This is a genomic window from Streptomyces sp. NPDC091271 (genome assembly GCF_044757505.1).
GTDB lineage: Bacteria > Actinomycetota > Actinomycetes > Streptomycetales > Streptomycetaceae > Streptomyces.
The window spans coordinates 593,103-650,773 of record NZ_JBIVVD010000003.1; the positions used below are offsets into that span (position 1 = coordinate 593,103).

Annotated in this window: 47 protein-coding genes and 2 tRNA genes (1 of these 49 only partly in view); 37 read left to right on the plus strand and 12 right to left on the minus strand. The window is 70.4% G+C overall.

Features of this window, described 5'->3' with window-relative positions:
* The 6 genes from ACIQM3_RS14460 to galE form a co-directional block, all read left to right on the plus strand.
* Nucleotides 1-4,043 (plus strand): ribonuclease E/G (locus ACIQM3_RS14460; protein ID WP_401623632.1); only part of this gene is annotated, 4,043 nt, incomplete at its 5' end.
* Between the two features lie 329 nt (nucleotides 4,044-4,372).
* A complete protein-coding gene (locus ACIQM3_RS14465) occupies nucleotides 4,373-5,491 on the plus strand; it encodes a DegT/DnrJ/EryC1/StrS family aminotransferase (protein WP_401623633.1) in 1,119 nt (372 codons plus the stop codon).
* Complete coding sequence (locus tag ACIQM3_RS14470; protein WP_401623634.1) at nucleotides 5,488-6,516, plus strand: Gfo/Idh/MocA family protein; 1,029 nt, start codon at nucleotides 5,488-5,490, stop codon at nucleotides 6,514-6,516. The genes ACIQM3_RS14465 and ACIQM3_RS14470 overlap by 4 nt, the downstream gene beginning before the upstream one ends.
* Nucleotides 6,513-8,141, plus strand: coding sequence for a glycosyltransferase family 2 protein (locus tag ACIQM3_RS14475; RefSeq protein ID WP_401623635.1), 1,629 nt, complete (start codon nucleotides 6,513-6,515; stop codon nucleotides 8,139-8,141). Before ACIQM3_RS14470 ends, ACIQM3_RS14475 begins: the two co-directional genes overlap by 4 nt.
* A complete protein-coding gene (locus ACIQM3_RS14480) occupies nucleotides 8,138-9,421 on the plus strand; it encodes a nucleotide sugar dehydrogenase (protein WP_401623637.1) in 1,284 nt (427 codons plus the stop codon). The genes ACIQM3_RS14475 and ACIQM3_RS14480 overlap by 4 nt, the downstream gene beginning before the upstream one ends.
* A 4-nt stretch (nucleotides 9,422-9,425) precedes the next feature.
* The gene (gene galE / locus ACIQM3_RS14485) at nucleotides 9,426-10,403 is read left to right on the plus strand and encodes a UDP-glucose 4-epimerase GalE (RefSeq protein ID WP_401623639.1); all 978 of its coding nucleotides are present in this window, start codon (nucleotides 9,426-9,428) and stop codon (nucleotides 10,401-10,403) included.
* Nucleotides 10,404-10,475: 72 nt separating this feature from the next.
* Here galE and ACIQM3_RS14490 read toward each other — a convergent pair whose 3' ends face one another.
* The 5 genes from ACIQM3_RS14490 to ACIQM3_RS14510 form a co-directional block, all read right to left on the minus strand.
* Entirely contained in the window at nucleotides 10,476-12,617 is a 2,142-nt protein-coding gene (locus ACIQM3_RS14490) for a glycosyltransferase family 1 protein (RefSeq protein WP_401623641.1), read from the minus strand.
* Complete coding sequence (locus ACIQM3_RS14495) at nucleotides 12,614-13,990, minus strand: glycosyltransferase (RefSeq protein ID WP_401624353.1); 1,377 nt, start codon at nucleotides 13,988-13,990, stop codon at nucleotides 12,614-12,616. The genes ACIQM3_RS14490 and ACIQM3_RS14495 overlap by 4 nt, the downstream gene beginning before the upstream one ends.
* A 111-nt stretch (nucleotides 13,991-14,101) precedes the next feature.
* A complete protein-coding gene (gene wecB / locus ACIQM3_RS14500; protein WP_401623643.1) occupies nucleotides 14,102-15,205 on the minus strand; it encodes a non-hydrolyzing UDP-N-acetylglucosamine 2-epimerase in 1,104 nt (367 codons plus the stop codon).
* 408 nt (nucleotides 15,206-15,613) lie between these two features.
* Nucleotides 15,614-16,801, minus strand: coding sequence for an acyltransferase family protein (locus ACIQM3_RS14505; RefSeq protein ID WP_401623644.1), 1,188 nt, complete (start codon nucleotides 16,799-16,801; stop codon nucleotides 15,614-15,616).
* 87 nt (nucleotides 16,802-16,888) lie between these two features.
* Nucleotides 16,889-17,491, minus strand: a complete 603-nt coding sequence (locus ACIQM3_RS14510; RefSeq protein ID WP_401623646.1) for an acyltransferase — start codon at nucleotides 17,489-17,491, stop codon at nucleotides 16,889-16,891.
* A 964-nt stretch (nucleotides 17,492-18,455) separates the two neighbouring features.
* Between ACIQM3_RS14510 and ACIQM3_RS14515 the strand changes: the two genes are divergently transcribed.
* The 8 genes from ACIQM3_RS14515 (at nucleotide 18,456) to ACIQM3_RS14550 (ending at nucleotide 27,109) form a co-directional block, all read left to right on the plus strand.
* Nucleotides 18,456-18,656, plus strand: a complete 201-nt coding sequence (locus tag ACIQM3_RS14515; RefSeq protein WP_401623648.1) for a hypothetical protein — start codon at nucleotides 18,456-18,458, stop codon at nucleotides 18,654-18,656.
* A 49-nt stretch (nucleotides 18,657-18,705) separates the two neighbouring features.
* Nucleotides 18,706-19,077 carry a hypothetical protein gene (locus ACIQM3_RS14520; protein ID WP_401623650.1) on the plus strand — a complete coding sequence of 124 codons (372 nt, stop codon included), beginning with the start codon at nucleotides 18,706-18,708 and terminating at the stop codon, nucleotides 19,075-19,077.
* A gap of 249 nt (nucleotides 19,078-19,326) precedes the next feature.
* Nucleotides 19,327-19,647 (plus strand): 50S ribosomal protein L21, encoded by a 321-nt coding sequence (gene rplU / locus ACIQM3_RS14525; protein ID WP_015577124.1) that lies wholly within the window; start codon nucleotides 19,327-19,329, stop codon nucleotides 19,645-19,647.
* A gap of 14 nt (nucleotides 19,648-19,661) precedes the next feature.
* Nucleotides 19,662-19,919 (plus strand): 50S ribosomal protein L27, encoded by a 258-nt coding sequence (rpmA, locus tag ACIQM3_RS14530; RefSeq protein WP_014045902.1) that lies wholly within the window; start codon nucleotides 19,662-19,664, stop codon nucleotides 19,917-19,919.
* Between the two features lie 140 nt (nucleotides 19,920-20,059).
* Nucleotides 20,060-21,496, plus strand: a complete 1,437-nt coding sequence (gene obgE, locus ACIQM3_RS14535) for a GTPase ObgE (protein WP_401623653.1) — start codon at nucleotides 20,060-20,062, stop codon at nucleotides 21,494-21,496.
* Between the two features lie 299 nt (nucleotides 21,497-21,795).
* Entirely contained in the window at nucleotides 21,796-23,295 is a 1,500-nt protein-coding gene (locus tag ACIQM3_RS14540; RefSeq protein ID WP_401623655.1) for an SDR family NAD(P)-dependent oxidoreductase, read from the plus strand.
* A gap of 226 nt (nucleotides 23,296-23,521) precedes the next feature.
* On the plus strand, nucleotides 23,522-25,624 hold the full coding sequence (locus tag ACIQM3_RS14545) for a hypothetical protein (RefSeq protein WP_401623657.1): 2,103 nt from the start codon (nucleotides 23,522-23,524) through the stop codon (nucleotides 25,622-25,624).
* 255 nt (nucleotides 25,625-25,879) lie between these two features.
* On the plus strand, nucleotides 25,880-27,109 hold the full coding sequence (locus ACIQM3_RS14550; protein WP_401623659.1) for a glycosyltransferase family 2 protein: 1,230 nt from the start codon (nucleotides 25,880-25,882) through the stop codon (nucleotides 27,107-27,109).
* A gap of 30 nt (nucleotides 27,110-27,139) precedes the next feature.
* On the opposite strand, the gene ACIQM3_RS14555 is transcribed toward ACIQM3_RS14550, so the two are convergent.
* The gene (locus ACIQM3_RS14555; protein ID WP_401623661.1) at nucleotides 27,140-28,564 is read right to left on the minus strand and encodes a polysaccharide pyruvyl transferase family protein; all 1,425 of its coding nucleotides are present in this window, start codon (nucleotides 28,562-28,564) and stop codon (nucleotides 27,140-27,142) included.
* Nucleotides 28,565-28,881: 317 nt separating this feature from the next.
* On the opposite strand from ACIQM3_RS14555, the gene proB reads away from it, so the two are divergent.
* The 5 genes from proB (at nucleotide 28,882) to ACIQM3_RS14580 (ending at nucleotide 34,114) form a co-directional block, all read left to right on the plus strand.
* Nucleotides 28,882-30,000 (plus strand): glutamate 5-kinase, encoded by a 1,119-nt coding sequence (proB, locus tag ACIQM3_RS14560; RefSeq protein WP_401623663.1) that lies wholly within the window; start codon nucleotides 28,882-28,884, stop codon nucleotides 29,998-30,000.
* Nucleotides 30,001-30,130: 130 nt separating this feature from the next.
* On the plus strand, nucleotides 30,131-30,616 hold the full coding sequence (locus ACIQM3_RS14565) for a hypothetical protein (protein WP_401623665.1): 486 nt from the start codon (nucleotides 30,131-30,133) through the stop codon (nucleotides 30,614-30,616).
* A 98-nt stretch (nucleotides 30,617-30,714) separates the two neighbouring features.
* The gene (locus ACIQM3_RS14570) at nucleotides 30,715-31,998 is read left to right on the plus strand and encodes a glutamate-5-semialdehyde dehydrogenase (protein ID WP_401623667.1); all 1,284 of its coding nucleotides are present in this window, start codon (nucleotides 30,715-30,717) and stop codon (nucleotides 31,996-31,998) included.
* Between the two features lie 75 nt (nucleotides 31,999-32,073).
* Nucleotides 32,074-32,670 (plus strand): hypothetical protein, encoded by a 597-nt coding sequence (locus ACIQM3_RS14575; RefSeq protein ID WP_401623669.1) that lies wholly within the window; start codon nucleotides 32,074-32,076, stop codon nucleotides 32,668-32,670.
* Nucleotides 32,671-32,992: 322 nt separating this feature from the next.
* A complete protein-coding gene (locus tag ACIQM3_RS14580; RefSeq protein ID WP_401623671.1) occupies nucleotides 32,993-34,114 on the plus strand; it encodes a hypothetical protein in 1,122 nt (373 codons plus the stop codon).
* Here ACIQM3_RS14580 and ACIQM3_RS14585 read toward each other — a convergent pair.
* Nucleotides 34,047-35,201: a M48 family metallopeptidase gene (locus tag ACIQM3_RS14585; protein ID WP_401623673.1), complete on the minus strand. Its 1,155-nt coding sequence runs from the start codon at nucleotides 35,199-35,201 to the stop codon at nucleotides 34,047-34,049. The genes ACIQM3_RS14580 and ACIQM3_RS14585 overlap by 68 nt on opposite strands.
* Nucleotides 35,202-35,312: 111 nt before the next feature.
* On the opposite strand from ACIQM3_RS14585, the gene ACIQM3_RS14590 reads away from it, so the two are divergent.
* The 9 genes from ACIQM3_RS14590 (at nucleotide 35,313) to ACIQM3_RS14630 (ending at nucleotide 40,400) form a co-directional block, all read left to right on the plus strand.
* Nucleotides 35,313-35,465 carry a hypothetical protein gene (locus ACIQM3_RS14590; RefSeq protein WP_187355734.1) on the plus strand — a complete coding sequence of 51 codons (153 nt, stop codon included), beginning with the start codon at nucleotides 35,313-35,315 and terminating at the stop codon, nucleotides 35,463-35,465.
* An 84-nt stretch (nucleotides 35,466-35,549) separates the two neighbouring features.
* Nucleotides 35,550-35,711 (plus strand): hypothetical protein, encoded by a 162-nt coding sequence (locus ACIQM3_RS14595; RefSeq protein WP_164493695.1) that lies wholly within the window; start codon nucleotides 35,550-35,552, stop codon nucleotides 35,709-35,711.
* A gap of 38 nt (nucleotides 35,712-35,749) precedes the next feature.
* Nucleotides 35,750-36,367, plus strand: a complete 618-nt coding sequence (nadD, locus tag ACIQM3_RS14600) for a nicotinate-nucleotide adenylyltransferase (RefSeq protein WP_401623675.1) — start codon at nucleotides 35,750-35,752, stop codon at nucleotides 36,365-36,367.
* A gap of 19 nt (nucleotides 36,368-36,386) precedes the next feature.
* The gene (locus ACIQM3_RS14605; RefSeq protein ID WP_401623677.1) at nucleotides 36,387-38,147 is read left to right on the plus strand and encodes an LCP family protein; all 1,761 of its coding nucleotides are present in this window, start codon (nucleotides 36,387-36,389) and stop codon (nucleotides 38,145-38,147) included.
* A 60-nt stretch (nucleotides 38,148-38,207) separates the two neighbouring features.
* Nucleotides 38,208-38,639: a ribosome silencing factor gene (gene rsfS / locus ACIQM3_RS14610; protein ID WP_401623679.1), complete on the plus strand. Its 432-nt coding sequence runs from the start codon at nucleotides 38,208-38,210 to the stop codon at nucleotides 38,637-38,639.
* Nucleotides 38,636-39,289 carry a histidine phosphatase family protein gene (locus tag ACIQM3_RS14615; protein WP_401624355.1) on the plus strand — a complete coding sequence of 218 codons (654 nt, stop codon included), beginning with the start codon at nucleotides 38,636-38,638 and terminating at the stop codon, nucleotides 39,287-39,289. The genes rsfS and ACIQM3_RS14615 overlap by 4 nt, the downstream gene beginning before the upstream one ends.
* A gap of 115 nt (nucleotides 39,290-39,404) precedes the next feature.
* A tRNA-Ala gene (locus ACIQM3_RS14620) sits at nucleotides 39,405-39,477 on the plus strand.
* A 453-nt stretch (nucleotides 39,478-39,930) separates the two neighbouring features.
* Nucleotides 39,931-40,164 (plus strand): hypothetical protein, encoded by a 234-nt coding sequence (locus ACIQM3_RS14625; RefSeq protein WP_033305681.1) that lies wholly within the window; start codon nucleotides 39,931-39,933, stop codon nucleotides 40,162-40,164.
* A 163-nt stretch (nucleotides 40,165-40,327) separates the two neighbouring features.
* Nucleotides 40,328-40,400 (plus strand) — tRNA-Ala (locus ACIQM3_RS14630).
* An 82-nt stretch (nucleotides 40,401-40,482) separates the two neighbouring features.
* Here the strand turns inward: ACIQM3_RS14630 and ACIQM3_RS14635 are convergent.
* Nucleotides 40,483-42,057, minus strand: a complete 1,575-nt coding sequence (locus tag ACIQM3_RS14635) for a ferredoxin (protein WP_401623681.1) — start codon at nucleotides 42,055-42,057, stop codon at nucleotides 40,483-40,485.
* Nucleotides 42,054-43,286, minus strand: coding sequence for a hypothetical protein (locus ACIQM3_RS14640; protein ID WP_401623683.1), 1,233 nt, complete (start codon nucleotides 43,284-43,286; stop codon nucleotides 42,054-42,056). Before ACIQM3_RS14640 ends, ACIQM3_RS14635 begins: the two co-directional genes overlap by 4 nt.
* Before the next feature lie 483 nt (nucleotides 43,287-43,769).
* Here ACIQM3_RS14640 and leuS point away from each other — a divergent pair, with 483 nt between their 5' ends.
* The 5 genes from leuS to ACIQM3_RS14665 all read left to right on the plus strand — a co-directional run bounded on the left by leuS (nucleotide 43,770) and on the right by ACIQM3_RS14665 (nucleotide 52,528).
* Nucleotides 43,770-46,643: a leucine--tRNA ligase gene (leuS, locus tag ACIQM3_RS14645; RefSeq protein WP_401623685.1), complete on the plus strand. Its 2,874-nt coding sequence runs from the start codon at nucleotides 43,770-43,772 to the stop codon at nucleotides 46,641-46,643.
* A gap of 153 nt (nucleotides 46,644-46,796) precedes the next feature.
* A complete protein-coding gene (locus ACIQM3_RS14650) occupies nucleotides 46,797-47,483 on the plus strand; it encodes a hypothetical protein (protein WP_401623687.1) in 687 nt (228 codons plus the stop codon).
* Nucleotides 47,484-47,671: 188 nt separating this feature from the next.
* A complete protein-coding gene (locus ACIQM3_RS14655) occupies nucleotides 47,672-48,517 on the plus strand; it encodes a DegV family protein (RefSeq protein ID WP_401623689.1) in 846 nt (281 codons plus the stop codon).
* Between the two features lie 748 nt (nucleotides 48,518-49,265).
* Nucleotides 49,266-49,943, plus strand: a complete 678-nt coding sequence (locus ACIQM3_RS14660; RefSeq protein ID WP_401623691.1) for a helix-hairpin-helix domain-containing protein — start codon at nucleotides 49,266-49,268, stop codon at nucleotides 49,941-49,943.
* Entirely contained in the window at nucleotides 49,940-52,528 is a 2,589-nt protein-coding gene (locus ACIQM3_RS14665; RefSeq protein WP_401623693.1) for a ComEC/Rec2 family competence protein, read from the plus strand. The genes ACIQM3_RS14660 and ACIQM3_RS14665 overlap by 4 nt, the downstream gene beginning before the upstream one ends.
* Nucleotides 52,529-52,557: 29 nt before the next feature.
* Here the strand turns inward: ACIQM3_RS14665 and ACIQM3_RS14670 are convergent, their stop codons facing one another.
* The gene (locus tag ACIQM3_RS14670; RefSeq protein ID WP_401623695.1) at nucleotides 52,558-53,013 is read right to left on the minus strand and encodes a pyridoxamine 5'-phosphate oxidase family protein; all 456 of its coding nucleotides are present in this window, start codon (nucleotides 53,011-53,013) and stop codon (nucleotides 52,558-52,560) included.
* A gap of 100 nt (nucleotides 53,014-53,113) precedes the next feature.
* Here ACIQM3_RS14670 and ACIQM3_RS14675 point away from each other — a divergent pair, with 100 nt between their 5' ends.
* Together ACIQM3_RS14675 and ACIQM3_RS14680 are read left to right on the plus strand one after the other, a co-directional pair.
* Nucleotides 53,114-53,977, plus strand: a complete 864-nt coding sequence (locus ACIQM3_RS14675) for an arylamine N-acetyltransferase (RefSeq protein WP_401623697.1) — start codon at nucleotides 53,114-53,116, stop codon at nucleotides 53,975-53,977.
* 182 nt (nucleotides 53,978-54,159) lie between these two features.
* Nucleotides 54,160-55,044, plus strand: a complete 885-nt coding sequence (locus ACIQM3_RS14680) for a YceI family protein (protein ID WP_401623699.1) — start codon at nucleotides 54,160-54,162, stop codon at nucleotides 55,042-55,044.
* Nucleotides 55,045-55,077: 33 nt separating this feature from the next.
* On the opposite strand, the gene ACIQM3_RS14685 is transcribed toward ACIQM3_RS14680, so the two are convergent.
* Nucleotides 55,078-55,323: a hypothetical protein gene (locus ACIQM3_RS14685; RefSeq protein WP_362935807.1), complete on the minus strand. Its 246-nt coding sequence runs from the start codon at nucleotides 55,321-55,323 to the stop codon at nucleotides 55,078-55,080.
* An 89-nt stretch (nucleotides 55,324-55,412) separates the two neighbouring features.
* Here ACIQM3_RS14685 and holA point away from each other — a divergent pair, with 89 nt between their 5' ends.
* Complete coding sequence (gene holA / locus ACIQM3_RS14690; RefSeq protein ID WP_401623701.1) at nucleotides 55,413-56,402, plus strand: DNA polymerase III subunit delta; 990 nt, start codon at nucleotides 55,413-55,415, stop codon at nucleotides 56,400-56,402.
* A gap of 249 nt (nucleotides 56,403-56,651) precedes the next feature.
* On the opposite strand, the gene rpsT is transcribed toward holA, so the two are convergent.
* The gene (rpsT, locus tag ACIQM3_RS14695) at nucleotides 56,652-56,918 is read right to left on the minus strand and encodes a 30S ribosomal protein S20 (RefSeq protein ID WP_014156344.1); all 267 of its coding nucleotides are present in this window, start codon (nucleotides 56,916-56,918) and stop codon (nucleotides 56,652-56,654) included.
* Between the two features lie 215 nt (nucleotides 56,919-57,133).
* On the opposite strand from rpsT, the gene lepA reads away from it, so the two are divergent.
* On the plus strand, nucleotides 57,134-57,671 hold the 5' end (the start) of the coding sequence (lepA, locus tag ACIQM3_RS14700; protein WP_401623703.1) for a translation elongation factor 4. 1,337 nt of this gene lie beyond the right edge of the window; only the first 538 of its 1,875 coding nucleotides appear in the window; its start codon is at nucleotides 57,134-57,136; its stop codon lies beyond the right edge, outside the window.

The following is a 57,671-nucleotide window of genomic DNA, read 5'->3' on the forward strand; positions in this document are numbered from 1 at the left end:
CCGCGCCGCCGGCGCGTGCCCGTCGTCGTGCGGTCCGTAAGGCGACCGCTCCGGCGGGTGCGCCGCAGGCCGCTGCCGAGGTCGTGGAGCCGGCCGCCGAGCCCGCCGCCGAGACCCCGGCCGCCCCCGAGACCCCTGCTGTGAGCGCCGAGCCGGCCGAGGCCGCGCCGCCGGCGCGTGCCCGTCGTCGTGCGGTCCGTAAGGCGACCGCTCCGGCGGGTGCGCCGCAGGCCGCTGCCGAGGTCGTGGAGCCGGCCATCGAGCCCGCCGCCGAGGCCCCGGCCGAGGAAGAGGCCGAAGAGGCCGTCGAGGCCCCCGTCGTGGAGGCCCCCCGTGGCCGTCGCCGCGCCACCCGCAAGGCCACCGCTCCGGCGGGTGCCCCCCAGGCGGCCGAGACCGCCGCGCAGGACATCGTGGCCGAGCCGGTGAAGGCTCCCGCGCCCGTGGCCGAGGCCCCCGCGGAGCCGGCCGAGCCCGCCGCCGCGCCGCGAGGCCGTACCCGCCGTCGCGCGTCGGCCCCCGCCGGTGCGCCGCAGGGCGCCCGGACCGCCGAGCCCCCGGCCGCGATCGTGGCCGATCCGGCTGCCGAGACCGCCGCCGAACCCGCCCGCGCCGAGGAGCCCGTCGAGGCGCCGGCCGCCGAGGCCGCGCCGCCGGCGCGCGCCCGCCGCCGCGCCTCGCGTAAGGCGTCCGCGCCCGCCGGCGCCCCGCAGCCCGTCGAGGAGGTCGCCGAGGCGGCCGCCGAGAAGGGCGAGGACCTCCCCGCCGCAGTGGCCGAGGAGCTGGCCTCCGAGGCCGAGCAGGTCGAGGAGGCCGCGCCGCGCGGCCGCCAGCGCCGCCGCGCCACCGCCGCCGCCGGCCGCCCCGAGTTCACCGGGAAGACCGAGGAGCCCGCCCGCAAGGGACGCCGTGCGACGCGTCCCGCCGTGGCCGTCTTCCAGGCCCCGGTCTTCGCCGAGCCGATGTTCCAGACCCCGGAGACCGCGGCTGCCGCCGCTGCCGCCGCGGGTTCCACCCCGGCGTACGACGAGAGCGACGACGTCGAGGAGCAGAAGAGCGCGGGCCGCGCGCCGCGTAAGGCCGAGAGCAGGCAGACCGCCGAGGTCGTCGCGCCGGAGACCGCCGCACCCGCCGAGGCCGCCGAGTCCGCGCCGCAGGGCGGTTCGCGCCGCCGCCGCCGCCGTCGTGGCGAGGCCGTCGAGACCGAGCCTGCCACGACCCCGGTGACGCTTCCGGCCGAGCAGGCGGCTCCGGCCGCCGCCCCGGTCGAGGACGAGCACGAGGCCGAGCCCGAGACGGACGCCGAGCACGAGGGCGACGACACGGACGAGTACGGGGACCGCCCCTCGCGCCGTCGCCGCCGTGGTGGCCGCCGCCGCCGTCGCGGAGAGGCCAACGACGCGGACGACGTCGAGCAGCAGGACGACGCCGCCGCGGACGGTTCCGAGGACGAGCAGCAGGCGCACGACGACGAGGACGAGGAGGAGCACGAGTCCTCCTCCGGTTCCAGCAGCAGCCGTCGCCGTCGCCGTCGTCGCCGCCGCAGCGGGGACGCCGCCGGTGAGGACACGGGCACGGGCGCCGACGACCCGGAGCGCACGGTCGTCAAGGTCCGCGAGCCCCGCAAGAAGGAGGCCGAGCGCGAGCCCGGCACCGGCTTCGACGAGGTCCAGTCCATCAAGGGCTCGACCCGCATGGAGGCCAAGAAGCAGCGCCGCCGCGAGGGTCGCGAGCAGGGCCGCCGCCGCGTCCCGATCATCACCGAGGCCGAGTTCCTGGCCCGTCGTGAGGCCGTCGAGCGCGTCATGGTCGTCCGCCAGAGCGGCGAGCGCACCCAGATCGGCGTCCTCGAGGACAACGTGCTCGTCGAGCACTACGTCAACAAGGAGCAGGCCACCAGCTACGTCGGCAACGTCTACCTGGGCAAGGTGCAGAACGTACTGCCGTCCATGGAGGCCGCCTTCGTCGACATCGGCAAGGGCCGCAACGCCGTCCTCTACGCGGGCGAGGTCAACTTCGAGGCACTCGGCATGGCCCACGGGCCGCGCCGCATCGAGACCGCGCTCAAGTCCGGCCAGTCAGTCCTCGTCCAGGTGACGAAGGACCCGATCGGCCACAAGGGCGCCCGCCTGACCAGCCAGGTCTCGCTGCCCGGCCGGTACCTGGTCTACGTGCCCGAGGGCTCGATGACCGGCATCAGCCGCAAGCTGCCCGACACCGAGCGCGCCCGGCTGAAGACCATCCTCAAGAAGATCGTCCCCGAGGACGCGGGCGTCATCGTGCGCACCGCCGCCGAGGGCGCGAGCGAGGACGAGCTGCGCCGCGACGTCGAGCGGCTGCAGGGCCAGTGGGAAGAGATCCAGAAGAAGTCGAAGAACACCAGCAGCTCCAACGCGCCGACGCTGCTCTACGGCGAGCCGGACATGACCGTCCGGGTCGTCCGCGACATCTTCAACGAGGACTTCTCGAAGGTGATCGTCAGCGGTGACGACGCCTGGGACACCATCCACGGCTACGTCTCGCACGTGGCACCGGACCTGACGGACCGGCTGTCGCGCTGGACCTCCGAGGTCGACGTCTTCGCGACGTACCGCATCGACGAGCAGCTGATGAAGGCGCTGGACCGCAAGGTCTATCTGCCGAGCGGCGGCTCGCTGGTGATCGACAAGACCGAGGCGATGGTCGTCGTCGACGTCAACACCGGCAAGTTCACCGGCCAGGGCGGAAACCTCGAGGAGACCGTCACCAAGAACAACCTGGAGGCGGCCGAGGAGATCGTCCGCCAGCTGCGGCTGCGCGACCTCGGCGGCATCGTCGTCGTCGACTTCATCGACATGGTGCTGGAGTCCAACCGGGACCTGGTGCTGCGGCGGCTCCTGGAGTGCCTGGGCCGCGACCGTACGAAGCACCAGGTCGCCGAGGTCACGTCGCTGGGCCTGGTCCAGATGACCCGTAAGCGGGTGGGCCAGGGTCTGCTGGAGTCCTTCTCCGAGACCTGCGTCCACTGCAACGGTCGCGGCGTGATCGTCCACATGGAGCAGCCCACGGCCGCCGGCGGCGGCGGTGGCAAGCGGTCCAAGAAGCGCGGCCGCGGCGGCGCGGGACACGAGCACGAGCACGGCCAGGACCACGAGCACGAGCAGTCGGCCGAGACCGAGACCGAGACCGAGGCCGAGGTGGCCGCCGAGGTCGCCGCCCCGGTGGCGCTGCCCGAGCCGGAGTTCGTCGCCGACGAGGAGCTGTACAGCAGCCCGGCCGAGGCCGAGGCGGCAGCGTCGCGCGGCCGCGGCCGCCGGCGTGCGACCCGCAAGGTCACGGCTCCGGCCGGCGCGCCCGCCCCGGTGACCGAGGTCGCTCCGGCGGCTCCGGTGGCCGAGGAGAAGCCGCAGCCCGAGCCGGTGGCCGAGGCCCCGGTGGAGGCTCCCGCCGCACCCGAGGCCGAGGCCGCACCTCCGGCGCGTACGCGTCGCAGGGCGACCCGGAAGGCGACCGCCCCGGCGGGCTCGCCCAAGCAGGCCGACGTGACACCGCCCGTCCATCCGGCCGAGCCCGCGGCGGAGCCCGTCGCGGCCGAGGACCCGGTCGTCGAGGCCGCCGCGGCTCCGGCGCCCGCTCCCTCGGTGAAGGCGGCGGAGCCCGAGGCACCGGCGGCTGACGAGGAGTCCGCTCCGGCCGCCCCGCCGCGCGCTCGCCGCCGGGCGACCCGCAAGGCCACCACTCCTGCGGGGCCGCCGGCCGGCGCGGAGGAGGCAGCGGCCGTCGTGGTCACGGGTACCGACTCCGACGCGTCCGAGGCCTCCGGCACCGAAGCGGCGGATTCGGAAGCGCCGGTCAAGAAGACCGCGGCGCGGAAGACCGCGAAGAAGGCCACGGCGAAGAAGGCGGCCACCAAGAAGACGGCCGCCAAGACGGTCGCGAAGAAGACCGCGGCGAAGAAGACGACGACGAAGAAGGCAGCGGCGAAGAAGACCGTCGCCGCCGAGCAGTCGTCGCCTTCCGTGACGGCCTCGACTTCCAATGACTCGGGGCAGAGCGTCGACTGAGTAATCCGTGACCGCATGTTCATCGATCCGTGTCCCGCCCCGAAGCCTTCGGGGCGGGACACGCGCTTTGTTTCAGAACTGATGCAGAGGCCGGTTAACAGCCCCGAAATCACCTGTGAAATCCCTGATAATGTGACGGCGGTCGCTGCATGTGAAGTTCCTGCAAAGGGATTACGGTCGGTGACCGACCCGGTTCATCACTGGCCGGGCCCTGTTTCCTCGGTAGGGCGTCGGCATAGCGCCGGTGGGGTACGCGCGGCCTCGTGAGACGTCCCGCACCCCGGACCTCTGCCTGTGAAGAGCTCTTGCGGTGTTCAAGGAGGACGTCCATGACGAGCATCAACGAGCAGCCGATTCCTGCTGCCCGCCCGGTCATCGGTGAAGAGGAGATCGAGGCCGCGGTACGCGTACTGCGCAGCGGTCGCGTCGTGCAGGGCCCGGAGGTCGCGGCCTTCGAGGAGGGCTTCTCCGAGCTGGTCGACGGACGCCACTGCGTCGCCGTCAACTCCGGTACCTCCGCACTGCACATGCTTCTTCTCGCCCTCGGCATCGGCCCGGGCGACGAGGTGATCGTCCCTTCCTTCTCCTTCGCAGCGTCCGCCAACGCCGTCCGACTGGTCGGCGCCGACGTGGTGTTCGCCGACATCGAGCCCGGCAGCTACGGCCTGGAACCGGCCGCCGTCGAGGCAGCCATCACGCCGCGCACGGCCGCCATCATGCCGGTGCACCTCTACGGTCACCCGGCCGCCATGGACAAGCTCATGCCCATCGCGGCGAAGCACAAACTCGCTGTTGTCGAAGACGCCTGCCAGGCGCACGCAGCGGCACTGAACGGGACCCCCGTCGGCGCGTTCGGCGAAGGCGGAACGTTCAGCTTCTACCCGACGAAGAACATGCACGCCCTCGAGGGCGGCATGGTCACCACGGCCGACGCCGGACTCGCCCGCACCCTGCGCCTCCTGCGTAACCAGGGCATGGAGCAGCGGTACGCCAACGAGATCGTCGGCGCCAACATGCGCATGACCGACGTGGCCGCCGCCGTCGGTCGCGTACAGCTCACCAAGGTCGGTGGCTGGACCGAGCAGCGACGCGCCAACGCCGCGTACCTCGACGCGCACATCACCGCCCCGAACGTGACGACGCCGCCGGTCGCCGAGGGCGCCCGCCACGTCTACCACCAGTACACGATCCGGGTGCAGGGCGACCGCGACGCAGCGATGGCCAAGCTCACCGAGGCGGGCATCGGCAACGCCGTCTACTACCCGACTCCGATCCACCGGCTCAAGCCGTACTGGGAGCCGGACCAGAAGGCCGGCCGGAACTGGGACCTGCCCGAGACCGAGCGGGCCGCGGCCGAGGTCGTGTCGCTCCCCGTCCACCCGTCGCTCGGCGAGGGTGACCTCGAGCGCATCGCGAACGCAGTGAACGCACTGGGGGAGAGCCTGTGACCGCCGCCGTACTGAAAGCAGGCCTCGTCGGCCTCGGCTCCATGGGGCGCCACCACGCCCGGGTCCTCGCCGGTCTCGAAGGCGTGGACCTGGTCGGCGTCGTCGACCCGATGGGCGACAAGAACGGCTGGGCGCAGGGCGCCCCCGTCCTGTCGACCGTCGAGGAGCTCATCGCGCTCGGCATCGACTACGCGGTCGTGGCCTGCCCGACCGCCCTGCACGAAGAGGTCGGCCTCCAGCTGGCCGACGCCGGTGTCTGCGCCCTGATCGAGAAGCCCCTGGCCGACACCGTCGAGGGCGCCCGCCGCCTCGTCGAGGCCTTCGAGTCGCGCGGCCTGGTGGCCGGCGTCGGCCACATCGAGCGCTGCAACCCGGCACTGCGCTCGCTGCGCAGCCGCCTGGAGGCCGGCGAGCTCGGCGACGTCTTCCAGGTCGTCACCCGCCGCCAGGGCCCCTTCCCGCACCGCATCGCGGACGTCGGCGTGGTCAAGGACCTCGCCACGCACGACATCGACCTGACGGGCTGGGTGACCGGCCAGACGTACACGTCGATCGCGGCGCACACCGTCTCCAAGTCCGGCCGCCCGCACGAGGACATGGTCTCCGCGGTGGGCCAGCTCTCCGACGGCACCATGGTCAACCACCTGGTCAACTGGCTGAGCCCGCTCAAGGAGCGCTTCACCTCGGTCACCGGCGAGCGCGGCTGCTACATCGCCGACACGCTCACGGCCGACCTGACGTTCCACTCGAACGCCGCGGTGACCACCGAGTGGGAGGCGCTGCGAGCGTTCCGCGGTGTCTCCGAGGGCGACATGATCCGCTACGCGATCCCGAAGCGCGAGCCGCTGCTGGTCGAGCACGAGCTCTTCCGGGACGCCGTACGGGGCGAGTCGGCCGATATCTGCACATTGCGGCAGGGGCTGCGTACCGTTGAGGTCGCGGCTGCGGTCCTCGAGTCGGCCGTCAGTCACACCACCATCCGCCTCTCGGACGGTCAGCAAGTCGGTCAGGAGCTGGAGAGTTGACCACACCGGATGTGACTGTCGTTGTAGCCGTCTACAACACCATGCCGTATCTGACCGAGTGTCTGAACTCGCTGGCAAGACAGAGCATCGGACTTGACCGCCTGCAGGTCGTCGCGGTGAACGACGGGTCGACGGATGACAGCGGCCCGGAGTTGGACCGCTTCGCAGCGGAGTATCCCGGTACCTTCACCGTGCTGCACCAGGCCAATTCCGGCGGCCCGGCCGCACCGAGCAACCGGGCTCTGGACGTGGCCACCGGGCGTTACGTGTACTTCATCGGCTCCGACGACTACCTCGGCGAGGAAGCACTGGAGCGAATGGTTGCATGCGCCGACGAGCACGGTTCCGACGTGGTCGTGGGAAAGATGGTCGGTACCAACGGCCGCTACGTGCACCAGAAGCTCTACGCGGAGAGCACTCCGGACATCAGCCTGTACGAATCGGCGCTCCCGTACACGCTGGCCAATACCAAGCTGTTCCGGCGTGACCTCGTCGAGAAGCACAAGCTGCGCTTTCCTGAGGACATGCCGGTCGGCAGCGACCAGCCGTTCACCATCGAGGCATGTGTCCGGGCTCGGAAGATCTCAGTACTTGCTGATTACACGTACTACTACGCGGTCAGACGCGGTGACGCCAGCAACATCACCTACCGGGCCGATCACCTGGCCCGGCTGCGTTGCGTCACGAGGATCATGGAGCACACCGCCGGCCTGATCGAGCCCGGCCCGAAGCGTGATGCCGTGTTCAAGCGGCATTTCGAGTGGGAGCTTTCCAAGCTCCTACAAAAAGACTTCGCCTCTCTCGATCCAGGCATCAAACGCCAGGTGTGCGAGGGAATAGCCCCACTTCTGGATGCTTACTACACCGACACTCTCCGTGACAGCACAGGTGTCACCCGGCGCGTGCGTTTCGGCCTTGCTCTGAGCGGCGCGGTCGATGAACTCTCCAGGGCCCTCACGGACGAAGCGGAGCACGGCGCCCCGCCCTTTCTCCTCGAGGGCGGGCGGGCGTTCGCGACGTACCCGGGCTTCAGGGACAGTGAGGCCGGGCTGCCCGACCACTGGTACGAGGTCCTCGGCGAAGGGGTGGCCGGCCGGCTCGCACGGCACACGGAACTCGAATCCGCCGAGTGGGAGCAGAAGGGGACGGAGCTGTCCCTCGCGCTCGTCCTGAGGCTGGGCGTTATCGGCGACACCTCCTCCGCGGTGGTCGCGCTGGCGCGTGGCGCGATGCCCAAGAGCGCGGACAAGCCGGGAGCGCGCAGGCTGCCGGAGCAGGTCCGGCCGCAGGGCGTGGCAGGCGAGTTCGACAGGCAGGCGACGGAGGACGGTACGGGGACCCGGCTGACTGCCCGCATCCCCATCGATCCGGTCAATGCGAAGCACGGTGTGCGCGTCTACGTGGACGTGGCGGGCTCGGTGTACGAGATTCCCGTGCGGACCGACGGCCTCCCGATGCCGCTGGCCCGGCGCTGGGGCGGAGCGGTACCGCACCGGGTCGCCGCCAACGTGAATCCGAAGGGCCGTCTCGTCATCACGACCGCCCCCCTGTGGGAGACGAAGACGGGCGTATTCAGGCGCCTGCGCCGCAAGCTGTCCAGGCTGAAGAGGAAAGTAATCCGATGAACATCTGTGTAGTCGCGCTCGGCAAGATCGGCCTTCCGCTCGCCGTGCAGTTCGCTGCCAAGGGCCACACGGTCATGGGCGCGGACGTCAACGAGAAGGTCGTCGAGCTGGTCAACGCGGCCACCGAGCCGTTCCCCGGCGAGTACGACCTGGACGTCAAGCTCAAGGAGACCGTGGGCGCGGGCCGGCTCTCCGCGACGACGGACACCACGGCCGCGGTGGCCGCGTCCGACGCCGTCGTGGTCGTCGTCCCGCTCTTCGTGGACGCCGAGGGCACTCCGGACTTCGGCTGGATGGACTCGGCGACGAAGGCCATCGCTGCGGGCCTGAAGCCGGGCACCCTCGTCAGCTACGAGACCACCCTCCCGGTCGGTACGACGCGCACACGCTGGGCGCCCATGCTCGCGGAGGGCTCCGGCCTCACCCCGGGCCGCGACTTCCACCTCGTCTTCTCCCCGGAGCGGGTGCTGACCGGCCGCGTCTTCGCGGACCTGCGCCGCTACCCGAAGCTCGTCGGCGGCATCGACGAGGCGTCCTCGCAGCGCGGTGTGGAGTTCTACGAGGCCGTGCTCGACTTCGACGACCGTGCGGACCTGCCGCGTCCGAACGGTGTCTGGGACCTCGGCACGGCGGAGGCATCCGAGCTCGCGAAGCTCGCCGAGACCACCTACCGCGACGTCAACATCGGTCTGGCCAACCAGTTCGCGCGGTTCGCCGACAAGAACGACATCGACGTCAAGAAGGTCATCGAGGCCTGCAACAGCCAGCCCTACAGCCACATCCACCAGCCCGGCATCGCCGTCGGCGGCCACTGCATCCCGATCTACCCGCGGATGTACCTGTGGAACGACCCGGAGGCGACCGTCGTGCGCTCGGCCCGTGAGGCCAATGCCGCGATGCCCGAGTACTCGGTCGACCTGCTGGCCGCCGCCTACGGCGACCTGGACGGTGTCGGGGTCCTGGTGCTGGGAGCCGCCTATCGCGGCGGCGTCAAGGAGACGGCCTTCTCCGGTGTCTTCGGAGTGGTCGAGGCGCTGAAGGCGCGCGGCGCGGTGCCGTTCGTCTCGGACCCCATGTACACGCCCGAGGAGCTGACCGCGCACGGCCTCGTGCCGCACGAGTCCCAGACGGTCACCGCCGCGATCCTCCAGGCCGACCACGCCGAGTACCGCGAACTGGCCGCCGCCGACCTGCCGGACGTACGCGTCCTGGTCGACGGCCGTCGTACGACCGACCCGGCCAACTGGGCCGGTGTCCGCCGCGTCGTCATCGGCGGCTGACCATATGACCTGGCTGATCACAGGCGGTGCCGGCTACATCGGATCGCATGTCGTCAGGGCGATGGCGGGGCACGCCCCCGTCGTCGTCCTCGACGATCTCAGTACCGGCCGAGCCGAACGGGTCCCCGCGGAGGTGCCGTTGGTGAGGGGATCCGTCCTCGACCGGGAGGCCGTCGACCGGCTCCTGCACGAGCACTCCGTAACTGGCATCGTGCACATCGCGGGGAAGAAGAGGGTGGCCGAGTCGGTCGACCGGCCGCTGTACTACTACCGCGAGAACATCGAGGGGCTGCGCGTCCTGCTCGACGCGGCCGTGGACGCCCGCGTGGGCCGGTTCATCTTCTCCTCCTCGGCTGCCGTCTACGGCATGCCCGATGTGGACCTGGTGACGGAGGAGACCCCCTGCCGGCCGCTGAGCCCGTACGGTGAGACGAAGCTGGCCGGTGAGTGGATGGTGGCCGCGGCCGGCAAGGCACACGGCATGGCGACGGTCTCGTTGCGGTACTTCAACGTGGCGGGCGCCGCATCGGCCGAACTCGGTGATGACGGCGTCTTCAATCTGGTGCCGATGGTCTTCGAACGGCTGACCGAGAACGAACGGCCACGGGTCTTCGGCAACGACTACGCGACCCCTGACGGCACATGTGTCCGTGACTACATCCACGTCGAGGACGTCGCCGCCGCCCACCTTGCGGCGGCTGAGCGCCTCCTGAAGGATCGGTCCGCCTCCCTGGTGCTCAACATAGGGCGCGGCCAGGGGGTTTCGGTCACCGAGATGGTGGGCGTCATTCAGGACGTCACCGGATACCGCGACCTGAAGCCCGTGATCGAGGCACGGCGGCCCGGCGACCCCGCCCGGGTCGTCGCCGCTGCCGACCGCATCGGAGGCGAACTGGGCTGGACATCGCGCCACGACATCCGGGCGATGGTGACCTCGGCCTGGGACGGGTGGTGTCTGAGACACCCGGAAGCACGCCGGTGAGGCGCTGACACAACGGCTGAGGCCCGTATCCCCCCGCGGGGATACGGGCCTCAGCCGTTGTCGTACGCCGGATCAGACCTCGCCGAGGAAGAGCCGGTCGAACTGCTTCTGGACGACGCTCCAGTCCCAGGACGAGACAGCGTGCTCGGAAGCCAGCGCGCCCGCCTTCTGCCAGGATTCCTCGGTCGAGGTGACGTCCAGAATGCGCTGTGAGGCCTCCTCGGGAGAGCCGACGACCCACCCCTCGGGGTACAGGGTCCGTGCGCTGTGGGCCCGTCCGGCGTAGAAGGGCCAGTCGCGGACGACCGGGAGGGCGGCGCTCGCCGCGCCTTCCATCAGCCCCACATGGCATCCCTCGCGCACGGACGAACTGAGGATCACGCCGATGTCGGTGAGCGCACCGGGTACGTCATCGGTCGGGCCCAGTCGTACCACCGCGCCGGACTCGACGAGAGGCGCCAGTTCCCGCTCGAAGAGCGTCCGGTAGTCACTGGTGGCCTTGCTCGTCTTCGGGTCCATGTCACCGCCCACCAGAAGCAGCCGGTAGCGCTCGTCGTGCTCACGCACGCGCTTGAGCACGTCCAGGGCCCACCGCGGGTCCTTGGCTACCTGACTGACGCCTATCAGACCGAGGTTGAAGCGGGCGTCCGCCGACTTGGGCCGGACGAAGTCCGAGAGGTCCATCGCGTTGTCGAGCACGTGTGTGCGCGGCGCGGTCTTGCCGCGCAGTTGCGGGACCAGCGACGTGACCAGATCCCTTACGTGCGGTGCGACAAAGACGAGGTCGTCGACCCGGGAGAAGTCCGTCATATGCGGCCAGCGGGTGAACGCCTCGTAGCTGTGCAGTCGCACTACGATGCGGGTGTCGCCGGGATCGATGGTGGTGAGCATCGACGCCGGGCCGACGGACCAGTCGAGGAACACCGTGTCGGCCCAGTCCAGGTACGGACGCATCAGCCGCTCGACATCCGCCTGGTAGTCGGTCGTGCCGTCGGCCAGCCTGTCCTCCAGCATGAGCCGAGCGGCCCACGAGATGCGCTTGAGCGACTTCTGGGCGGCGAGGTCCAGGTAGCGGAGCTCGACCCGGGGGTGGCCCTCGTACAGCGACAGGACGTGGTGGAGGAAGTTCGCGTTGGCGCTCGTGGTGACGAGCAGCCGCAGCGGGCGGTCCGTGGGCGGGGCCGCCGCAGGGGTCTTCCGGCCGCGGGGCCGGGCGACCGCCTGGAACGCGGACGAACCGTGCAGGCGCTCGATATAGCCCTTCGCGTCCTCGGCGAGCGGCGAACTCAGCTGGTCGATGTGCATGACCCGGTGGAAGTCGAGGAACAACGCCCGGTTCAGCGCTTCGGATGCGGCTTCGTGGTTGCCCTTGGCGTACTGCTCATCGGCCTGGGCGAGCCGGGCGCCGACCGCCTTGTGGAGGTCCCGGGGGCTGATACCCCTGGCGATCTCCGTCATGACGCCTTCGTCGAGCAGCTCCGCCCGGACCGCGAGGTCGGAGATCTTGGAGGCGGCCGTCGTGAGCGCTATGGCCGCTCCGCTGGTACGTCCGGCCCACTGCATGCCCTCCGCGACGTAGCGTGAGGCAGCCACCCGCGCTTTCACGGGCACGCCCGGTGCGGTCACCGCGGAGCGCCAGAGCCGGGCACCCAGGGCGGAGCGCATGACGGGACGCGCTGTCGCCGTACGCATCATGGCGGCCGGGATGCCGTCGATGGAGCGGCGTACGTCCTTGGCCACCGCGCCCAGGGCCGGGAGAGCGGCCTGGCGCGCCACTGCGCCCTGCTGCCTGAGCTTGTCGAGCGCCGTGAGGGCCGTGAGGGCCGCGGCGACACCGAAGTGGGCCTCCGCCGCCGGGTTGTACTGGGAGAGCCGCCACACGGTGTAGACGGCCCCCGGGTCCAGGGCCACGATGACCTGGGCCTTCAGGGCACGTCGCCGGAGCCAGCGGTCCCGCTGCGACTGCAGCCACACCTTCATGCCGGCCGGAGACGCCTTGGCCCGGCGCCGCACCGAACTGCTCCTGCTGGAGAGGCCCCGAGGAAGCTGATGCACCCCCTCCAGCGGGATGAGGGACAGCTCCTCCGCGACCGGCAGCACATGGAAGGTGCCGGCCAGGTAGACCTTGGCATCGCGGTCACGGAACTTGGTCACGGAGTCCGCGAGGATGCCGAGTTCGGGTCTTTTGGTGGCGACGAACAGAACCTCGGTCACGATGCGGTCCCTCCGGTGACGATCGACTTCTCGGCGAGGACCGCTGTGTCCGTGACGCTCGTGCCCGATGCGCGGTCCGCGGCGAGCTGATCGATGAGCTCGTTCACCGCGACGGTCATCAGCGACTCCCGGGTGAACTGGTCCGCGTGGGCCATCGCCTCGGCGTGGACGGCGTCGCTGGTCTCGACAGCCATGTGTGCCGCGCGGACGAACGACTGGGTCAGCGCCTCCTCGTCCAGGCCGACCGCGCCGGTCCACAGCGGATGGCCGTCGAGGACGTTGGACGCGTCGTGTTCGACCACGTGTGCCGAAACGATGGGCAGTCCCGTCGCCATGTATTCGTACACCTTGCCCGAGGTCACGTAGCGGCCTCCGATGAGGATGAGGACCATGGCGTCCCAGCCGGCGTAGATCGAGGCGACCTCTGCCTTGGCGGCGGGACCACCGAAGCGGACACCATCGGCCTCGGCCTGCTTAAGGATCTCGGCGTGGCGGTTGGCCTCGCGGCCGGCGCCGTTGCCGATGTGGCCGCGTACCTCGAAGCGGGCGTTGGCCAGCAGAGGCTCCTGCTCGCGGGCCGCACGCCAGGCGTTGAGCACCGTCTCCAGATGCTGGGCGGTGAAGTTCACCGTGCCCAGGTAACCGAAGACGAGCCCGGACTCGGGATCGGGCTTATGTGCGCGGCCCGGCGAACTGTCCGCGTCGTAACCGTTACGCACGACACGTACCCGGTCGGCGAAGTCGGGATGGCGCGTGCGGTAGTGCTCCGCGATCGGGTCGTTGACCACCCACAGGGAGACCGCGTGATCCAGGATCTTCTTCTCCCAGCGGCCGAGCTCGGATTCGCGGGAGAAGGCTTCCACGCCCTCGATCACATCGATCGACCAGCCGTCGCGGAAGTCGACCGCGTAGGGAACGCGGGCTTCCTCCCACAGCTTCCACGCGGCGGCGAGGTTGACATAGGGGACGCAGCTGGCAAGGAGGAGGTCCGCAGGGTGCTCGTGGTGGATGTCCAGCACAGCCTGCTCGAGCGCGCCGCGCCACTCGCCGAAATTCGGCTCCGGGAAGGTTTCGGTCTGCCGGACCCGGAGCCGGGCGACCCAGGCGTTGGGCTTGAGAGCACGGTCCTCGTCGTAGAGACGGATGTCCGTCTCCAGGTCTTCACGTGCCAACGGCAGCTCGACGATGTTCACCAACGGATCGACCTGGTCCAGGAGAGTCAGGTCGACACCGGAGTCCCGCTCCCAGGACTCCTGGGCGATCGTGACGACGGTGACATCCCAGCCTGCGTTGATGAACTGATTCGCGGTCTCGCGCATGCGGTAGGCGCAGCTCTTGGCAGCTGGCGGGAAACCGATGGCGAGGTAGATCACATGCGGCCGTGCGCCTTTCGTGGGCAGCCCGGACCTGGGAGACGCTGACATAACGGATGACGCTAGCACGGTGACATATACGTATTAGCGCCGCTCGCGGCGCTCCGCACGTCACGCGCGCCGGCTTCCCCCCTTCCGCTCCTCCATGATCCGCACGACGTTCTCCGCCGCCTGGCCGTCGCCGTAGGGCGTGCCGGGGTCGGTCGTCGGCACGGCCCGGGTCACGGTGTCCGCCCAGGCGTCCGCGTCCATTGCGTGCGGGTCGGGCACAAGGACGTTCCAGCCGGTGTCCACCGTCTCCACCCACTCCGTCTCGGGGCGGATCGTCGTCGTGATCCTCTTGAGGAGGAACGCTTCCTTCTGCAGGCCTCCGGAGTCGGTGACGACACCGGAAGAGGCCAGGACGGCGGCGACGAGACCCGCGTACGGGAGCGGACGGCCGACGTGGACGGCACCCTGGTTCAGCTTGATGCCGTGCTCCTCGGCACGGGCTACCAGGCGGGGATGAGCGAGCAGCGCGACCGGTACGGGCAGGCCGGCCAGGGACTCCAGGATCGCCGACAGGCGCGCGGGGTCGTCCGTATTGTCCGGGCGGTGCAGCGTGGCGAGCAGGAAGGGCTGAGCCGGGTCGATGCCTTCGGGCAACACGGGCGCAGGGTGCTCGCCGGCGAGCACCGCGTCACGGATCCGCAGGCAGATGTCGACCATGACGTCGCCGGCCAGCTCGGAGCGCTCGGCGAGCCCTTCGGCCGCGAGGTGCCGCATCGCCTCTTCGGTAGGCGCCAGGAGCAGGTCCGCGCAGTGATCCGTCAGTACCCGGTTGTGCTCCTCCGGCATGCGCCGGTTGAAGGAACGCAGCCCGGCTTCCAGGTGAGCGACCGGGAGATGCATCTTCACGGCGGAGAGTGCGCCCGCGATGGTGGAGTTGGTGTCTCCGTAGACCAGAACCCAGTCCGGCTTCTCCCGCTCGAGGACCGGGTCGAGCGCGGAGAGTACGGATCCCGTCTGTGCTCCGTGGCTTCCCGAGCCGACCCCCAGGTGGACATCGGGATCGGGAATGCCGAGCCCGTCGAAGAAGACGTCGGACAGGTCCGCGTCGTAGTGCTGTCCCGTGTGCACGATGAAGTGCTCGTGTTCCGTGCCTGCGAAGGCGGCCGAGATGGGCGCCAGCTTCACCAATTGAGGACGGGCACCGACAATGCTGATGACTTTCACTGAGCACTCTTCTTCTGGGTCAGGTCACACGCGGGATGTCAGGCCAATGGTAGGCAATCGCCGGGGCACAGGCGCTCCACCTCAGGGGTTTCGTGGGCGCGTCACGGCGCTGTCACCTGCGTCTGGAGCCCTTACCCGTGCCCTTCCACGGCCTGATAACAATCAGGCGAACAAAATGGACGGCTCTCCTTGCAAGAGGGAGAAATGCGCGCGACCCGCCGGAAAACGGCGGTCCGTCGCTCCGCGCAGGTGCTTCAGATGCGGTCGAGAACGAGGCCGGGGTGCGCGACCGGGTATCCGCTCCGATCCCGGTCCAAGAAACGCCCTTTCACCAAGACAAGCAGACAAAGGGGGCGTTGGGGCCTTTGGTGCGCCCGGTCGTCTTCGTACCGTCGGTGTTGAGCCGCGTTACCTCTCGGGAGCAGAGGCGGCCGGCCCGGCCGCCGTCGGCAGGGGGCTCCCGCCGCTCGACGACCCGGCGGAGCGGCGGGAGCCTGCTCCGCCACCCGGCCCCGCCCGGCGGAGCAGGCGTTCCAGGGGATGCTCCACCCAGTGGTAGGCCATGGCCGCCACGACCAAACTGATCCCCAGGACCAGGAGCCACAGCTTCAGTGTGTCCTCGTGCGTGTGCGGACGGCCCAGGTGCCCGACGAGCGCTCTGATCACGATCTCGTGGAACAGGTACCAGGCGAAGGACCAGTGGCCGAGCCGGATCATCCAGGGGCCGCCCAGGCCGGTCCTGCGGCCCTCGAGGTCGGCTGCGGCGGCTGCGGCCACAAGAAGGGCGAAAAGAGGCGCGGACAGCAGCTGCGAGGCACTGTACGGGCTGTACCAGAAGCTGTCGGGCACCGCCCGTGACCACGGGATCAGCGCGATGTGCCCCGCCAGCACGAGCATGATCGCCACGGGCAGCCGCACGGGAGGCCGCCATCCGCGCCTGACCGCCAGGCCGACGACGACCCCGAGAACGAACTGAAGGGTGCGCGTCGGCGGGAAGTAGTCGAGCGCCCAGCCCCGGACCGCCGAGTCGCCGAACCAGGCGCCGGATGTCCAGACGGCCACCGAGGCGCCGCAGAGGGCGACGGCGCACCACGCCCTTCCCCTGGCCGAGCGCAGCAGCGGCAGCATCAGCAGCAGCGGGAAGAGGAGATAGAACCAGGCCTCGTCACTCAGGGACCATGCCGCGGGATTACCGCCCACGAGGTACTCGTGGGCGGGTGTCCAGGCATTGACGAGGCCCAGCGTGGCCGCGACCCCACGGAGGGAGATCTCGCTGCCCAGGACGCGCCACACGGCCACGGAGGCGACGACCGAGACGGCGAGCAGGGGCCAGATCCGGGCGAATCGCCTCCAGAAGAAGACGACGGGGGGAACGCTCTTCCCGTCGTACGTCCAGGCCAGCACGAAACCGGAGAGGACGAAGAAGAACGTCACCCCGCTGCGCCCGTACCAGGTCAGGTCGCTGATCCAGGGCAGCTTTCCCGTCTGCCGGGACAGGTGGTAGAGGACGACCACGAGGGCGGCCCAGAAGCGGAGGCCGGTGAGTGAGGCGAGTCGGTCACGGGCATCCGGACCGGGTATGGGGCGGACCGGCATGGAAGACACCATCATCGTCGGGCGGGAGAGGAAGAACAGGTCAGGACTCCCCGGTGGTCCGCACCGTGGGAGAGACAGGGTGCGGACTCAGCCCCTGTGCTCGTCGAGGACGCCGTTCTTCTCGGCGTACGCCGTGCCGGACTGCGGGCACTCCCACACTCCCGGCTCGCCCTCGCGCTCCACGAGACGGACGCCGCTGTGGCCGACCCAGCCGATCTGCCGGGCCGGTACGCCGACCACGAGCGCGAAGTCCGGTACGTCCTTGGTGACGACAGCCCCCGCCGCCACCATGGCCCAGCGCCCGATCCGTACAGGGGCGACACAGACGGACCGCGCGCCGAGAGAGGCGCCCTCGGCGACCTTCACGCCGACGGCCTCCCAGTCGCCGCCACGCTTCTGCTTGCCCTCGGGATCCACGGACCGCGGATTGTGGTCGTTGGTGAGGACCACCGCAGGGCCGACGAACACGCCGTCGGCGAGCTCGGCCGGCTCGTACACCAGGGCGTAGTTCTGCAGTTTGACGTTGTTCCCGATCTGCACGCCGGTACCCACATACGCACCGCGGCCGACCACGCATCCCTCGCCGAGCCGAGCTCCCTCGCGGATCTGTGCGAGTTCCCAGACGCTGCTTCCGGCGCCGATCTCGGCGCTGTCGTCGACCTGGGCGGTGGGCTGGACTCTGTAATTCACGTGTCGTACCTTCCGGAGGGCGGGCTTGCCGAGAGCATACGAGCTGAGGCCGAACATCTGCGGCCCCGGTCCTCCTGCTGGAGCGGGGGCGTCTCGCGCAGTCCGCCGGGAGAGCTCCGAACGCAGGGCCCGACTGAGGGCACCCTCCCTGCGGCACTCCGCTGGGTGCTGCGTCAGAGCACCCATGAGGGCCTGCTCCGTCGGCGCGCACCGGACGGCCGAAGCGACCAGCCCAGCGGGCGAGGTGCGGCCGGCGGGGAGCCGGACGCCCTCACCTGCGAGCGAGGAGCAGCCGTGCACGGCACGGCGCGGACGAACTGCCGACCTCGTCGAGGGTTGTGCAGGCCGTCCACGTACCCGAACAGGGGCCTACCGGTACGGCGGAAAACTTGCGTACGGTATGCCGCCGGGCGGCCCCATGCCCCTGCCTGCCGCAACACGGGGAGGCATTGCCACCGACAGGGCGTCAGAGATGCGGACAGGGCGGCGGGCATCGCAAGCGGCGCTTTCAAGGAAGCTGCTGAAGCGGCGAAGGCGGCTGCCGAAGCCCGTGGTGCCGCTGCCGAAGCCAAGGAATGGGCCATCAAAGCGGCGGATTCCGCGACTGACGCACAGAACTACGCCAACGACGCCGCCAAGTCAGCGACTCAGGCGGACGCTGCTGCTGCCGCCGCCGCAACCTCCGCCAAGCAGGCGTCCGACGCCGCGTCGGCTGCTCGCTCTGCGAGTCGGCAAGCCAACTACTCCGCCAACCAGGCTATCGCCTCCGCGAACACCGCGGTATCTGCTGCGGCCAGCGCCCAGGCCTCGGCAAATCGTGCTTACGCAGACGCGCTGGCAGCAGGCAAGGACGCGAGTGCGGCCCGGGCAGCAGCAGCCGCCGAAGCCAAGACGATAGCGAGCCAGAAGCGGCAGGACGAAATAGCGGCGGAGGCGGCGAAGGCAACACAACAGGCGAAGGAGAATGCGCAGAACAACGTGGATCCGGCGAATTCCTCCGCGAAGTTCGAACTTCTACACGGCCACAGCGGGCATCGCGCTGACGCTGGGACTCGGCGGCGTGGGGAGCCTCGCGGCAGGATCCATGGTCAGCAACGTGGGCAAGGCCGCCGTCAAGGGAGTCCATGACTCTGTCGCTTCGGTCGTGGGATGGTTCACGGCCTGACGAGCCAGGGCCGCGAGGAACTCCTCGCGGCCCTGGCCGAGAGGAACGGATGAGGTTGCAGGAATCGCCGCTCTGGTGGCTCTTCGCCGCGATATCCGCCGGGATCTGGTACGCGGTGATGCTCCCGGCCATGCCTACCAGGACGCACAAGATCTTCGTCTCGGTCGGGCCTCCTGCGACCTTCGCGGTGATAGCTCTGTACTGCGGCGCGTACGACGAGAAGCTGGTTGCGATGCTCCCCGTCTACTGCGGACTCGTCCTTTCGGTTCCCGCGGGAATTCTGGGACACCGCCGAGCCCTGCGCGAGGTACTGGCCGACCCGGCAGTGCCCTACGGTGAGGCCTCCGGCCCCTGGACGCTGCAGGCAGGTGTCGCACTTGCGGCTTTTCTGGGGCTCGCAGTTCACTACACCGCTCACTGATCGTGCTGACTGGTCCGGATGGTCCGGCGGTGACCACGTGCCGTGGCACCGGCAGCCCGGTTTGACCCCCCGCACCCCCGCCCCGTAATCTTGACCCTCGGCGTGTTTCTGTGCGCCTACCCCCTGAGCACATCCCTCCCGGTGATCCGTCCCCGGGGGAGGCCGCTCATCCTTCCGGACTGTCGTGGGCCCCGGCCCGTGCGGGCGGCTGGCATCAGGGGATCCGTTCCGAGTGAGAGAGAGATCCGCGTGTACGCCATCGTGCGCAGCGGTGGTCGCCAGCACAAGGTTGCTGTCGGCGACATCGTTGAGGTTGACAAGATTTCCACCGCCAAGGTTGGCGACACGGTCGAGCTCTCGACCCTGCTCGTTGTCGACGGCGACGCCGTGACCAGCGACCCCTGGGTCCTGGACGGCATCAAGGTCCAGGCCGAGATCGTGGACCACCACAAGGGCGCGAAGATCGACATCCTTCGCTACAAGAACAAGACGGGTTACCGCCGTCGCCAGGGTCACCGTCAGCAGTACACGGCGATCAAGGTCACCGGTATCCCCGCGGCTGCGAAGTAAGGGACTGACGAGACATGGCACACAAGAAGGGCGCATCGTCCACTCGGAACGGGCGCGATTCCAATGCTCAGCGGCTCGGCGTGAAGCGCTTCGGCGGTCAGGCCGTCAACGCCGGTGAGATCCTGGTCCGCCAGCGCGGCACCCACTTCCACCCGGGCACGGGCGTCGGCCGTGGCGGCGACGACACGCTGTTCGCGCTGACCGCCGGTGCGGTGGAGTTCGGTACCCACCGTGGCCGCAAGGTCGTGAACATCGTTCCCGTCGCTGCCTGAGTCAGGCAACGGCTGAACGACACAGCACCTTCCGAGGGCGGATCTCAGCTTTCCCGGTAATCGGGGAAGCGGGTCCGCCCTCGGCGCGTTACGTCAAGAGACATTCCCGTATTTTTCCGCAGTACCTGGAGGCCCCCACCATGACCACCTTCGTGGACCGCGTCGAGCTGCATGCCGCCGCGGGTAACGGAGGCCACGGCGTGGCCTCCGTACACCGTGAGAAGTTCAAGCCGCTGGGCGGCCCCGACGGGGGCAACGGCGGACGCGGCGGCGATGTCATCCTCGTCGTCGAGCAGGCCGTCACCACGCTGCTCGACTACCACCACCACCCCCACCGCAAGGCCACGAACGGCCAGCCCGGCGCCGGTGACAACCGCTCCGGCAAGGACGGCCAGGACCTCGTGCTGCCCGTCCCGGACGGCACCGTCGTCCTCGACAAGGCCGGTAACGTCCTCGCCGACCTGGTCGGCCAGGGCACCACCTTCGTCGCGGGCCAGGGCGGCCGCGGCGGCCTCGGCAACGCGGCGCTGGCCTCCGCCCGCCGCAAGGCGCCCGGCTTCGCGCTGCTCGGCGAGCCGGGGGAGAGCCGGGACATCGTCCTGGAGCTCAAGACCGTCGCCGACGTCGCGCTCGTGGGCTACCCGAGCGCCGGCAAGTCCTCGCTGATCTCGGTTCTGTCCGCCGCCAAGCCGAAGATCGCGGACTACCCGTTCACGACCCTCGTCCCCAACCTGGGCGTCGTCACGGCGGGCTCGACCGTCTACACCATCGCCGACGTCCCCGGGCTCATCCCGGGCGCCAGCCAGGGCAAGGGCCTCGGCCTGGAGTTCCTGCGGCACGTCGAGCGCTGCTCGGTTCTGGTGCACGTCCTGGACACCGCGACGCTGGAGTCGGACCGTGATCCCGTCTCCGACCTCGACATGATCGAGGAGGAGCTGCGGCTGTACGGCGGCCTCGAGAACCGCCCGCGCATCGTCGCCCTCAACAAGGTCGACATCCCGGACGGCCAGGACCTCGCCGACATGATCCGCCCTGACCTGGAGGAGCGCGGTTACCGCGTCTTCGAGGTCTCGGCCATCGCGCACAAGGGCCTCAACGACCTCTCGTACGCCCTCGCCGGGATCATCGCCGAGGCGCGGGCCAGCAAGCCGAAGGAGGAGTCGACGCGGGTCGTCATCCGTCCCAAGGCCGTCGACGACGCCGGCTTCACCGTGACGGTGGAGGACGACGGCATCTACCGCGTGCGCGGTGAGAAGCCCGAGCGCTGGATCCGGCAGACCGACTTCAACAACGACGAGGCCGTCGGCTACCTCGCGGACCGGCTCAACCGCCTCGGTGTCGAGGACGCACTCCGCAAGGCGGGTGCCCAGGCCGGCGACGGCGTGGCCATCGGTGCCGAGGACAACGCGGTCGTCTTCGACTGGGAGCCGACCATGGCCGCCGGGGCCGAGATGCTGGGCCGCCGTGGCGAGGACCACCGCATGGAGGCTCCGCGCCCCGCCGCGCAGCGCCGTCGCGAGCGCGAGTCCGAGCACGAGGTCGCTCAGCGCGAGTACGACGAGTTCGACCCCTTCTAGCCGTCGCGCTCGGGTGTCCCGCGCGACGGAGGCACCCGAGCCAGGCCCTGCTTCGCCCAGGATTCACAGAGAACTGCCAGGTAGGGGCACGGTTGTGCGGCCCTCGATGTGCGGATTGCGTAACACGTCTGTGGAGTCCGTCACTCCGGTACGGGCCTCCGAGGGCCTGATCTGCCAGGCCAGGCGGTGAACTGCGGGTTTCCCAGAGGCGAGCGCCGGTAAACGTCCGCCTTGCGAGACGGTCACGGAGAGTGCGACCATCACACTGTTCCCCCCTGTCATCGCAAGGTAGGTCGTCTGTGTCTGTGCCGCATGAAGCCAAGCCCCGGACCACAGCGGTCGTGCTCGCCGGTGGAACCGGTCAGCGCGTGGGGCTGTCGATCCCCAAGCAGCTGCTGAAGATCGCCGGTAAGGCAGTCATCGAGCACACGCTGAGCATCTTCGAGAACGCCGAAGGCATCGACGATGTCATCGTGCTGATGGCGCCCGGCTTCGTGCCCGACGTCGAGAAGATCGTCGCCAAGGCCGGACTGACCAAGGTCATCAAGATCATCGAGGGTGGCGCCACCCGGAACGAGACCACCGAGCGTGCCATCGCGGCCCTCGGTGAGGGTCTCGCGGAGGGTGAGGACCGCAACGTCCTCTTCCATGACGCGGTCCGTCCGCTTCTGTCACAGCGTGTCATCAAGGACTGCGTGGACGCCCTCGACCGCTATCAGGCGGTCGACGTCGCCATCCCGTCCGCCGACACGATCATCGTGACCCGCACCCACGGCGAGGACGGCGAGTTCATCACCGACGTCCCGGACCGGTCCCGGCTCCGGCGCGGCCAGACTCCGCAGGCCTTCAAGCTGTCCACGATCCGCAGGGCGTACGAGGTCGCGGCCGGCGACCCGAATTTCCAGGCCACCGACGACTGCTCGGTCGTCCTGCGGTACCTCCCCGACGTGCCGATCTACGTGGTCGCGGGCGACGAGTACAACATGAAGGTGACCCAGCCGGTCGACGTCTTCATCACCGACAAGCTCTTCCAGCTGGCCTCCACGGCAGCCCCGCGCCAGGCCGACGAGGCCGCCTACCGTGACCTGCTCTCGGGCAAGACGCTGGTCGTCTTCGGCGGTTCGTACGGCATCGGCGCGGACATCGCCACGCTGGCCGAGCAGTACGGCGCGAGCGTGTACGCGCTGGGCCGCTCCACCACCGGCACGCACGTCGAGAACCCGGAGCACGTCGAGGAGGCGCTGTCCAAGGCATACGCCGAGACGGGCCGCATCGACTACGTCATCAACACCGCGGGCGTGCTGCGCATCGGCAAGCTGGCGGAGACGGACACCACGACGATCCAGGAAGCGCTGAACGTCAACTACCTGGCGCCCGTGCAGATCGCCCGTGCCTCGTACAAGTACCTGGCGGAGACACAGGGCCAGCTGCTGCTCTACACCTCCAGCAGTTACACCCGGGGCCGCGCCGAGTACAGCCTCTACTCCTCCACCAAGGCCGCGATGGTGAACCTGACGCAGGCGCTGGCCGACGAGTGGGCGGGCGAGGGCATCAGGGTCAACTGCGTGAACCCGGAGCGCACCGCGACTCCCATGCGGACCAAGGCGTTCGGCCAGGAGCCGGAAGGCTCGCTGCTCTCCTCCGAGGCGGTGGCACGCACCTCGCTGGACGTCCTCCTGTCCGCCATGACGGGCCACGTCATCGACGTACGGCAGCAGGACCCGACCCGCGATGTCACCGAAGCCTCGGGATTCGAGCAGGCGCTGGCCTCGGTTCTGGACCGTCAGGAAGATGTGTAATAATTCTTGACAAATGTACTTTTTCGGGCCTCTGGGCTCACCGAAAGGTGAATCCAGAGGCCCGAGTGCGTGAAGCCGAATCTTCACATTTCCCTCTATACGTGAAACAACCGGCACCCCCTGGAGCAGGTTCTTCGTGATTTCGACAGCCATTCGCCTGGCCCGTGTGGGCAGCCGGGCAGAACTGTTGGCAGCAATACTGATGACGTTGGGCTATCCCTGCGTCATGATCGCCGCTCTTCTGCCCGATATCTGGTTCTTCGCGGCGGCCACGGCTGTCACGTACATCGCGGACTGGTATCTGCACCACCGCGGCAGCTATCTGATCAACCGGCTCGGCAAAGTGCGGGCGGGACTGCCCATCCGCTTCCTGCTCCGCCAGCTGATGATCATCCTGCTGCTGGCCCGGCTGGACCTCGCCGAGGAGCCGCTCTTCTATGCGGCAGTCGCGTGCTTCCTCCTCTTCTACGGTCTGCAGGCCCCGCACGGCGCGCTGACGACGCTGATCCGGCTGCGGCGCAGCATGCCGATCGTCACCCGCAACGTCGACCTGCACGCCGTCCGCATCCCGGACGCCCCGCCCCGCGCGCTGCTGCGCCGTGCCAGCGAGAAGATGCTGCACCTCGACCTCCCCGCGGTGGCCGGTGTGCTGATCGCCGCAGGCACGGGCGAGGACTTCATCGGTTACATCGGTGCCGGTGTGACGCTGTTGCTGGCCGTCGGCTACAACGCCCTGCTCATCCCGTATCTGCGGCGCAGCCGACGGGCGCCGTCGGCCCCGGCGGTGCTCAAGGCCCTGGACACCTGGCTGGGCGAGTACCAGCCGACCGTCGTGCTCTACTTCTCCGGCTCGAGCGAGTCCGCGTACCAGGGGAACATGTGGCTCGACACCATGGCCGCCGTCGAGGGACGCCCGCTGATCGTCATGCGCGAGCGCAACCTGGTCGCGCAGCTCGCGGACACCTCGGTGCCCGTGGTCTGCGTGCCCGCCGGTACCCACCTCATGAATCTGGACCTCTCCACGGTCCGTGTCTGCCTGTACCCGGCCAACGTCGGCAAGAACATCCACATGCTGCGCGTACCGACGATGAAGCACGTGTTCATCGGCCACGGTGACAGCGACAAGCTGGCCAGCGTCAACCCGTACTCCAAGGTGTACGACGAGGTGTGGACGGCGGGCCGCGCGGGACGCGACCGCTACGCCTTGGCCGATGTCGGTATCCGTGACGAGGACATCGTCGAAGTCGGACGGCCGCAGCTGGCTCCGATCCAGAGCTGGACCGGCACCACGAAGAACCCCATTCCGACGGTCCTGTACGCCCCGACCTGGGAGGGCTGGGACGACAACCCGGGCAACACCTCGCTGCTGCTGGCCGGTGAGAACATCGTCCGTCGGCTGCTGAAGGCGGACAGCCCCGTCCGGGTCATCTACAAGCCGCACCCGTTCACCGGTATCCGCAGCCCCAAGGCGAAGGCCGTGAACGCCCGGATCAAGGCCCTGGTCGCCAAGTCCGCGCAGGAGCGGGCCGCTGACCCGCGCTGGGCGAAGAAGGCCTCAGAGGGCGCCGCCGGGCGGAGCGCGGCCAAGGCGGAACTGACCCGCATCGAGGCCCGTCTGGCAGAACTGGCGAAGCCCGGCCGAGCCGGTGGCGACGAGTCGGAGGAGTCGCGGGTCGCGCTCGCCGACCCGGCGCGACAGGCCGAGATCACCACTCTCCGGACCGAGTGGAACGACGCCTACTGGCGTTCCTTCGGCTGGTGGGAGCACAAGACGGTGACCGGCGCCCAGCCGAAGCTGTACGACTGCTTCAACCAGTCCGACGCCATGGTTTCGGACATCTCCAGTGTGGTGTCCGACTTCATCGCGAGTGGCAAGCCGTACGCGGTCACGGACTCGGCGGAGCTCGGTGCGGAGGAGTTCAAGCGCCAGAACACCGCTGTACGGGCGGCCGTCATCCTCTCCAACAGCGCGGAGGAGATCGACGAGTTGCTGCGCGCCGTCGCCGATCCGGCGGCGGACCCGATGGCCGAGGCCCGCCACGAGCTGAAGACCTACCTGCTGGGCCCGGACGAGCCGACCTCCATGGAGCAGTTCAACGCTGCGGTACAGGCGCTCGCGGCCAAGGCGGAGGCCCGCAACGCGGGCGTCGCGCAGCGCATCGGCGGGCAGCAGCCCGCCCCGCTGCCCGACCCCGAGGCGGCATCCAGCGGTGTCGGGGACGGCGCGGTGGAGATCGCGGCAGAGGTCGAGGCTGCTGTCGATCCCGACGCCGCCTCCGCCCCGGACACCCCCCCGGCGATCGGCGCAGGGCCTTCGGCGGTCCACTGACCGACCAGGACCGGCCGACCGCGAGGGAGTGAAGCGGTCGGCCGGATCCGGAGCCCACAGCCGGGTGTAATCCGACTGACATCCAGTTGTTCGAAAGACGTCCGATTCGCGACGCAACCTCCGCAACGGCCCGTCCGTCTTCTCCTCAGGGAGGGAACGTACGGGCCGTTCGGCGTGTCCGTGCACAGAACGGGGCATATACCGTCGTTCTATCGTTTCTCCTAGTTGATACGTTTATGCTTGAACCGGGGAGAGATGAGCACCACCGCACCAGATGTGACCGTCGTCATCGGCGCCTACGAAGCGATGCCCTACCTGATCCGTTGCCTGGAGTCCGTCGAAGCGCAGACGCTTCCGGCCGCGCGCATGGAGATCGTGGCCGTCGACGACGGGTCCACCGACGGCACCGGGGAGTACCTGGAGGAGTTCGCCGCCCGGACCTCCATCGATATGCGCGTCGTCCGCCAGGAGAACTCCGGCGGCCCCAGCGGCCCTCGCAATGTGGGGCTCGGTCTGGCCCGTGGCCGGTACGTCTTCTTTCTCGACGCGGACGACTACTTCGGCGAGGAGGCCCTGGAGCGGATGGTCGCGATGGGCGACCGGGCCGGCACTGATGTGGTGCTCGGGAAGGTCGTCGGCGTCAACCGCGGTGCGGCCAAGTCGATGTGGAAGCAGACGGTCGAGCGGGCCGATCTCTACTCCTCCAACATCAAATTCACTCTGAGCGCCCAGAAGCTGTTCCGGCGGGACCTTCTGGAGCGGCTCGGGATGCGGTTCGACGAGGAGCTCAAGACGGGTGAGGACGCGCTCTTCACCATGGAGGCGTATCTGCGGGGCAACGGCGTCTCCGTCGTGGCCGATTACACCTGCTACTACCTCGTGGGCCGGGACGACGGCAAACACGTCACCAAGAGCGGCAGTTACGTTCTGCGCTTCGACTCCGCCCGCGCTCTGATGGAACTCATCGCCACGCATGTTCCGCCAGGGCCGAAGCGGGACGTCCTGATGGTCCGGCCATTCGTCATCACCCTGCTTCCGCAGTTCGGGCCCGCTCTTCTGCGGCAGTCCGACGAGGTGCGTAATAAGAAGATGGAGCTGGCGGCTCCGCTGCTGGAGAGCTACTGGTCACCGGGTCTGGGGCGTCGACTCAAGGTGAATGAGCGGCTCCGGCTGCTCTGTGTCTCGCAGGGCCGACTGGATCTGCTTCTGGACATCCTGCAGTTCATGCGGGACAAGAAGGAGCCCCGTCCGGTCCGTAAGGGGCTCCGGGGCCGACTGTACCTGGTCTACCCGCACTTCGGCGGGACCGCAGAGTTGCCGCTATCGGCGTACGAGCTGACCGTGCCCGAGTGGATCGGCCGGAAGCGGGTCGATGTGCCGGGGCGTCAGTCCACTGCCGTCTTCCTCCGGCGGCTGGCAGGCAAGGCGCGCAGGACGGCCCGGTCCGCCGGACTGCACTTGCCGCGCCGTGCTCACAAGGTCTGAGGCGGGCGCGGCACGGCAGCGAGATTCTTTCTACTGCTCCGGGCGCAGCAGTCTCCGGACCGGGCGCCCCACCACGCGCCGTGCGCGCCGGTAGGCGGACGGCCACGCGGCGGTCCCTTCGCCCGCCTGCACCTTGATGCTGACCGGGCCCGCCTTCTTCTCGAGTTGACTGCGCAACTGGGCGTTCTGCGCGGTCAACTCGTCCATCCGGCTCTGCATCCAGCTGAAACGGCCGCTCAGCGTGTCGGGGTCGGATTCCGTCCACGGCCGGACGGCCGGCGGAAGGGCGAGCTTGGACATCTGCGCGTCGAACGCCTTCCCTCTGTCGCCGTGGTGGAAGGTGTTCTCCAGGCCGTTCTTCTCCATGAAGCCGGTGAAGCGGAGGAAGCGTTCCTTGTGGCCGTTCACCAGTTCGCCGAAGTCCGCCGCCTCGTACAGCTCGGCGGGGTCGATGTCCTTGGGCGTCTCGGAGATCTTGCGGTGCGGAATGCCGAAGTAGCGGCAGAGTTCCAGGGTCCGCGAGTCGCTGCAGAGCACGGTGCTCGGGACGCCGGCCAGCAGCGCCGCGATGTTCCCGTGGATGCGCGAGCCGAACGAGAAGTCGAACGCGCGCAGCTCCTCGATCCAGGTGGCCGGGTCGACGTAGAGCCGGACCTTGCCCTCGCGGTACATCGGGTGGGACGGGTGGGTCGGCATCGAGGTCTGGGCGCCGATCGGGTTCGACGTCTCCCGCCAGTGGAGCAGCTCGGCCTCGAGGAGGTTCTGCCCGATGAACCGCAGGTTCGGGTAGCGCTTGTGGGCCTGACGGATGATGGCGTCGAGGCCGTGCGATCGGACGGCGCTGTGCGATCCGTTCACCGAGATGCGGGACCCCGCCGTGAGCGACTCCGACTTCTTCTCGAGCGTGAACGTCTCGCCGTTCATGAACATGGAGGGGCAGCCGATGACCTCGACGTCCCGGAACCCCATGTCCTTGAGGTACTGCTCGGTGAACTCGCCCCGCACGCCGATGGAGGCGCTGCGGTTGAGCACCTCGGTGACGAACTCCCGGACCGTCGGCTCCATCGCCTTGAGCCGGGAGGCGTCGTACGTGAGGTCGGCCTGCGCCCCGACACCGAGGACGACGACGGGGATGCGCAGCTTCTTGATCAGCTGTGTCATCCGCTTCAACGGCCGCTCGAAGGTCGGGCGGAAAGCGTTCGCCAGGGGCACGACGAATACGTCGAACTCCTCGTTTATGCGGGCGGCCGCGGACGGGTCCGTGCGGATGCCGTTCGAGAAGACCTCTGCGCGGGGAGTTGTCAGGATCTTGTGGGCCGCATCACTGAAGATCAGATTGCCCGCGTTGGTCGCGAAGACGTCTCTGTCGAGGGACTGTTCGAGCGAAGCTACATCGAAGGGGCTTTTACCCGATCTGAGAAGAATGCGCCTCTGGCGGGTCGGTTCATCTGTCACGTAATAGAGGGTAGCCCGATGGACGGCCGGTGGAGATTACGTAAATGACTCCATTCGGGGGCATGTCGGTGAGTGACCCGGAGTCGTCGGTCTGTGTAGCGACGTCCGTCCGGTGACAGCAGCTGAGACGGCACGGTGCGACCCCGCACCCTCGCGTAGATTGAGGAGAACCGAGCAGGACGACGTGATGGGGACGGGCGTACGTGTCAGGGGCAAGGGAATCCGAAGGCGCGGCAAGGGAGCCCGAAGGCGCGGCGAGGGAGGCCGAAGGCGCTCTCCGCACACCCTCCGGGGGCGGCAGGGGGCGCAGGCCCGGTGTGACCGACGCCCGCCGGGTCGTCGTCAAGGTCGGCTCCTCCTCGCTCACCACAGCGGCAGGAGGGCTTGACGCCGATCGGGTGGACGCGCTCGTCGACGTCCTCGCCAAGGTCAGGAGCGGCGGGGAGCGCGAGATCGTGCTCGTCTCCAGCGGCGCCATCGCGGCCGGCCTCGCGCCCCTCGGGCTCGTCCGCAGGCCCAAGGACCTGGCCCGCCAGCAGGCCGCGGCCAGTGTCGGCCAGGGGCTCCTCGTCGCCCGCTACACCGCGTCCTTCGCCCGTTACGGCGTACGGGTGGGGCAGGTACTGCTGACCTCGGACGACACCAGCCGGCGCGCCCACTACCGCAATGCCTACAGCACGCTCGACCAGCTCCTGGAGATGGGCGCGTTCCCCGTCGTCAACGAGAACGACACGGTCGCCACCGACGAGATCCGGTTCGGGGACAACGACCGGCTCGCCGCGCTCGTCGCCCACCTGGTCCACGCGGATCTGCTCGTCCTCCTGTCCGACGTCGACGGCCTCTACGACGGGGACCCGAGCAGGCCGGGCACCTCCCGCATCGCGGAGGTGAGCGGGCCGGCCGACCTGGAAGGCGTCACCATCGGCAGCGCGGGCAAGGCGGGTGTCGGCACCGGAGGCATGGTCACCAAGGTGGAGGCGGCCCGGATCGCCACCGCCGCCGGGATCCCGGTCGTCCTCACCTCGGCGAGCCACGTCGCCGACGCCCTCGGCGGGCGTGACACCGGCACGTACTTCCACCGCACCGGGCGCCGCTCGGCCGACCGGCTGCTCTGGCTGGCCCATGCCTCGACACCGCGGGGCGCCCTCGTGCTCGACGACGGAGCCGTGCGCGCCGTCGTCGAGCGCCGCACGTCCCTGCTCCCCGCCGGGATCTCCGGGGTCGAGGGCGAGTTCTCCGCGGGGGACCCCGTCGAGCTGCGGGACCCGGCCGGCCGGGCCGTCGCCCGCGGGCTGGTCAACTTCGACGCCAAGGAGATCCCGCAGCTGCTCGGCCGGTCGACCCGCGACCTCGCGCGCGAGCTGGGCCCGGCCTACGAGCGGGAAGTCGTACACAGGGACGATCTCGTCGTCCTCACGCCCCGCCCGGCCCCCTGAAACGGCTGAAAGTCCAGCCTTCGGGCGGAGACCTTCACGAAAAGCGCCCCACACCAGGCCCCGGGCTGGTCAACTTTGTCACGGGGACACAGAGGGGTCGGCACAGCTACACATTCACAGGAGGCCGCCGGTGAGACGAGCGCGCCCGGGGGCGCTGCCCCGCGGAACGGGCAGCCGTGCCCTGACCAGCGTCGGAGCGGGAGCCGACTTCGTCGGCATGCCCACGGACCAGACCATCGAGCAGGAACCGGTGGTGACGGACGAGGAGCTGACCCGCTCCAAGCTGTGGCACATCACCCTCAGCGTCTCCGGCGGTGAGACACCGCTGAAGGAGGTCAGACGCGGACTGGAACAGCTGGCGCACGATCACCCGTTCCTGCTGACCAGCCGGTATGCCAACGACCACGCGGAGATCCGCTACTGGGAAGAGGCCCGCGACCTCCACGACGCCGCGGCGGTGGCGCTGCGGCTGTGGGGTGAACACCGGTCCAGCGCGAAGCTCCCGCCCTGGGAGATCGTCGGCCTGGAGGTCATCGACCGGGAGACCTACCACCTGCGCATCGCCGAGGGCTACGGACCGCCCCCGGCCGCCCCCGTCGGGGTGCACCCGTACTGACGGGGGCGTGCCGGACCGGGTGTACGGGCGCTGATACGCCTGTCTCGCATCACGGGATACGTGACGGATGCCCGCAGTGTGCGCACTACCCTGCGGGCATGACCACGCTTTCGCCGTACGACAACATGTCCCCGGTCGCCCAGGCCGCCTACCGGGCACGCGCCGCCGCCGACGACATCGCGCCACTCCCGCGCGCGGCGAAGGACGACGCCCTGCTGGCGATCGCGGACGCCCTCGAGGTGCGCACCAGCGAGATCGTCGAGGCCAACGCCGAGGACGTCGCGAAGGCCCGGGAGGCCGGGACGAGCGAGTCGGTCGTCGACCGGCTCACGCTCACGCCGGAGCGCATCCGCGCGATCGCCGCCGACGCACGTGACGTGGCGGCGCTGCCCGACCCGGTCGGAGAAGTGGTCCGGGGCTCCACCCTTCCCAACGGGATCGATCTGCGCCAGGTGCGGGTGCCGCTCGGAGTGGTAGGCATCATCTACGAGGCCCGGCCCAATGTGACGGTCGACGCCGCCGCGCTCTGCCTGAAGTCGGGGAACGCGGTGCTGCTGCGTGGATCCTCTTCGGCGTACGCCTCGAACACCGCTCTCGTGCGGGTGCTCCGTGACGCGGTGGGCGGGTCCGGCCTCCCGGCGGACGCGGTGCAGCTCGTCCCGGGCGAGAACCGCGACTCGGTCCGCGAGCTGATGAGGGCCCGCGGCCTCGTCGACGTACTGATCCCGCGCGGCGGTGCCTCCCTGATCCGCACGGTCGTGGAGGAGTCGACGGTGCCCGTCATCGAGACGGGCACCGGCAACTGCCACGTGTACGTCGACGCCCAGACCGATCTGGCCATGGCCGTGGAGATCCTGGTCAACTCCAAGGCGCAGCGGCCGAGCGTCTGCAACGCCGCCGAGACCCTCCTGGTCCACAAGGACGTCGCCGCGGACTTCCTGCCCCTCGCCCTGGACGCGCTGGCCGAGGCCGGGGTCACGGTGCACGGGGACGAGCGGGTGCTCGCGTACGCCGAGGGGTCCAAGGCCACCGTCGTGGCGGCGACTCCGGAGGACTGGGAGACCGAATACCTCTCGTACGACATCGCGGCCGCGGTCGTGGAGTCGCTGGAGTCCGCCGTGGCGCACATCCGGCTCTGGTCCTCCGGCCACACCGAGGCGATCGTCACCACCTCGCAGGCCGCGGCCCGCCGGTTCACCCAGTTGGTCGATTCCACGACGGTCGCCGTGAACGCGTCCACGCGCTTCACGGACGGCGGCCAGTTCGGATTCGGCGCCGAGATCGGCATCTCCACGCAGAAGCTGCACGCCCGGGGGCCGATGGGACTGCCGGAGCTGACGTCCACGAAGTACATCGTCACCGGCGACGGCCACATCCGTTAGCCCGGGGCCCCGGGCGGGGCGGGCGGATTTGCGGGCTCCCTGCCCAAATCGCCCCGCCGGGGCTACGCTGAAGCTGTGCCGGACGACGTGGGGGGCAGGCCGTTCCCGGACGGCTGGGAGCCCGACGACGACCGCGGGGGCGCGGACGAGGACTTCGCCTCCGTGGTGTTCGACGAGGACTTCGTCCGGTCCGCCGAGATCCACGAACCCACCGCGGTCGAACGCCTGCTGGCCGCCGCGCAGGCCCGCGCCGAAGCCGAGGCCAGCAGGGCGCGCTCCGGTGGCGGAGCCGTGGACGACGACCTCTACGACGACGGTTACGGCCCGGACGGTGCGTACGGCCGCGAGAGGGCCTTCGGCGGCCTCCACGACCCCGATGACCCCGATGGCCTCTACGAGGACGACAACGGCCCCTACGGGCGTCACGGCGGCTCCCTGCGCCCTTACCGGGGTACGTCGCGCTGGCACCGGCCGGTCGCCTGGCTGCTCGCCCTGATGATGGGGATCGGGATGGTGGCGCTGGCCTTCAGCGCTGTGTACCGCGGGGCCGCGGCCAGTCGGCAGGACCAGGTGCCGCCGGCGAACAGCGGCGTCGACAAGCCGGGCGTGGCCCCCTCGGCCTCGGCCGACTACTCCCGCCCCGCTGTCCCGGCCGTTCCCCGCACCCCCTGAGCCGTGCTCCCTCCGCTCCCGCCGGACGGCGAACCCTGTCCGACGGTGTGACACCCGCGCGCCCGCCCCGGTGAAGCTGCCAACGGCCGCCCTCCCGGCGGCGCTCCACCTGCGCTCCCACCTGCGGGGCGTTTACCTTGATGAGGATCGACCCAATCTGAAGGTATGACCTTGTGACCCCTCCTCCCGTCCCCGTCCCCGGGAAGAGGGCAAGTCACGTGTCCATGTGTCGAACCCGTGACGGACAGGTCCGCCCGACGCCAAGCGGCTGAGGAGGACCCCAGCGCCAGCCCCGCCGGTGGCGCGGAGATCGGGAGAAGTCATGACAGGCCGCGGAGAACCGCCGGAAGGGCCGCCCGAGAACCCCCCGGGCGGGGAGGACGAGTACCGCTCACTCGTCTTCGACGAATCGTTCATCCGTGCTGCCCGGCTGCAGGAGTTCTCCGCCCAGGAGCGCATGGGTGACCATGCGCGCGCCGTACGCTCCCTCCCTGGCCGGCCCGCACGCCGGCACCGCTCCAGGGCGGGTATCGCTCTCGTCGTACTGGTCGCGCTGGCATTCGCCACCGCCGTCTACTTCGGCTTCCGCAACCCCTACCCGGCGCCCGTCGGCAGGCGCGCCGAACCCCTCCGGACCACGGTGATCCCGCTCGCCCCCCGAAGCCCCGTACCCGGAGGGGTCGCCGAGTCGCTCCTCGCCGACGGCCCGGCCGCCGGGCACCGGACGGGCGCCGCGGGCATCAACTTCCCGTCGGTCCGGCGGACGAAGAACTTCTCGGACAGCCAGGTCACCATGGCCCTGACCACGGTGAAGGACTACCTGGTGGGCTCCTCCCTCGACCCCGACGTACTCACCGCGGGGGTCGTGAGGCCGGTCGGCCGGCTGCTCGACCCGGACCAGACGGCGCAGTTCGACCGGAGCGTGGACTCACCGGCTGACGACGGCGAGCACAGTGCGACCGGCTGGCTGGTGCGCTTCGACCCGGCCGAGGTGGAACTGGCCGACTCCGACGTCAGGGTCCAGGGCACCCTCTCCTACGCGGAAGCGGGGGCGGACACCCTGGAGGTGGTGTCCGACCACACCTTCACCTACGCGCTGCGGCCCGCCGTGTCCGGTCCGCACCGGGCCGACGGAGCCTCACTCTTCACCGTGCGCCGCGTCCTGCACTTCCTGCTCGACCGCGAGGACATCCGGCTGCACCGGCTGGAGGTCCGCAGCGCCTATGTCCAGGCCGGCCCGCAGTCGTGCTCGGCCGATACGACGGGAGCGCTGCGTCCGCTGCTCGCGGGCGAGCGGGCGGACACCCGGGGGCCCGCAGGCACCGACCCCTATGCCACGGGTGTGCCCGCGGCGGCGCTCTGCGGCACGCTGGCCGTCAGCTCCCCGACCCAGAGCCCTCTTCGGGATCCGGGCGTCGCCAGGTCCCCTCGGAGCCGTCCGTAGCGTCCGAGGCCGGAGCGCCGCCCTTGCCCGCGCCACCACCGGCGCCCCCGCTGCCGGCTCCGGCTCCGGCTCCGGTGAATTTGTCCCGCAGCTTGCCGCCGAGGTCGCCCGCACCGCCCGCGATGTCACCGACCAGCTTCATCAGCGGGTCCTTGCTGGTGCGCACCGTGTCGGCGTAGTGCGACGCGGACTCACGGAAGGAGTCCGTCACCGAGGTGTCCTTGTCCTCGTCGCGCTTGGGGTAATGGCCGTCCATGATGCGCTGGAAGTCGCGGGTCTCCGACCACTTCTTCAGCTCGGCCGCGCGGACGGTGGTGAACGGATGCGTCCGGGGCAGCACATTGAGGATCTTGAGCACGGAGTCGCGCAGGTCGCCGCCCTTCTCGTACTCGTCGGCCTGGGCCAGGAAGGCGTCCACATTCATCTCGTGAAGATGATTACCGCCGGCGATCTTCATCAGCCCGCGCATCGAGGCACGCAGATCCTGTCCCACCAGCAGTCCGGCGCGGTCGGCGGACAGCTCCGACTTGCGGAACCACTCGCGCAGCGCGGTCACGATCGCCATGATCGCGACATTGCCGAGCGGGATCCACGCCACCTTGAGCGCCAGATTGGTGAGGAAGAGCAATATCGTGCGGTACACCGAGTGGCCGGAAAGGGCATGGCCCACCTCGTGGCCGACGACGGCCCGCATCTCCTCCTCGTCGAGCAGCTCCACCAGTCCGGTCGTCACCACGATGATCGGCTCGTCGAGGCCGATGCACATGGCGTTGGGCTGCGGGTCCTGATTCACATACATCGGCGGGACCTTCTTGAGGTCCAGGATGTAACACGCGTCCCGCAGCATGTCGTTGAGATGCGTGAACTGGGCGTCGCTCACCCGGACGGAGTCCGAGAGGAAGAGCAGCCGCAGACTGCGCTCGGGCAGGAGGCCGCTCAGCGCCTTGAACACGGTGTCGAAACCGCTCAGCTTGCGCAGGGCCACCAGGGCCGAGCGGTCCGCCGGATGCTCGTAGGCCCGCGAGGAAATGTCCGGGAATCGCTTGCGGTGCCTGCTCGGCACGCTCTCGTGACTGGCGTCGGTCATGGATGGCCCCCTGTTCGTACGAGACGTTGCTCGTCCCCCTGGCAAAAGCCAGCGTATGCGCTGGCGCTACGGTGTGCGGGGGGCTGTGGATAACTTTGAGGAGCGCCCGGAATGCCGCACACCGCCGTCATGCTTGCCGCCGTGTCCGAGGACCAGGGACCGGGCAACACGCTCCGGATCGTGCTGCTCGTGTCGCTCGTCGGCGCCGCCCTGCTCGCCTGGTTCCTCCTGCGTGGATACCGCAACGACGACAACAACGACTGAGTCGGCGTGAGCGTGCCCGTGGCGCCCGCATACGATGTGCGCGACGTCTCCCTCCTGATTCCCGATGGATAGGTCCTGCAGAAGATGAGCCTCTCGAGCACCGCGCACCAGCTGGTCACCCTCGCCTCCGAAGGCGAGCAGGGTGGTAACCACGAAAGCCTCAGCCCGTACCTCACCGGTGGCGGCGCGCTCTTCGTGCTGCTGCTCCTGCTGTGGATCACCACCCGCTTCAACCGAGACCGCTGAGGCAGAGGCGAACAGCTGTGCCAGTAGGGTCTGCACGCATGGGAGAGCAGGAAGTGCCTACCGGACGCGGCAAGCGCCGAATCGGCGTGATGGGCGGGACCTTCGACCCGATCCATCACGGACACCTGGTGGCGGCGAGCGAAGTGGCGGCCCACTTCCACCTCGACGAGGTGGTCTTCGTCCCGACCGGGCAGCCCTGGCAGAAGAGCCACAAGCAGGTCTCGCCGGCCGAGGACCGTTATCTGATGACGGTCATCGCGACGGCGTCCAACCCGCAGTTCTCGGTCAGCCGCAGCGACATCGACCGCGGCGGACCGACGTACACGATCGATACGCTGCGGGACCTGCGCGCGGTCCACGGCGACGCGGACCTCTTCTTCATCACCGGCGCCGACGCCCTGTCCCAGATCCTGACCTGGCGGGACGCCGAGGAGCTCTTCTCGCTCTCCCATTTCATCGGCGTGACCCGGCCGGGGCATCTGCTGACGGACGACGGGCTGCCCGAGGGCGGCGTCTCGCTGATGGAGGTGCCCGCGCTGGCGATCTCGTCCACGGGCTGCCGTGCCAGGGTCGCGCAGGGCGAGCCTGTCTGGTACCTCGTGCCGGACGGTGTCGTCCGCTACATCGACAAGCGCCAGCTGTACCGCGGCGAATGAGCCACGGAGAGGGGCACCTGTGACCGACCGACACGACCCGTACGACCCGTACCAGCAGCCGCAGATCATCGGCTACGACGAGTACGGGCAGCCGGTCTATCAGCAGCAGGGCCAGCAGCAGTACGACCCGTACGCCCAGCAGCCCCAGCCCCAGCAGGGCGGGCAGCCCCACCAGGACGGGCAGTCGCAACAGGGCTACGGCTACGACACGTACGCCGGTACGCAGCAGCAGTACGACCCGTACGCCGGCCAGCAGCCCCAGCAGCCCCAGCAGCCCCAGCAGCCCCAGCCGGCGCAGCAGGCGCAGCAGGGGTACGGCTACGACGGCGGCTACGGCGCGTACGGCTACGACACCGGCCGGCAGCCGGCCGTGGACGACTCCACCCAGCAGTGGAACGCGCCCCAGGCCCCCGCCGCACCGGCGGCCGCGCCCCCGCCCCCGTTCCCGGAACAGCGGAGTGAACCGGAACCGCCGGCGGACGCGGCCCTCCCCGGGCAACGCCGTGCCGACCGCGACTACCGCACCGAGCAGTTCTCCTTCATCGAGGAGCCCGACGAGGACTCCGAAGACGTCATCGACTGGCTCAAGTTCACCGAGAGCCGCAGCGAGCGGCGCGAGGAAGCACGCCGGCGCGGGCACAACCGGATGGTCGCGCTCATAGTCGTCGTGGCTCTCGTGGTCGTCGGCGGAGCGGGCTACCTCTGGTTCGCCGGAAAGATCCCGGGAGTCTCGGGCAAGGACGAGCAGAACGCCGCGGCGACGGGTCCGCAGAAGCGGGACGTCATCGTCGTCCACCTGCACAACACCAAGAAGGGCGGCACCTCGACGGCGCTGCTCGTCGACAACGTCACCACCGAGCAGGGCACCACCGTGCTGCTCCCCAACTCGCTGGCCGTGGCCGCGGACGACGGGTCCACCACCACGCTCGGCAAGTCCGTCGACGACGACGGGTCCACCGGCACCCGTGAGGCGATCGACACCCTGCTCGGCACCAGCATCAGCGGAACCTGGCGCCTCGACACCCCGTACCTGGAGAACCTCGTCGAGCTCGTGGGCAACATCGAGGTCGACACCGACACCGCTGTGCCCGACTCCAAGAAGGGCGCGGCGCCCCTGGTGAACAAGGGGAAGGCACAGACGCTGAGCGGCCCGACGGCCGTCGCGTACGCCACCTACCAGGGCGCGGGCGAGCCGGAGGCCAAGCAGCTGATGCGCTTCGGGCAGGTCCTGCGCAGCGTGCTGCGCAAGCTGTCCGAGGACCCCAAGGCCGCGACCGTCACCATCGAGACCCTCGCGCAGATCCTCGACCCGTCCCTGCCGGAGCAGGACCTGGGTGCCTCGCTCGCGAAGCTCGCCGGGCACGCCAAGGTGGGCGACTACGAGACGGAGCTGCTCCCGGTCCAGAGCGACGGAACACTCACCGACGCGGCCACCGAGAGTGTCGTCAAGGACGTCCTGGGCGGCAAGGTGAAGGCTCCGGACCAGGACGCGGCAGTGCGCGTCGGCATCAAGAACGCCACGGGCGACACGAAGGGCACGGAGAACGCCAGGGTGCAGCTCGTCAACGGGGGCTACGCCTTCGTCGACAGCGGTAAGGCGGACGCCGCGGCGTCGTCCGAGGTGGTCTACGGGGCCGCCGAGGACAAGGCGAAGGCGGTCGAGGTCGCCAAGACCCTGGGCCTGCCGGAGAGCGCTGTGAAGAAGGGCAAGCCGGCCGCGAACGCCGACGTGTCCGTCGCCCTCGGACAGGACTACAAGATCTCCGAGCCGACGTCGTAAGGGCTGTCGGCGGTCCGTGAGACCCTAGAGGTCGATCTGACCGCCGACGAAAGCCTGCATGTGACCGCCACGGACCGCTCCATCGAGCTCATCAACGCCGCCGCCCAGGCGGCGGCCGACCGGCTCGCGCACGACATCATCGCCTACGACGTCAGCGAGGTGCTGTCGATCACCGACGCCTTCCTGCTGGCCTCGGCTCCCAACGACCGCCAGGTCAAGTCGATCGTCGACGAGATCGAGGAGCGGCTGCAGAAGGAGCTCGGCGCCAAGCCGGTGCGCCGCGAGGGTGACCGCGACGCCCGCTGGATCCTTCTCGACTACGTCGACATCGTGATCCACGTCCAGCACAGCGAGGAGCGCGTGTTCTACGCGCTCGAGCGCCTGTGGAAGGACTGCCCCGAGATCGCTCTCCCCGAGGACGCGCTCAAGACCCGGGGCAAGGCCGAGGAGCACGCCCAGCTCAACGGCGGCACGGAAGGTGACCAGAGCTGAACGGCAGCAGCAGCGGCAGGGGCCGCAAGATCGTCCTCTGGCGGCACGGACAGACGGCGTGGAATCTGGAGCGCCGTTTCCAGGGCTCCACGGACATCGAGCTGACCGGGACCGGTGTCGGCCAGGCACGCCGCGCCGCCCGGCTGCTCGCCTCGCTGCAGCCGGACGCGATCGTGGCGTCCGACCTGCGGCGGGCGGCGGCCACGGCTGCAGAGCTCGCCTCGGTCACCGGTCTCGACGTCGCGCACGACTCAGCGCTGCGCGAGACGTACGCGGGCGCCTGGCAAGGCCTCACGCACGAGGAGATCGTCGGGCAGTACGGCGAGCAGTACGCCGCGTGGAAGCGCGGTGAGCCGGTCCGCAGGGGCGGTGGCGAGCTGGAGACCGAGGTCGCCGACCGGGCCGCCCCGGTGGTCCTGGAGCACGCCGGCAAGCTGCCCGACGCGGGCACGCTCGTCGTCGTGAGCCACGGCGGCACCATCCGGACGACCATCGGCCGGCTGCTCGGTCTCGAGGCCCACCACTGGGAGGGGCTCGGAGGGCTGTCCAACTGCTGCTGGTCCGTGCTGGGCGAGGGCGCGCGCGGCTGGCGCCTCCTCGAACACAACGCCGGGACGCTTCCTGAACCGGTGCTCGGGGACGACGACTAGCGGGTGCCCGGAGGCCCCCTCAGGGCGCCGGGGACCGGATTTCACTTTCCGGCTCGTCGCAGGCTAAAGTTCTTCTTGTTCGCAGCGCGGAAACGCAGAGAACACAGCGAACAGCGGGGCTATAGCTCAGTTGGTAGAGCGCCTGCATGGCATGCAGGAGGTCAGGAGTTCAATTCTCCTTAGCTCCACAGTCAAGATCCCGTCCCCAGTAGGGGGCGGGATCTTTTTTTGCCGTTCATGAGGATGCGGTGCGCTGGTCCGCGCCGCAACGCCTCAACTGCCCTGGCCCGCCTGGGACAAGGGTCGGCAGGGCGCTCCGGTGCCTTCTTCGCAGGCCGGCCGGCCGCTCCGGTCCCCTTCCTTCAGGGCAAAGCCGCCCAGCGGGGCGGTCGTCGGGCTGACCTCCTTGCGGGGTCATGGCAGAATCGGAGCGCCGGAGGGGGCGACGGACCGATCGGGAGGGAGCGCGATGCCTGCGAGCCGCGTACGGGCCCCGGGCCCGCCCCTTACCCCCGCCGCGACCCATCGCTCCGCCGGTCACCGCTCCGCCGCTCATGGACCCACCGCGACCCGTTCTTCCGACGCCCCGCAAGAGGGCCCCTCCGCGTGCACGGCCTGCGGCCACCCCCGGAGCTGACCGGATGGGTGCACACAGGAGGAAGTGCGACTGGTGCGGCAGCGGTACGCCCATCGTCCGGGACATGGACCCCGTCAACGCGGAGTTCCAGTACTGGTGCGAGGAGTGCGCACGGGCGCTGATCATAAAAGGCGACCCCATCGAGACGTACCGGGAGCTCGAAGGGGAGCCCATCTACGGCCGGCTCCTCGAGGAGCACTGCACGCTGAAGAGGTTCTACTCCTTCGCCACCGCCTGACGTGCCGTGTGCCTCCGGCGCACGCTCCTCATGACGGGAGCAACCGCTGGTCAGGGCGGTGCGCGCCGGTCATATGCGGACAGAGTGGAAACGATTTTTGATGGGCCGGTGGGACCGTGTAATGTTCTCGATGTCGCCAGGGGAACCGGGCGGCAAACAGCACGGGGCTATAGCTCAGTTGGTAGAGCGCCTGCATGGCATGCAGGAGGTCAGGAGTTCAATTCTCCTTAGCTCCACAGTGAAGAAGCGGGTCATCCGGATCGGATGACCCGCTTCTTGTTGTGTCCGTCACCTCTGTCATCGCCGAGGCACCGCGGATCAGCCGTGTCCGCTGCCCAGGGCCCTGCGCTGTGCACTCGGGAGCGCGGGACGGTCTGCCGGTGCCTGTTCGATACGGAGTGCCAGAGCGGGGCATCTCCGTACGGCCCGCTGTGCGCGGCCCCGCAGGTGCATCGGAACAGTGGCGTCCGCGAGCGCCGGGTAGCCGTCCGGGCCCAGCCTGATCAGCTCGGGAACGATGTCCGCGCAGAGACCGTGGCCCTGGCAGAGCGTCCAGTCCACCGCCAGCCTCTCGCCGCTCGGGACGGACTCCTCCAGGTCCTCGTAGCCGGGTGAAGGCAGCGGCAGCACCCCGAGCGTCTCCCGTCCGCAGCCGCCGTCCAGCACGTGCGCGGCCAGATCGTCCGTGAACGCCGAGAGGGTCGAGGCCAGGAACCGGGCGGATCCGTCCGGGTGTTTGCACGCCCCGCGGCCCTTCACCGCCTGGGTCACCTCGCGGAGCGCCTCCAGGGCGGCGGGGCCGCCGCCGTTCAGCACGTCGGAGAGGCCGCCCGCTGCGGCAGGCAGCCCGAGCTTGCACGGGCCGCACTGCCCCGCGGTCTCGGCGGCCAGCCAGTTCGCGATTCTCAGCGACTCGCCGATCGGGCAGGTCTCCGGCCCGATCGGCAGGATGGCGCCGGCCCCGAGCGCGCCGCCCGCCGCGGCCAGGGAGGCCCTGGAGATCATGGCGTCGTGCGTGGCGAGCGCGTCGATCCAGTTGCCGTGATAGCCACCGGTGAGCACGCCCTGGGGCAGCGGCGGGGCGCCCGCCAGCTGCAGGACGTAACGCAGGGGCACGCCGGTGGGCACCTCGATCACCATCGGGCGGGCCACCGCCCCGGAGACCGTGAGCAGGACCGTGCCGGGTTCGTCGGGCAGGCCGGTGTGCCCGTAGCGGCGGGAGCCGAGCCGTGCGGCGACGGCGAGCTGCGCGTAGGTCTCCGCGTTGGACAGGAGGGTCGGGGCGCCGCCGACGCCCGACTCCGCGGCGCGCTCGCGGCGGCCCGGCGGGAGGGCGGGACCGCCGTTGACCGCCCTGATGACCGCCGAGGCCTCCCCGGAGACCATGCGCTCCGGGGTGCGCACCACCCGGGCGCGAAGATGCCGGCCACGCCGGTCGGACAGACCGCGTTCGGCCAGGGCGGTCCGTACGGAGATCTCCGTCGAGTTGCGTGTGACCGCCACGACCAGCGTGCGTGCGCCGAGCGCCTCCGCGGCCAGCAGGGCGCCGTCGAGGATGAGGTGCGGGGTGCGGTTGAGCAGGACGGTGTCCTTGCGGCAGGCGGGTTCGCCCTCGCTGCCGTTGATCACGACGACCGGCCGTACGCCGCGCCGTATGGAGGCCTTGGCCACGGCGCGCAGCTTCTTCCCGAACGGGAAGCCCGCGCCGCCGCGGCCGCGCAGCGAGATGGACTCGGCCAGTTCGGCGAGGCGCTCGCCGGTCATCGGTTCGAGCGGGCCGTGCACCTTCAGGTGCATGGCGAGGTCGAGGCGTTCCACCAGGTCGAAGCCGGTGGTCAGCTGGGGGAGCCCGACGACGCGGACCTCGGGCACATCGGGGAGGGGGACGTTCACGGTCGGTCTCCTGCCGGTGTGTTCCAGGGCTCTCCTGCCGAGGGCGGGTAGAGCGGCCCCGGCAGCTGCTGGGTCTCCTGGGTGGAGGCGGGGCCGGAGGGCGGGGCGTACGCGGGCCTGAGCGCCTGCGCGGGAGGCGCGGGGGCCGGAGCGGGCCAGCGGTCGTCCGTCGGCTCCGGCGGAAAGGGGCCGGAAGGCCGGGAGACAGCCCGGTACGCCGCGGAGATACCGGGCCGGGGCCCCGTCGTCGGTGCCGGTGCCGGTGCCGGTGCCGGTGTCGGGTTCGGGGTGAGCCGCTCGGAGCTGCGCGGCGGGGGTTCGTACGGAGGCTGCCCGTACTGCTGGTGTCCGTAGGCCGGCCGGTCGTACGGCTGTGGCCCGTATCCCGGCGGTTCGAAGACTCCTGGCGCCGGGGCCGAAAGTGTCCTGGGGCGGACGGGGGTACCGCGTGCGCCGCGGTCGCCGTCGCCCCAGCCGGGTGCGTCGGGGGGCAGGCCCGGGCCGGCCGGCGGAGCGGTGTGTTCAGGGAAGGGGAGCGGGGAAGAGCGTATGACCGGGTCGGGCGCGGCCAGAGGGCCGTCCGGACTGATCAGGCCGATGACCAGATCGGTGAGCAGGCGCTTGGCCGGGCCGGGGAGCAGCCGCAGGGCGAGCGCCGCGACCACCGCCGTCAGGCAGAGCATGTACATCACGACGACCCAGGTCGCGGGTTGCCTGCCGGCGTACAGTCCGTGCACCAGTGCGGAGCACCAGGCCGGGTAGGCCAGTGCGTGCAGTGCGCGCCAGCGGCCGGCGATCCTGCCCGGAGTGGCGAAGGCGCTGCGCATGGCGCCGGTCGCCGCCGTGGTGATCATCAGCAGCCCGGCGAGCGAGCCGAAGCCGATGAGGCCTGCCGCGCCGCTCACGCCCGCGCCGAACGGTATGAGGGCGCCGAGCAGACCGACGTGCCCCAGGGCGACCTTCACCGTGCCGTGCAGCAGGAGGAATCCGAGCGAGGCGGCTGCGGTGGCCCGGTGGATGCCCTGGCAGACGATCCGCTGGCGGGTCGAGAGGAACACCCGGTCGGTGGCCAGCAGGCCCCAGGCGACCGCGGCGGTGAGGGACACCAGCGTCAGGACGCCGGTGGTGAAGTCGAACGTGGCGCGCATGCCGTCGCTCCCCGCGACGGCGAGCACAGGGATGAGAACCAGTGCCGCGACGGTCAGCCCGCCCTGCACCGGGCGGCTCATCCCTGGGCCGGGACTCATGGAGGGGGAGGTGCGGATCCTGCGATGAGGCTTCATGGGGGGCGACTCCGAATGGTTCGGCAATGCGGTCCCGTTGCGGCATGCTAGGTCGCCGTATACCGGCCGGTACGAGGTTTGAACTGTTGCCCCGATAGGAGGCAGTACGCGGAGTAACCTCCGGAGTGTGCGGGTCGTGTGGAGGGTTGGCGCGGGTAGCGTGCCTTCCGGGCGCGGGACGGCGGGCCCCGGGCGGCCGCTCGGCCGCATATGTGCCGGGCCGGGCCCCGGGCCTGTGCGGTACCCTGACGCCATGCGTGCCGTACGCCTTCTGCTTAGCGAGCCGCGCTGATCTTTCCCGACCGGTGAGAATGCCTGGTCGGACTCGGCGCGGCGTCCCCTCCTGTGCGAGGGGATTTTTCGTTTCCGTAGACGTGTGTCCGTAGACGTGGGCGCCGGCAGATGACGATCGATGGAGCTTTGAGGATCATGAGCGAGACGAATTCCGCGGCCGAGGTGGCCGCGCCGCACCGCTACACGGCAGCGATGGCCGCCGACATCGAGGCACGCTGGCAGGACTTCTGGGACGCCGAGGGGACGTACGAGGCGCCCAACCCGACGGGTGACCTGGCGGACGATCCGGAGCTGGCCGCCAAGCCGAAGAAGTTCATCATGGACATGTTCCCGTACCCCTCGGGGTCCGGTCTGCATGTCGGTCACCCGCTCGGCTACATCGCCACCGACGTCTACGCCCGCCACCAACGGATGACGGGGCACAACGTCCTGCACACCCTGGGCTTCGACGCCTTCGGCCTGCCGGCCGAGCAGTACGCCGTGCAGACGGGCACACACCCACGGGCCTCCACCGAGGCCAACATGGAGAACATGAAGGTCCAGCTGCGCCGGCTGGGCCTGGGGCACGACAAGCGCCGCTCCTTCGCGACGATCGACGCGGACTACTACAAGTGGACCCAGTGGATCTTCCTGCAGATCTTCAACTCCTGGTACGACACCGAGGCCGACCGGGCCCGCCCGATCGCCGAACTGGTCGCGCAGTTCGAGAGCGGTGAGCGCCCGGTCCCCGGCGGCGGTCAGTGGGGCGCGCTGAGCGCTGCCGACCGCGCCGACCTCCTGGGGCAGTACCGCCTGGCGTACGCCTCGGACGCCCCCGTCAACTGGTCGCCCGGGCTGGGCACCGTGCTGGCCAACGAAGAGGTGACGGCCGACGGCCGCTCCGAGCGGGGCAACTTCCCCGTCTTCAAGGCCAAGCTGCGGCAGTGGAACATGCGCATCACCGCGTACGCGGACCGGCTGCTGAACGACCTGGACGGGCTGGACTGGCCCGAGGCCATCAAGCTGCAGCAGCGCAACTGGATCGGCCGGTCCGAGGGTGCGCGCGTCGACTTCCCCGTCGACGGGGCCGGAGACATCACCGTCTTCACCACCCGCCAGGACACGCTGTTCGGCGCGACCTACATGGTGCTGGCGCCCGAGCACGAGCTGGTCGAGCGGATCATCCCCGCCGCCTGGCCCGAAGGCACCCACCCGGTGTGGACCGGCGGCCACGCGAGCCCGGCCGAGGCCGTCACCGCCTACCGCAAGCAGGCCGCGGCCAAGTCCGATGTGGAGCGTCAGGCGGAGGCCAAGGACAAGACCGGTGTCTTCACCGGCGCCTACGCGACCAACCCGGTCAGCGGCGAGAAGGTCCCCGTTTTCATCGCCGACTACGTCCTGATGGGCTACGGCACCGGCGCGATCATGGCCGTACCGGCGCACGACGCGCGCGACTTCGCTTTCGCGCGCGCCTTCGAGCTGCCGATGCGCTGCGTCGTCGAGCCTGCTGACGACCGCGGCCTGGACCCCTCGACGTGGGACGACGCGTTCGGCTCGTACGACGCGAAGCTGGTCAACTCCGCCAACGAGGAGATCTCGCTGGACGGCCTGGGCGTCGTCGACGCCAAGGCGAAGATCACCGAGTGGCTGCAGGCGCGTGGTGTCGGCGAGGGCACCGTCAATTTCCGGCTGCGTGACTGGCTGTTCAGCCGTCAGCGCTACTGGGGAGAGCCCTTCCCGATCGTGTACGACGAGGAGGGCATCGCCCACCCGCTGCCCGAGTCGATGCTGCCGCTGGAACTGCCCGAGGTCGACGACTACTCACCGCGCACCTTCGACCCGGAGGACGCCGACACCCAGCCCGAGACCCCGCTGTCCCGGAACGCCGACTGGGTCAACGTCACCCTGGACCTGGGCGACGGCGCCGGTCCGCGAAAGTACCGCCGCGAGACCAACACCATGCCGAACTGGGCGGGTTCCTGCTGGTACGAGCTGCGCTACCTGGACCCGGACAACGACCAGCGGCTGGTCGACCCGGCTATCGAGCAGTACTGGATGGGGCCGCGCGAGGGCCAGCCGACCGGTGGCGTCGACCTGTACGTCGGTGGTGCCGAGCACGCCGTGCTGCACCTGCTGTACGCGCGCTTCTGGTCGAAGGTGCTGCACGACCTGGGGCACATCTCGTCCGTCGAGCCGTTCCACAAGCTGTACAACCAGGGCATGATCCAGGCCTTCGTCTACCGGGACAGCCGCGGCATCGCGGTGCCGGCAGCCGAGGTCGAGGAGCGCGACGGGGCGTTCTACCACGGTGGCGAGAAGGTCAGCCGCGTCCTGGGCAAGATGGGCAAGTCCCTGAAGAACGCCGTGACGCCGGACGAGATCTGCGGCGAGTACGGGGCGGACACCCTGCGGCTGTACGAGATGGCGATGGGCCCGCTGGACGTCTCGCGTCCGTGGGACACCAGGGCCGTCGTGGGCCAGTACCGTCTGCTGCAGCGGCTGTGGCGCAACGTCGTCGACGAGGTGACCGGTGAGGTCACCGTCGTGGACACGGAGCCTGGCGAGGACACGCTGAGGGCGCTGCACAAGGCCATCGACGGTGTCGGGCAGGACATGGCGGGGATGCGGTTCAACACCGCCATCGCCAAGGTCACCGAGCTGAACAACCACCTGACGAAGGCGGGCGGGCCGCTGTCGCGGTCGGTCGCCGAGCGGCTGGTGCTGCTGGTCGCACCGCTGGCGCCGCACGTGGCGGAGGAGCTGTGGCGCCGGCTGGGTCACACCGAGTCCGTCGTGCACCAGGACTTCCCGGTCGCAGACCCGGCGTACGTCGTGGACGAGACCGTGACCTGTGTGGTTCAGGTCAAGGGCAAGGTCAAGGCGCGCCTGGAGATCTCCCCGTCGATCTCGGACGAGGAACTGGAAGCGCTGGCCCTGGCCGACGAGAACGTCGTCGCCGCACTGGGCGGGGCCGGGATCCGCAAGGTGATCGTGCGGGCGCCGAAGCTGGTCAACATCGTCCCCGCGTAACGGCGCGGGCGGCCCGGCGGTCCCCGCGGGCGTGCCAGGGCTTTCCCTTACGGGCAGGTTGGGGGTTCCGGTGGAACCCTCGGCCTGCCCGTTCCGTTTACGGTAGAAGGGGCGACCGCACGCGGCTGCCGACCGACAACCCGAGGGGCGTTCATGGAAGCCGTGATCCTGATCCTGACGCTGCTGTTCGTGGCGTTCATGGCGCTCGGGGTGTACGCCGGTGTGAAGACGGTGCGCGCCGCCAAGCGCGGTGTGGACCGGACGATCACGCAGGCGCGCCGCTCCGTCGAGGACACCGCCCTGCGGGCCAAGAGCTACGGTCAGCCGGGCGTGCCGGGGGAGCTCGCGCAGCTGAGGCTCACGCTGCGTACGTCGATGCGGGCGACCCAGGAGGCGCTGAACGCCGGGGCGGCGGAGGACGCCTCCCTGTCGGAGTCGTTGGGGCTCTTCCAGCGCCTGAGCGCGCACGGACGCGAGCTCGACGACGAGCTCAGGCGGCTGGAGCGCGAGCCGGACCGGGCGACGGTGGCCACGCTGCTGCCGGGTCTGAAGGAGCGTACGGAGCGCATCACACACTCGGCGGAATCGCTGCGCTGGGCGGCGCGCGACCGGGCCCGGCAGTTCGCCGACGACGATCTGGCCGCCCTCAACGCGCAGATCGACCTGGAGTCCGGGGCTCTGCGCCACTGGACGACCGAGGAGCCGACGGCACAGGCCGATACGGCCGGGCACAGCGGGCCCGCCGACGAGGAGACTCCGCCCTCGCTCACCCCTCCGGACCCGAGGCTGCGCGCGGACTACCCGTGGCAGAAGTCGGCCAGGCCGGAGACCACGAACTGACGGCCATCGGCGGGGGAAACGGAGACGCGGGCCGCCCTCGGCACGTCCGGATGCCGCGTACGGGCATGTCCTGAACGCCTCGGAAGAGGTTCGGGGTGCGTCGAGAACGGATGCGGGACCGATCTGAAATGATCAGCAGGCCGGGCCCGGGCTGCCGTGCCCCCGCCCCGGAAGGTAATCTCCGGCTCATGTCCCGCCATGTCGCGATCGTCACCGATTCAACGGCCTATCTGCCGCCCCAGACGATGGAACGGCACGGCATCACCGCGGTGCCGCTGACCGTCGTCCTGGGTGATCAGGCCCTGGAGGAGGGCACGGAGATCTCGGCCCGGTCGCTGGCGCTGGCCCTGCAGAAGCGCAGCTCCGTGACCACATCACGGCCCAGTCCGGAGGTCTTCTCGGCCGCGTACCGAGCCGCGGCCGAGGCGGGGGCCACCGGCATCGTCTCCCTCCATCTGTCGGCCGAGTTCTCCGGCACGTACGACGCCGCCGTGCTCGCCGCGAAGGACGCGCCCGTGCCGGTGCGCGTGGTCGACACCGGCATGGTCGCCATGGCCCTGGGATTCTGCGCGCTCACCGCGGCCGAGGCCACCGAGTCGGGTGGCGGGCTGGACGAGGCGGTGGCCGCGGCCGAGAAGCGGGCGGCGGGCACGTCGGCGTTCTTCTACGTCGACACGCTGGACTACCTGCGCAGGGGTGGGCGCATCGGCGCGGCCCAGGCGCTGCTGGGATCGGCGCTGGCCGTCAAGCCGATCCTCCAACTCGACGGCGGGCGCATCGAGATGCTGGAGAAGGTGCGGACGGCGTCCAAGGCGATCGCACGGCTCGAGGAGATCGTCGCCGCGCGGGCCGGAACGGGGGCTGTGGACATCGCCGTCCATCATCTGTCCGCTCGGGACGGGGCCGAGAGGCTGGCGGAGCGGCTGCGGGGCAGGGTGCCGGGACTCGTGGACCTGCATGTGAGCGAGGTGGGCGCGGTGATCGGGGCACACACCGGGCCGGGGCTGCTGGGAGCCGTGGTCGCACCGCGCTGAACGTCACTCCGGCGGGTGATGCGGTTATCCACAACCGGCGAGTTATCCACCGTAATTGGGGCAGCTCAGCGGATTTCCCCGGAAGTGTCTAGCGTCCTGAGGCATGACACTCCGTTCACTCCTCGCAGCTGACCGTGCCACAGACCGGCAGAGCCATGCCGGCGCGCCAACGCCCGCACACCGGCCCGCGGATCTGCCCGCACACGCAGCCATGGACCCGCCGGCGCACCGGTCCACGCACCGCGCCGCACGCCGTGTCTCCCACGGGCCCGGCCCGGCGGGGCGTGCCCGGCACAGGCCGGGGGTCCGCCCCGGCGGAGCGGCCGGCAGCTCGCCCGGCGCCGCGTCCGGCGGCCGGCACGGGCGTCGACGGCGCACTCCGCGCGGGGCGGACGCCGAGATCGCGGCAGCGTCCCGGCTCCGCGCGGACGCGCTCATGGCCGCCGACCGGTCTGCGCCCGCGCCCGGGTTCGCGTCCGGGCCTGTTGGGCCTGCGTCCACTGCTGCCACGGCGTCGGCGGGCACGGCTACCGCGCTGTCCGGCGGGCCTGGACGCGCCCGCGTCGCACCTTCCTGGGCAGTGGCCACGCCACCGCGTCCGGCGTCCGACGCGAGTTCCGGGACAGGCCGGCCGGAATCGCCCAACCCGCCGGACCCGCTGCGCCGCGTACTGCCCGACGACTCCGGCGTGCGGAGGCCGTGGTGGCGAGAAGCCGGGCCCGCTCTGCGGGATCGCTTACCCCTGTGGGTGCAGCTGCGATGCGGCCTGGAACCCCGCGCGCTCGCCGCCCTCGCCGTCGTCCTGGTCGGGGCCGCGGTGTTCGCGGCGGCACACTTCTGGTCGGCCCGTCCCGAGCCCGTACACGCGCCCGACCGGGTCGCGGAGGCCGCCGCGGTCCAGGACGGCGGGCCGGGGTCCCCGAAGGCCCTGCCGGGCCTCACGCCCGGTCCGGACGCCGGAGCGCGGACGGGCACCGCGCCCGGCGGGCAGATCGTCGTCGACGTGAGCGGCAAGGTGCACCGGCCGGGGATCCAGTTTCTACCGGCCGGCTCCCGCGTCGCGGACGCCCTGCGCGCCGCAGGAGGTGTCCGCGCGGGTACCGATGTCTCCGCACTCAACCGGGCGCGTGTCCTGACGGACGGTGAGCAGGTAGCGGTGGGCCTGCCCGCCCCCCCACCGCCGGCAGGCGGCACGGGGGCGGGTGGCGGCGCGGCGGGACAGGCCGGGCCGACGACGCCGGTGAGCCTCGGCACGGCCACCGTCGAGCAGCTCGAAACCCTGCCGGGCGTCGGGCCGGTGCTCGCCCAGCACATCGTCGACTACCGTACCGAGCACGGGGGTTACCGCTCCGTCGACGAACTCCGCGAGGTCAACGGCATCGGAGACCGCCGGTTCGCGGATCTCCGGCCGCTGGTCAGGCCATGACCCGACCTGACGTCCACGCGGCCTCGGGCCGCCGGCTGGGCGCTGCCGACCCGCACCAGGAGGCTCCGGCCGATCTGCGGCTGGTCCCTCCGGCCCTGGCGGCCTGGGCGGCCTCCGTCCTGGCACTGGGGGCGCCGGGCCGGTGGGTGGCGGTCGGGGCGGTTCTCTGCGGGTGCGCGGGGCTCGGTCTCATCGCCGTACCCCGGGTCGTGGCACGAGCAGAACCCCGGATCGTGCCGCGAGCCGCGCCCCGAGGCGCTGTGGGGGCGGCGGATCCGGCGGGCCTGGCGGATACGACGGCTGCGGGCGCCGGGCCGGCGGGGGCGCCCCGGCGTGCCGGGACGCGAACCACGGCCGCCGCCGGGGTACTGCTCTGCGCAGCGGCCGGTGCGGCGGCGGCCGGGCTCCACGGCGCGGATTCCCGTAGTGGCCCCGTCCCCGGTCTGGCGGAGTCGTACGCGCGCGTCGTGGCGGAGGTGACCGTCACCTCCGACCCCCGCCGGACCCGGCCGCGTGTGCAGGGGGATCACAGCACGCCCGTCTCCCTGCTTCTGGACGCCGAGGTCGACCGGCTGACCGCCCCCGACGGCAGGGTCACCAGCCTCAGCACCCCCGTTCTCGTCATGGTCGCCCCGGGTGACGCGGCGGCGCGGTGGCAGCGGCTGCTGCCCTCGACAGGCCTCCGCATCAGCGGTCGGCTCGCACCACCACGTCACGAGGGGGAGCGCATCGCCGCCGTACTGGGCACGGATGCGGACGACCCGCCACAGGTCACCACGGAGCCCACCCTCCTTCAACGCACGGCAGGGACGCTGCGGTCCGGCCTGCGAGAAGCCACCGACGGGCTCGACGCCGATGCGCGGGCCCTCCTGCCGGGGCTGGTGGTCGGCGACACCTCACGGGTCCCGCCCGACCTGCACGACGCCTTCAAGGCCACCGACCTCACGCACCTGCTCGCCGTCTCCGGCGCCAACCTGTCGATCCTGCTCTTCCTCCTCATCGGTCCGCCGGGGACGGCCTCACGCAGCGAACGCCGCGGGCTGGCACCCCGACTGGGCCTCTCCTTGCGCATGACCGCCCTGACGGGTGGCGGCATCGCGCTCGCCTTCGTGATCGTCTGCCGCCCCGAGCCGAGCGTCCTGCGCGCGGCCGCCTGCGGCCTGATCACGTTGCTCGCCATCGGGACGGGCCGGCGCAGATCGCTGATCCCTGCCCTGGCCGCGGCCGTTCTGCTGCTGGTGCTGTACGACCCGTGGCTCGCCCGTAGTTACGGGTTCCTGCTGTCCGTGCTGGCCACCGGGGCGCTTCTCACCCTCGCCCCCAGGTGGAGCGGCGCTCTTCAGCGGCACGGGGTCCCGGCACGGCTCGCGGAGGTGCTGGCCGCCGCCGGAGCCGCTCAGGCCGTCTGCGCACCCGTGGTCGTGGTCCTCGCCGCCAGGGTCAGTCTGGTCGCGATTCCCTGCAATCTGCTGGCCGAATTCGCGGTGGCGCCCGCGACGGTCCTGGGGTTCGCCACCCTCGCCGTAGCCCCCGCGTCCATGCCGGCCGCCGAGGTGCTGGCCGAGATCGCCGGCTGGCCGGTCGGATGGATCGCGTCCGTGGCCCGCACCGGGGCCGCACTTCCCGGGGCCGAGGCCGACTGGCCGGGCGGCTGGCGCGGCGCGGCCCTCCTGGCGGTCCTCACGGCTCTGCTGGTGCTGTCGGCCCGCCGCCTGGCCCGCCACCCCTGGGTCTGCTCCACCGCCGCGCTCCTTCTGGTGCTCGCGGTGCTGAGACCGGCGCCGCTCACCCGGATCGTCACGGGATGGCCGCCGCCGGGCTGGGCCTTCGCACTCTGTGACGTGGGACAAGGAGACGCCATGGTGCTCGCCGCCGGGGACGGCACGGGAGTGGTGGTGGACACCGGTCCTGAACCCCGCCTCGTGGACCGGTGCCTGCGCGACCTCGGCATCACCCGAGTGCCGCTGCTGCTGCTGACCCACTTCCACGCCGACCATGTGCGCGGTCTCCCCGGCGTGCTGAGGGGCCGCGAGGTCGGCGCGATCCAGACCACGAGCCTCGACGAACCGCCGGAGCAGGCGGCCTTCGTGGAGAGAACGGCCGCGGCCGCGCGTGTCCCGATGGTCCGGGCGGTCGCGGGGGAGCGGCGCCGGACGGGGCCCCTCGACTGGCAGGTGCTCTGGCCCGGCGCGCCGGGGGCGGCAGCGGCCTACGTGACCGAGGAGCCGAACGATTCCAGCGTCACGCTCCTCGTCCGGTCCGGCGGTCTCACCCTGTTGCTCCTGGGCGACCTGGAACCTCCGGCGCAGCAAGGGGTGTTGCGCAGCTATCCGGTGCTGCCCCGGGTGGATGTGCTGAAGGTCGCGCACCACGGCTCCGCCCATCAGGACGCCGCGCTCCTGCGCAGCGCACGCCCGAGGTTCGCACTGATCAGCTGCGGCAGGGACAACCCGTACGGTCACCCGGCAGCCCGTACGCTCGAAGCGCTCGAGGCGGCGGGAGCGAAGGTCCTGCGCACCGACGTCCACGGTGCGATCGCGGTGACGGGTTCCGGCGCGGGGCTGCGTGCGGCAGGCCGCTCATGAAGACGCGACGTCGAGCCCGGCGCCTGCTGTCAGACCAGCCAGGTGCCGTCGAGCATCAGGTCCCGCCCGGCCAGCTCGTTGACCTCGCGCCACGCCTTGACGGTGTACGGAGTGACGCGCAGATACACCCATGCGGCGCGCCCCCGCACGTCCCAGTGGAGCTTCTCGGCGAAGGCGTCCCCCGATCCGGCGGGAAGATCCGCGCCCTCCACGCTCTCGGCCGTTCCCTCGATCAGCACGACATCGCGGGTGTGCCCGAGAGTGAGCCTGGCCTGCCCGGACGGGGTCACGTTGACCGCTGTCGGATTGGTGCGGCGGGTCGCCAGCAGCAGCGTGCCGCGGTCCCATACGAACGACAACGGCACCAGACACGGCACACCGTCGGCGGAGGCCGTCGCCACCCAGACGTCCTCGTCCTTCTCCAGGCGATCGAGTGCGTCCTGCTTGCGCTGTTCCGGGCCGCGTGCCGGCTCTCGCTCCGTCATGGCCGACACGCTAGCCACCGGCAGGGGGCGCCGCCTCCGTCGGCGGTCCTAGGTCCACGGGCTCATGGCGCCGTCCGGCGCACCGCGACAGACTTCAGGGATGAACGAGGAAACGCAGCAGCAGGCCCACGCGCCGGCCTCCGCCCGGGTGGACGCCTACCTGGAACGCATCGGTGCGACCCGCCCCGCGCGTGCCGACGCCACCGCACTGCGCGAGCTGCAGCTCCGTCACCTGATGACCGTGCCCTTCGAGAACCTTTCGATCCACCTCGGCCAGGACATCGTGCTGGAGGAGGAGAAGCTCGTCGACAAGATCGTCACGGACCGCCGGGGCGGTTTCTGTTACGAGCTCAACGGCGCTTTCGCCGCACTGCTCCAGGAGCTGGGCTTCCGCGTCACCCTGCTCCAGGCACGGGTGTTCGGCGACGGCGGACGCCTCGGTATCCCGTACGACCACGTCGCGCTGCGCGTCGGGACCGACGACGGTACGGGCCCGTGGCTCGCCGATGTCGGGTTCGGCGACCACGCCCTGCACCCGCTCGAGCTGGAGGCCCGCACCGAGCAGGACGATCCCAGCGGCAAATTCCGGCTCAGGGAGGCGCCGCAGGGAGACCTCGATCTGCTGCGCGACGGTTCGCGCCAGTTCCGACTGGATCTGCGGCCGCGGGTGCTGTCGGACTTCCGGGCCGGATCCTGGTACCACCGCACCTCGCCGGATTCCCACTTCTCACGGTCCCTCATCTGCTCCCGGCGCACCGCGGACGGCCGGGTGACGCTCCGCGGGCGGACCCTGATCACGACCGTGCGGGGCGAGCGGCACGAGGCGGAGCTGCAGGACGACGACGAGGTACTCGCCGCCTACCGCGACCACTTCGGGGTGGCGCTCACCCGCCCGCCGACGGTGCGCCCCCCCGGGGCTGACCGCGCCCCCGCGGGGACCCCGGTCAATACGGACCTTAGGTAGTACCTGCGTACAGCGGTGCACAGCTGGGTACAGCCCGGCACAACCTTCTCTGAGCTGCTGCGTTTGCCTCGAACGTCGCAACGGTGATCGAATACGTATTCGTCGGCGGGCCGCTGCTCCGACAACGACGTCCGGCTGTCAGGGGCCCGAGGTGTGAAACCGCCCCTGGGGAGTACGTGCACATGTTCGGCCGTTGGCTAGGCAGCAGAGCGAAGTCCGGCACCGCACAGAGCAACCCCCTCGCCGGTCTCCCGGTTCCGCAGAACGCCGGAATGCTGAGCTGCCGCGTACTGGACCCCGTCTCCGAGCCCGTACGGCAGGCCGAATTCGTCGTCACCGACAGCGCGGGCCGCAAGGTCGTCGGCGGAGAGACGGACCCCTTCGGGAACGTCGTCGCCACCGTCCCGGTCGGCGACTACCGCCTCGGTGTCACGGCTGAGGGCTTCACCCCGTTCCACGGTTCGGCCACCGTGGCACAGGGTGGCCACGCGAGCCTCGGTGACGTCTCCCTCCAGGTGGCCCAGCCCCCGCAACTCCCCGACCCGGGTGACTGGGAGATCGAGCCGTCGCACACGCAGATCGCCTTCACGGCACGTCATATCGGCATGGCCCGCATCCACGGCAGGTTCAACACCTTCGCCGGGGCCGTGCGGATCGCCGACCGCATGGAGGACTCCGCCATGCACGTCATCATCGACGCCTCGTCGATCGACACGAACGTCCAGATGCGTGACGACCACCTGCGGTCCGGCGACTTCCTCGATATCGAGCGCTACCCGACCCTCGAGTTCTACAGCGAGCGTTTCGTCCACCGCGGCGGCACCCGCTGGGGCGTCACCGGTGCGCTCACCCTGCACGGTGTGAGCCGTACCGTCACCCTGGACACCCAGTACCTCGGTCTGGGCAACGGCCTGGAGGGCGAGACCCGGGCCGCCTGTCGGGCGACCACCGAGCTGCACCGCGAGGACTTCACGCTGACGTGGCAGACGATGCTGGCGCGCGGCATCGCCGTGGTCGGCCCGAGCATCAAGATCGAGATGGACATCCAGATCGTCCCCAAGGGCTGATCCCGCTCTGCTCCCCGAGGCCCGGCCGGGCCCCTACGGCGCCTCCAGCCACCCTTCGTACTCCGCGGCGAACGCGTCGAGCGCCGCCGGGTCCAGCCGTGCGGCCGGGTCCTCCACCACCACCAGCCACTGGGCGTCCTCGGCGTCGTCCTCGCCCGCCAGGGCGTCCCGAACGAGCTGCGGCTCCTCGGTGACGCCGAACCGGTCGGACAGCTCCCCGGCCACTTCCTCCGCCGTGTCGCGGTCGGGCAGCACCAGCACATGTCTCACATCGCTCACCCGGTCATTGTCCGGTACGCCCGGGCGGGCGGTGCGCCGGGGCGGCTGCCCCGCGGCCTTGTCACAGGGGCGTGGGATGCTGGACGGCGATGGCCACCAGACGTAGTTCCACCGACGATCCGCTCGCCCCCGTCACGCTTGCCGTGGGCCAGGAAGACCTGCTCCTGGACCGCGCCGTGCAGCATGTGGTGGCCGCGGCCCGCGCCTCCGACGCCGATACGGACGTCCGCGACCTCACCCCGGATCAGCTGCAGCCCGGGACGCTTGCCGAGCTCACCAGCCCCTCGCTCTTCGCCGAGCGCAAGGTGGTGATCGTTCGCAACGCGCAGGATCTCTCCGCCGACACCGTCAAGGACGTCAAGGCGTACCTGGGTGCTCCCGCCGAGGAGATCACCCTCGTCCTCCTGCACGCGGGCGGGGCCAAGGGCAAGAGCCTGCTGGACGCGGTGCGGAAGGCGGGGGCGCGTGAGGTGGCCTGTCCCAAGACCACCAAGCCCGCCGAGCGGCTGTCCTTCGTGCGGTCGGAGTTCCGGGCGCTCGGGCGCTCCGCGACCCCGGAGGCCTGCCAGGCGCTGGTGGACTCCATCGGCAGCGACCTGCGGGAGCTGGCGAGCGCCGTTTCGCAGCTGGCCGCGGATGTCGAGGGCACCATCGACGAAGCGGTCGTCGGCCGCTACTACACGGGCCGCGCCGAGGCGTCCTCCTTCACGGTCGCCGACCGCGCCGTCGAGGGCCGGGCCGCGGAGGCGCTGGAGGCGCTGCGCTGGTCGCTGTCCACCGGCGTCGCGCCCGTCCTGATCACCAGCGCTCTCGCGCAGGGCGTCCGGGCGATCGGCAAGCTCTCCTCGGCCCGGGGCGGCCGGCCCGCGGACCTGGCCCGCGAGCTCGGCATGCCGCCCTGGAAGATCGACCGGGTGCGCCAGCAGATGCGCGGATGGACCCCGGACGGAGTGGCGGCGGCGCTGATCGCGGTCGCCGCGGCCGACGCCGGTGTGAAGGGCGGCGGGGACGATCCCGAGTACGCCCTGGAGAAGGCCGTGGTCGCGGTAGCCCGCGCGGCACGCCCCGGCGGCCGCTGAACAGCCCGCCCATGGGACAGCCCGGCCCCCCCAGGACAGCCCGGCCCCGCCCCCGCAGCCTTCCATCCCGCAAGGGGCACGCGCGAAGGCCCCGGCCGGCGTCCTGGGGAGGACGCTGCCGGGGCCTTCGGTTCACGCTTGGTGCGCCGCACCCGCGTGGCGAACGCAGGTTCGGTGTGCGGCACGGGTTGCCGGTCAGGGGCGGGAGAGAGGGCCCGCTGAGTCCGTTCCGGCGATCACATCAGTAGCTCAGCCCTGGAGGGCGGCAACCTTGAGCGCCAGCGCCGACTTCTTGTTGGCGGCGGCGTTCTTGTGGATGACACCCTTCGAGACAGCCTTGTCGAGCTGGCGGGAGGCGTCGCGGACGGCCACAGTGGCCTTCTCGACGTCACCGGCAGCGGCAGCCTCACGGGCCTTGCGGATCGAGGTCTTGAGCGAGGACTTGACGGCCTTGTTGCGCAGGCGCGCCTTCTCGTTCGTCTTGTTCCGCTTGATCTGGGACTTGATGTTCGCCACGAAAGAGCCTTTTCAGGTTCGTTGGATCTTCTATGTGCGCCACGCCGCTTCTGAGGGCCACGAGGCACAGCTGCCCACGGTAGCAGTCACCCTCGGACCGGCCCAAACCGGTCCCGGCCCCGCGGGCGTGGGACCATGGAGGCTACGTATCGATCCGTCCGACCCGACATCGACCCGAGACACGGCGTCCGGCGTCTCAAGAATCAGGACCCTGCGTGCCCGCGACTCCTACCAACGTGCCCGAGCCGAGCCGTACCGACCCGGCGCTGATCCGCAACTTCTGCATCATCGCGCACATCGACCACGGCAAGTCGACCCTTGCCGACCGGATGCTCCAGCTGACGGGAGTGGTCGACCAGCGGCAGATGCGCGCCCAGTATCTCGACCGGATGGATATCGAGCGCGAGCGCGGCATCACCATCAAGTCCCAGGCGGTCCGTCTGCCGTGGGCGCCCACCGAGGGTGAGGACAAGGGCGCGACCCACATCCTCAACATGATCGACACCCCGGGCCACGTGGACTTCACCTACGAGGTCTCCCGCTCGCTGGCGGCGTGCGAGGGCACCGTCCTCCTGGTCGACGCGGCCCAGGGCATCGAGGCGCAGACGCTGGCCAACCTCTACCTGGCGATGGAGAACGACCTCACCATCGTCCCGGTGCTCAACAAGATCGACCTGCCGGCCGCGCAGCCCGAGAAGTTCTCCGAGGAGCTGGCCAACCTCATCGGCTGCCAGCCCGAGGACGTGCTCAAGG

Bases quoted from the DNA above. Each gene is read 5' to 3' on its own strand.
- ACIQM3_RS14590 (WP_187355734.1), top strand. From the start codon at position 35,313: ATGCCGCACACCGCCGTCATGCTTGCCGCCGTGTCCGAGGACCAGGGA.
- ACIQM3_RS14665 (WP_401623693.1), top strand. From the start codon at position 49,940: ATGACCCGACCTGACGTCCACGCGGCCTCGGGCCGCCGGCTGGGCGCT.
- ACIQM3_RS14640 (WP_401623683.1), bottom strand. From the start codon at position 43,286: ATGAGCCGCCCGGTGCAGGGCGGGCTGACCGTCGCGGCACTGGTTCTC.
- leuS (WP_401623685.1), top strand. From the start codon at position 43,770: ATGAGCGAGACGAATTCCGCGGCCGAGGTGGCCGCGCCGCACCGCTAC.
- ACIQM3_RS14480 (WP_401623637.1), top strand. From the start codon at position 8,138: ATGAACATCTGTGTAGTCGCGCTCGGCAAGATCGGCCTTCCGCTCGCC.
- ACIQM3_RS14545 (WP_401623657.1), top strand. From the start codon at position 23,522: ATGATCGCCGCTCTTCTGCCCGATATCTGGTTCTTCGCGGCGGCCACG.
- ACIQM3_RS14570 (WP_401623667.1), top strand. From the start codon at position 30,715: ATGACCACGCTTTCGCCGTACGACAACATGTCCCCGGTCGCCCAGGCC.
- ACIQM3_RS14520 (WP_401623650.1), top strand. From the start codon at position 18,706: ATGAGGTTGCAGGAATCGCCGCTCTGGTGGCTCTTCGCCGCGATATCC.
- holA (WP_401623701.1), top strand. From the start codon at position 55,413: ATGGCCACCAGACGTAGTTCCACCGACGATCCGCTCGCCCCCGTCACG.
- nadD (WP_401623675.1), top strand. From the start codon at position 35,750: ATGGGAGAGCAGGAAGTGCCTACCGGACGCGGCAAGCGCCGAATCGGC.
- ACIQM3_RS14465 (WP_401623633.1), top strand. From the start codon at position 4,373: ATGACGAGCATCAACGAGCAGCCGATTCCTGCTGCCCGCCCGGTCATC.
- ACIQM3_RS14625 (WP_033305681.1), top strand. From the start codon at position 39,931: ATGGGTGCACACAGGAGGAAGTGCGACTGGTGCGGCAGCGGTACGCCC.
- ACIQM3_RS14680 (WP_401623699.1), top strand. From the start codon at position 54,160: ATGTTCGGCCGTTGGCTAGGCAGCAGAGCGAAGTCCGGCACCGCACAG.
- ACIQM3_RS14550 (WP_401623659.1), top strand. From the start codon at position 25,880: ATGAGCACCACCGCACCAGATGTGACCGTCGTCATCGGCGCCTACGAA.
- ACIQM3_RS14650 (WP_401623687.1), top strand. From the start codon at position 46,797: ATGGAAGCCGTGATCCTGATCCTGACGCTGCTGTTCGTGGCGTTCATG.
- obgE (WP_401623653.1), top strand. From the start codon at position 20,060: ATGACCACCTTCGTGGACCGCGTCGAGCTGCATGCCGCCGCGGGTAAC.
- ACIQM3_RS14655 (WP_401623689.1), top strand. From the start codon at position 47,672: ATGTCCCGCCATGTCGCGATCGTCACCGATTCAACGGCCTATCTGCCG.
- ACIQM3_RS14675 (WP_401623697.1), top strand. From the start codon at position 53,114: ATGAACGAGGAAACGCAGCAGCAGGCCCACGCGCCGGCCTCCGCCCGG.
- ACIQM3_RS14505 (WP_401623644.1), bottom strand. From the start codon at position 16,801: ATGCCGGTCCGCCCCATACCCGGTCCGGATGCCCGTGACCGACTCGCC.
- galE (WP_401623639.1), top strand. From the start codon at position 9,426: ATGACCTGGCTGATCACAGGCGGTGCCGGCTACATCGGATCGCATGTC.
- rpmA (WP_014045902.1), top strand. From the start codon at position 19,662: ATGGCACACAAGAAGGGCGCATCGTCCACTCGGAACGGGCGCGATTCC.
- ACIQM3_RS14515 (WP_401623648.1), top strand. From the start codon at position 18,456: ATGCGCAGAACAACGTGGATCCGGCGAATTCCTCCGCGAAGTTCGAAC.
- ACIQM3_RS14580 (WP_401623671.1), top strand. From the start codon at position 32,993: ATGACAGGCCGCGGAGAACCGCCGGAAGGGCCGCCCGAGAACCCCCCG.
- ACIQM3_RS14585 (WP_401623673.1), bottom strand. From the start codon at position 35,201: ATGACCGACGCCAGTCACGAGAGCGTGCCGAGCAGGCACCGCAAGCGA.
- ACIQM3_RS14595 (WP_164493695.1), top strand. From the start codon at position 35,550: ATGAGCCTCTCGAGCACCGCGCACCAGCTGGTCACCCTCGCCTCCGAA.
- ACIQM3_RS14670 (WP_401623695.1), bottom strand. From the start codon at position 53,013: ATGACGGAGCGAGAGCCGGCACGCGGCCCGGAACAGCGCAAGCAGGAC.